Origin of the sequence: Bacillus sp. PPSBB_2, from assembly GCF_045291115.1 — a bacterium.
Taxonomy (GTDB): domain Bacteria; phylum Bacillota; class Bacilli; order Bacillales; family Bacillaceae_G; genus Bacillus_A; species Bacillus_A cereus.
On record NZ_CP147983.1, the window covers coordinates 342,778 to 400,430 of the forward strand.

Here is a 57,653-nt window from a genome sequence, read left to right on the forward strand (position 1 = left end):
GTTGCAAAACTAAAATAAATATGCAATGTTATGAATCAGAAAAACTAGCTGAACATGCAATAGATAGCGATTTTGACCATACCAACGTGGCTGTTCCAGCCCTTTATCTTTGAGATGACTAAACTGTTGTTCAATTTTTCCACGCTCTTTCATCAACTGTTTGCCAAAGGTAGTTTGTAGAAAATGAGACACTACACGACGATGTGTACTTTTGATTGGTCCGCTATTACGCGGGTTAATTGGATTGATCGCAAAGATATCACATGCTCCGGCAATTTCATGAATGTGCTGACTATCATAAGCGGCATCTGCAACGGAAAATAACACATTTTGGTTTTGTATATCCCGAAGCAATGCAGGAGCTATTTTACTATCATGTACATTTGCGGTTGTAAATGCATACGACAATATAACACCTTCTGGTGTAGAACAGACATGAGTTTTATATCCCTTATACCAACCATAGCGAGTAGATTTTCCCCATTTCGCTTGAGAATCATATAAACTACTCCGTAAGGCTGTACTATCAATTAAAACGCACGGAATTAACCCTAAATTCTTTTCTTGAAGAATTTGTTTATGAAGCAACGGAATTTCTTCGTTGCGAAACCAAGTGCCTACACGTGAAAAAGTAGATATATGAGGAACAAGCGAAAGGCCACAAGATACACGAAATGAAGGATATTGATGTAAAAAACGAGTTAACTTACGTAATGAATTGATCTGGAATACCGTTTTTATAAAAAAACATTTGAGTAAAGCTTTTCTACAGATGGGTGGGCGGCCTGTCATAGGCGGAACGCCTCCAATGGTTAAACTGTCTACGTAGGCAAATAAAATTTGTAAAATGGATTGATTTTGATCAAAATTGGTTATCATACTAGTAAATCCGTCCTTTCTGGAGATAGTTTTAGGATACTATCATTCTTCCAGGAAAACGGGTTTCTTTATGCATTCATTTTTGGATATTTATGAGTTTTGCAACACCCTCTATAATGGGTATACAGCTAACGAGGGGGAGAACGATGAGAAGACGTAATACGCAAGCGTTCACATTTTTAGCATGGACTTCATTTGTTTGTGCGCTTTCAGGTATGCTAATTGGGATTTATACGTTAGATGAAACGCTTAGTGTAAAAGGATACTATTTAATTGGAACATTATTTTTAACGATGTCTTGTTTTGTATTACAAAAAACAATTCGTGATAATGAAGAAGATAACGAGAGATTTCCAAAAAATAAACCGTTAGATAAAGAGTAAATTGTAAAGAAAGGCATTTGCCTTTCTTTTTTTATGTAAAAATGGCGTAAGTACTCTGTGTTGACTTGCTTGAAGTACTGAAAATTTGGTATCATCAATAGTATTGTAGATTGAACGATATATTATGGAGGTGGCCTAGCCGTGTCAAGAATTTCCGTTGAGAATGTAAAGCACGTAGCACATTTAGCACGTCTTGCAATTACTGATCAAGAAGCAGAAAAATTTCAAAAACAACTAGATGCAATTGTTACATTTGCAGAACAGTTAAATGAATTAGATACAACAGATGTAAAACCAACAACTCATGTATTAACTATGAAAAATGTTATGCGTGAAGATGTACCAGAAAAAGGTTTACCAGTTGAAGAAGTATTAAAAAATGCACCGGATCACAAAGATAATCAAATCCGTGTTCCAGCAGTATTAGAATAGAGGAGGGGAATTTCGATGTCATTATTTGATCATTCAGTATCAGAGTTACATAAGAAGTTAAACAACAAAGAAATTTCCGTTACGGATTTAGTAGAAGAATCTTACAAACGTATTGCGGATGTTGAAGATAACGTAAAAGCTTTTCTTACATTAGATGAAGAAAATGCACGCGCAAAAGCGAAAGAATTAGATGCAAAAATCGGCGCTGAAGATAATGGTTTATTATTCGGTATGCCAATTGGTGTAAAAGATAACATTGTAACTAACGGTCTTCGTACAACTTGTGCAAGCAAAATATTAGCAAACTTCGATCCAATTTATGATGCGACAGTTGTGCAAAAGCTAAAAGCTGCTGACACAATTACAATCGGTAAATTAAACATGGACGAGTTCGCAATGGGTTCTTCAAATGAAAACTCAGGATTCTACGCTACGAAAAACCCATGGAACTTAGATTACGTTCCAGGCGGATCTAGTGGTGGTTCTGCAGCAGCTGTAGCAGCAGGAGAAGTACTATTCTCTCTAGGTTCTGATACGGGTGGTTCTATCCGTCAGCCAGCTGCATATTGCGGTGTTGTAGGTTTAAAACCAACTTACGGACGCGTATCTCGTTACGGATTAGTAGCATTCGCATCTTCACTTGACCAAATCGGACCGATTACACGTACAGTAGAAGACAATGCATACTTATTACAAGCTATTTCAGGTATTGACCGCATGGATGCAACTTCTGCAAACGTTGAAGTTGGAAACTATTTAGCTGGTTTAACAGGCGATGTTAAAGGTTTACGCATTGCTGTACCGAAAGAATACTTAGGCGAAGGTGTTGGCGAAGAAGCTCGTGAGTCAGTACTAGCTGCTTTAAAAGTATTAGAAGGTATGGGCGCAACTTGGGAGGAAGTATCTCTTCCACACTCTAAATACGCTCTAGCAACGTATTACTTACTATCTTCTTCTGAAGCATCTGCTAACCTTTCACGCTTTGATGGCGTGCGTTACGGTGTTCGTTCTGATAATGTAAATAACTTATTAGATCTTTACAAAAACACACGTAGTGAAGGTTTCGGTGATGAAGTTAAACGTCGTATTATGCTTGGTACATTTGCTCTTAGCTCTGGTTACTATGATGCATATTACAAAAAAGCACAACAAGTACGTACATTAATTAAGAACGACTTTGAAAACGTATTTGCTAACTATGATGTTATTATTGGACCAACAACACCAACTCCGGCATTTAAAGTGGGAGAAAAAGTTGACGATCCAATGACAATGTATGCAAATGACATTTTAACAATCCCAGTAAACTTAGCGGGTGTTCCAGCGATTTCAGTTCCATGTGGATTCGGTGCTAACAACATGCCACTTGGTCTACAAATCATTGGTAAACACTTCGATGAAGCGACAATTTACCGCGTTGCACATGCGTTTGAGCAAGCAACAGACTATCATACAAAAAAAGCAAGTCTGTAAGGAGGCGAGCATAGATGAATTTAGAAACAATTATTGGTTTAGAGGTTCACGTTGAGTTAAAAACAAATTCGAAAATTTTCTCTGCGAGTCCAACAGAATTCGGAGCGGAGCCAAATACACAAACAAGTGTAATTGACTTAGGATACCCAGGGGTACTTCCTACTTTAAATAAAGAAGCAGTTAACTTTGCGATGAAAGCTGCAATGGCATTAAACTGTGAAATCGCAACGGAAACGAAGTTTGACCGTAAAAACTATTTCTATCCAGATAACCCGAAAGCTTACCAAATCTCTCAATTTGATAAGCCAATTGGTGAAAATGGTTGGATTGAAATCGAAGTAGACGGTAAAAAGAAACGTATCGGTATTACACGTCTTCATTTAGAAGAAGATGCTGGTAAATCAACGCATACAGCTGATGGTTCATTAGTAGACTACAACCGTCAAGGTATGCCTTTAATCGAGATCGTATCTGAGCCAGATATGCGTACGCCAGAAGAAGCATATGCATACTTAGAGAAGTTAAAATCAATCATTCAATACACTGGTGTATCTGATTGTAAGATGGAAGAAGGTTCCTTACGTTGTGATGCGAACATTTCTCTTCGTCCAGTTGGACAAGAGAAGTTCGGTACAAAAGCGGAACTGAAAAACTTAAACTCATTCACTTACGTACAAAAAGGTCTTGAGCACGAGCAAGTGCGCCAAGAAAAAGAACTGTTATCTGGTGGTATCATCCAACAAGAAACACGTCGTTATGATGAAGCAACGAAGAAAACAATCTTAATGCGTGTGAAAGAAGGATCTGACGATTACCGTTACTTCCCGGAGCCAGACTTAGTTGAACTTTACATTGATGATGAGTGGAAAGAAGCAGTTCGAGCTTCTATTCCAGAACTTCCAGATGCACGTAAAGCTCGCTACGTTGCAGAACTAGGCTTACCAGCTTATGATGCACACGTGTTAACATTAACGAAAGAGATGTCTGATTTCTTTGAAGCAACTGTTGCAGACGGTGCTGATGCGAAATTAACATCGAACTGGTTAATGGGTGAAGTACTTGCATACTTAAACAAACAACAAAAAGAATTAAAAGACGTTGCATTAACGCCTGCTGGTTTATCTAAAATGGTTCAATTAATTGAAAAAGGTACAATTTCTTCTAAAATCGCAAAGAAAGTATTTAATGAATTAATTGAAAAAGGTGGAGACCCAGAAGAAATCGTTAAAGCGAAAGGTCTTGTTCAAATTTCTGACGAGGGTACACTTCGTAAAGTTGTAACAGAAATTCTTGATAATAATGAGCAATCTATCGAAGACTTTAAAAACGGTAAAGACCGTGCAATTGGCTTCTTAGTTGGTCAAATTATGAAAGCTACAAAAGGACAAGCAAATCCACCGCTTGTTAACAAAATCTTACTTGAAGAGATTAATAAGCGATAATAGTAGTAACTTTTAAAGATTAAGCAGAAAAACACCCGTACATGGGTGTTTTTCTAGGTTAATCAAACGTTTGTTTAAATGAGACAAAATCGTTTAAACAAACGTTTGATTAACTGTCAAAAGTGGAAAAATGTTTGTATAGCAACTATGGTATGATAGTTGCAAAAAGGTGGGAATAATGATAAATCTAAACATAGAGGTTTTTTTCATCTCATGAAATAATAGATAGTTATTATTCGTTATATGTAAATTTTTATGGAAGAATGGATAGAAATAAAGTGAAACTTTAATCAGTGGGAGGTTCATCCAAAGCTGATTATTAGCCCTCACCAATCGGGCATTTACTGCCCGCAAATAGCGGGATAAATTTTGGAGTCAAATAAAAAACCATTGAAGTGAATATTTACTTTTGATGGACTACACGAATCGGGTTCTTACTGCCTGTTTGAGCGGGATAAAAGAAGGATAGCAAGATGAGAGGAGGTAGGCATGGGAATACTGAATAGAAGTTCAGTATGTTCTTTTTCGATACATAAAGAAATTTCCTGTGCTAATAAATGATGAAGCGAGCAAGAATTATTTATAATCCTACTTCTGGGCGTGAGCTATTTAAGAAGAGCTTACCAGAAGTATTACAAAAATTAGAACAAGCTGGCTATGAGACATCTTGTCATGCGACAACGGGTCCTGGAGACGCTACTGTGGCGGCGAGGCAAGCTGCGGATCGTAAGTTTGATGTTGTTATTGCGGCTGGTGGCGACGGTACATTAAATGAAGTAGTAAACGGTTTAGTTGGGCATGAATTCCGTCCGAAATTTGGAATTATTCCAGTTGGAACGACAAATGACTTTGCACGTGCAATTGGTGTACCTCGTTCTATTGAAGAGGCAGCAGATATTATTTGCGAAGGAAAAACAGTGCCATTAGACCTTGGTAGAGCGAACGATACATATTTTATTAACATCGCTGGTGGCGGTCGTATTACAGAATTAACATACGAAGTACCGAGTAAGCTAAAGACAGTATTAGGGCAGCTTGCTTATTACCTAAAAGGTATCGAGATGTTACCATCATTGCATCCGACATATGTTGAAATTGAGTATGATGGAAAGTTACTACAAGAAGAAATTACGATGTTTTTAATTACGAATACTCGTTCAGTAGGTGGATTTGAAAAGGTAGCACCGTATGCATCTATTAACGATGGGTTATTTGACCTATTAGTACTGAAAAAAGGTTCTATCGCTGATTTAATTAAAGCAGCAACACAAGCACAACGTGGTGAACATATTAATAATCCAAAAGTGTTATATACACAAGCGAACCGAATTAAAGTACATTCACCAGATAAACTAATGATTAATTTAGATGGTGAGTATGGTGGAGATGCACCGATGGAATTCGAAAATATATATCATTGTTTAGAACTATTTGTTCCTGAACATCAAGAGGATGCCCTGTAAAGGCATCCTTTTTTACTTTGTTAAAATGAATTGTAAATTGGGAGTTAGTTTGATTTTTATGGTATTTTTACAATTCTTTTATTTTACATCCATATTTTATTGATACACTGGAGGAGATAAGAAACGAGAGGTAGGATGCTATGGAGAAGGTAAAAGCAATATTATTTGATAAAGATGGGACATTAATGGATTTTCATTCAATATGGATAAAAGTAGCTGAAGAACTTGTAGCTGAATGTATAAGTTTATATCATTTACCAAGTACAATGCGGCAGACCTTATTAGAAGAGATTGGTGTAGAGGGAGCATTTGTTAATCCAAGGAGTGCAATAGCTGCTGGAACAAGCCTTGATGTAGCGAAGGGGCTTTGTAATTATATTGAGTCTGCTAGAGAAGAAGAGATGCATCAGTGGGTAAGTGAGAAGTTATTTTCCCTTATGTATGAGCATCGTTCGCATATGAAAATGACAGCAGACTTACCGAAAGTGTTACAGGCATTAAAAGATAAAGGATTTATATTAGGGGTTGTCACGGCGGATGATTTCGCACCAACAGAATTATTTTTAAAACAATATAAGTTGGAGAACTTTTTTGATTATATTATAGCCTCGGATACATTCCCTGCGCAAAAACCAGATAAAAAGATTATAGAAGTGTTTTGTGAGAAATTTAATTTAGAATCATGTGAGGTTGCGGTTGTTGGAGATACGCCAACTGATTTACATTTAGCTAAAAATGGCGATTGCTATGCAATTGGGGTGCTATCTGGTACAGGAGACCGTCCAACATTAGAACCACTTGCTGATTTAGTGTTAGATTCTGTTGGAGAGTTTATTTCTCAATCGGGTGAGTTTTTCTGGGAGAAAGAAGAGTCTAATGTGTAAGGAAAATAAGTCTATAAAGACTCTTAATGAGTCTTTATAGACTTATTTTTTATGCCTGGATACAAAGAATATAGGATAAATGCTAGAAAAGAAAGTTGGCATATATTTTGCAATAAAAAGAGAAAACAATGTAAAGAAAAGGATGGGGTACGCAATGAACACAAAAAAATTTGCTAAAGTAAATGAACAAATTCCAGGACCGAAAGCGGCATCTTTATTAGAACGCCGTCAAAATATAGTACCAAAAGGAGTAAGTAACGGCATCCCAACGTTTGTACAATCTGCCAATGGTGCTCTTGTAACAGATGTTGATGGCAATCAGTACATTGATTTTGCAGGAGCAATCGGGACAATTAACGTAGGGCATTGTCATCCAACGGTTAAAGAAGCGCTCCATAAACAAGTCGATCAATACATTCATACTGGATTTAACGTCATGATGTATGAGCCATATATTGAATTAGCAGAAAAGCTTGCGGCATTGGCACCAGGAAGTTTCGATAAGCAAGTCCTGTTTTTAAATAGTGGTGCAGAAGCAGTTGAGAACGCGGTGAAAATCGCTCGTAAATATACGAAGAGACCTGGTATTATCGCATTTTCTAAAGGTTTCCACGGGCGTACATTAATGACAATGACGATGACAAGTAAAGTGAAGCCATATAAATTCGGGTTTGGTCCCTTTGCTCCAGAAGTATATAAAGCGCCATTTCCATACGAATACCGTCGCCCAGAGGGATTAACGGAAGAGCAGTATGATGATTTTATTATTGAAGAGTTTAAGAACTTCTTCATATCGGAAGTAGCACCAGAAACAATTGCAGCTGTTGTAATGGAACCTGTTCAAGGGGAAGGTGGATTTATCGTCCCAAGTAAGAAATTTGTTCAAGAAGTACGCCGCATTTGTTCAGAGAACGGCATCTTATTTGTAGCGGATGAAATACAAACAGGCTTTAGTCGTACAGGAAAATATTTTGCAATTGATCACTATGATGTCGTTCCAGATTTAATTACAGTGTCTAAATCATTAGGTGCTGGTGTACCGATAAGTGGTGTCATTGGACGTAAAGAAATTATGAATGAGTCTGCACCAGGTGAACTTGGTGGAACGTATGCAGGAAGTCCATTAGGATGTGCGGCTGCATTAGCTGTTCTCGATGTAATAGAAAATGAGAAATTAAATGATAGAGCGATAGAATTAGGAAAAGTCGTAATGAACCGATTCGAAGAGATGAAAAATAAATATCATTGCATCGGTGATGTGCGTGGGTTAGGCGCAATGTGTGCATTTGAGGTCGTTCAAGATCGTAAGACGAAAGCACCTGACAAAACGTTAACGGCTAATCTATGTGCAGAAGCAAATAAGCGTGGGTTACTGTTATTATCAGCAGGGACATATGGAAATGTTATCCGTGTGTTAATGCCTTTAGTTATTACAGATGAGCAACTTGAAGAAGGTTTAACAATAATTGAAGAATCATTGCAAGCTTGTTATGAGCAAACAAACATCGCTCGCGTGTAAAAACTGAAGTATAAATAGCAAACATTCTAGCTGACTCTATATTAAATGCAGAAAATTCACTTTATAATAAAGGTAGTGAAGTGGATCGATGGATTTGAAGTTAGGAGTGGCTAGGATGGTTGCAGAAAAGGAACGAGTGTTAATGGATTTAAAAGATGTATTTGAATATGCGTTTGACGAAATTTTTGTTACAGATGAGCAAGGGATCGTTGTACGTGTAAATAGTACATGTGAAAGGCACTACCAACTAGCTGCAGAAGAGTTAGTTGGTAAGCATGTAAAAGAACTACAAAAGGATGGAATCTTTTATCCATCAGCGACATTAGAAGTGATTGAAAAAAAGAGGCCAATTGAACTCGTTCAAACTACAAAATCAGGAGAGTATTTACACGTTCGTACAAGGCCTGTTTTTGATGATGAGGGAAATTTAAGAAGAGTGATTAGTTATTCTCGCGACCTTACTGAACTCTATCAATTACGTCAAAAGGTAGAGGAAATGGATAATCAGCTAAAAACATATAAAAAAGAATTAAGAGAAACATATGAGCATGAAGGACTTATTTTTAAAAGTCTAGCTATGCAAAAAATAGTCGATACAATCAAAAAAGTATCTGTAGTGGATAGTACTGTTCTCGTTTTAGGCGAGACTGGAGTAGGAAAAAGTCGATTAGTACGCCATTTACATGAAGTGAGTCACCGTAAGCATGAAAGTTTCTATGAAATTAATTGTGCGGCATTACCAACTAATTTAATTGAATCGGAGCTTTTTGGATATTCAGGTGGATCTTTTACAGGTGCGAATCGTGAAGGGAAAAAGGGACTATTAGAATCCGCGCATAAAGGAACTCTTTTTTTAGATGAAATCGGTGAAATGCCGCTTGAAATTCAAGCGAAGCTTTTGCAAGTATTGCAAGAAAAAACATTTCGTCCTATAGGCGGAAGAGAATTAAAAAAAGTAGATGTTCGAATTGTGGCGGCAACAAATAGAGATTTAAGCGAGATGGTGAAACAAGGAACATTTCGGAAAGATTTATACTATCGTTTGAATGTCATTCCAATTGCAATTCCCCCGCTTAGGGAAAGAACAGAAGATATTTTGCCGCTTATTTATCATTACTTGCAGCACTTTAATAAAAAGTACGGACGTGATGTGAAACTAGCGCCGAGTACGTTACAAATGTTTGTTGGATATCCGTGGGAAGGGAACAATAGAGAAATAGAGAATGTAATTGAGAGAATTGTTATTACTGTTGATGATGTTGTAACGGTAGAGGATTTGCCACTCTCTATGCAAGAGGCTGCAGTTGAACAATCGGGGCAAAGCCTTTATAAAATGCTGGAAGAGGTAGAGAGAAATATAATTCTTAAAGCGTATAAAACGTATGGATCAAGTTATAAAGTGGCTGAGTTTTTGCAAATTAGTCAATCTGCTGCTACTAGAAAAATTAAGAAGTTCATAGAGGAGGAAGAAAACATTGGATAAAAAGGCGACTTTCGTAAGTATAGATAAAAAGGCGATGTATATAAATGGTGAGTGGATTACACTACAAGAACAAATTGAAGTAAATAATCCTGCGACGAAGGAAATATTTGCAACTGTACCAAAAGGCGGAGTAACAGAGGCAAAGCAAGCTGTTGATGCTGCACATGAAGCTTTTAAAACGTGGTCTAAGTTAACGGCAGCAGATCGTGCAACGAAGTTAAAAAAGTGGTTCATGCTTATTGATGAAAATAAAGAAGAGATCGCAGCGATTATGACGAAGGAACAAGGGAAGCCGTTTGCAGAAGCGCTTGGTGAAGTAAATTATGCAAACAGTTTTGTTGAATGGTATGCAGAAGAGGGGAAACGCGTATATGGTGAAATGATTCCTGCTGCTCATCCGAATAAGCGCATTTTAGTTATGAAGCAACCAGTTGGCGTTATGGCAGCTATTACACCTTGGAACTTCCCAGCTGCTATGATTACGAGAAAGGTAGCCCCAGCGCTTGCAGCAGGCTGTACAGCCGTTGTGAAACCGGCAAGTCAAACGCCATTAACTGCATTGAAATTAGCTGAATTAGCCCATGAAGCAGATATTCCAAAGGGCGTAATCAATATCGTAACAGGTAGTGCAAAAGCAATTGCTGATACATGGATGGAAGATGGTCGCGTTCGAAAAGTGTCCTTTACAGGGTCAACGGAAATCGGGAAAGAGTTAATGGCTAGTGCGGCGCAAACGATGAAAAAAGTTTCGCTTGAGTTAGGGGGACACGCTCCGTTTATCGTAATGAATGATGCAGATTTAGATAAAGCAGTAGAAGCGGTGATTGGTTCGAAATTCCGTAATGCAGGACAAACGTGTATATGTACAAACCGAGTATTCGTTCAAGAAGAAGTATACGAAGTATTTGTAGAGAAGTTCCAAAAGGCAGTAGGGCAGTTGAAAGTAGGAGACGGTTTCGATGACGGAACGACTGTCGGGCCACTTATTGATGAGAATGCAGTTTCAAAAGTACAAGAACATATTGAAGATGCTATTCAAAAAGGTGGAACAGTTTTATATGGTGGTCAAAAGGTCGCAGAGTTAGAGGGACATTTCATTCAACCGACTGTAATTGGGTTGGCAAATGATACGATGCTTTGTATGAATGAAGAAACATTTGGGCCAGTGGCACCAGTTGCGAAATTTAAAACAGTTGATGAAGTAATCGAACGTGCAAACAATACACCATACGGTTTAGCTGCGTATATTTTCACGAAAGACATTAGCCAAGCATTCCAAATTAGTGAAGCGTTAGAGTACGGTATTATCGGTCTAAACGATGGTCTTCCATCAGTTGCACAAGCACCATTTGGGGGATTTAAAGAAAGTGGTATCGGTCGTGAAGGAGGCCATTTCGGCATCGAGGAATATTTAGAAATTAAATATATTTCATTGGGATTATAAGTAGTATACTAGAATCTCTATAAGGTAACAGAGAAGGAGATTCTAGTATGGTATATTGGCTATTATTACTTGTTACAATTATTTTTGAAGTAGCTGGAACAATTGCGATGAAACTATCAAATGGTTTAACAAAGCTTGTTCCAAGTGTACTGATTTTCGTGTTTTATGGGATTTGTTTCAGCGTGTTTGCCATCGTTGTGAAAAAGATTCATTTAAGTATTGCTTATGCTATTTGGTCTGGCGTTGGAACATTACTTATTACAATCATTAGTGTGTACTTTTTTAAAGAGCATATTAGTTTATTTCAAGCATTTTGTATTCTTTTTATTGTTTTGGGTGTCATTGGGCTTAAGGTTTCATCGGCATCATGAAAGCTATCTTTTGTAGAAGATAGCTTTTTTCTATTTGTGCAGTTAGCAATTAATACGACAAAATATGACAAGAAAGAGTAAAGCGTTTTGTTATGATACATATAAAATATTGTCTTATGTGGAGGAAAGAGTATGTTAAAAAAGGTAAGTCAAATTGTTTTAATTTTTGGCATAGCTTTTAGTTTAAGTGCTTGCACTGAGACTAAAGATAGTAATGAAAGTAAACAAGAAGATGTTCAAGATAAAGTGTATAAAATAGGGGAGACAGTAGACGTAGATGGTTTGCAAGTAACTATCGATTCAGTTAAATTAGGATATCCGGATTATGATGAGAATAAAAAGAAAGAGGAGATTTTGGGGATTATTTTCAAAGTAGAAAATAATAGTAAAAAGGAAATACCTTTTGCATTTTATGAATTTGAGATTACCGATAAGAAAGGTACAAGATTTAAAGAATATAATAACCCTGATAGCTTTATTAGTAAAAAGTTAGCACCAGATGAAAAAATTCAAGATATCATGCTATTTGACGTAGCGAAAGAAAATACGTATATCGCTACGTATAGACCGGAGTTTACGCATGAAAATAGAACGATAAAATTTGAATTGAAACCAAATAAATAAAGAAACACATTGGATTATCCAATGTGTTTCTTTATGGTAATAAATTTAAAACGCCCAGTTACCTTTACGGAAGATAGGCTCATGTCTGCCATCAGCAGTAATACCGTCAATATCAAGCTCAGCTGATCCAATCATGAAGTCGTTGTGTGTGATACTAGCGTTTGCGCCGTTTTCAGCAAGTTCTTCTTTAGACATTGTTTTTCCGCCAACTAAGTTAAATGCATAAGCATTTCCGATTGCAAGGTGGCAAGATGCATTTTCGTCAAATAGTGTATTGTAGAATAAAACATTTGTGTTTGAAATTGGTGAGTCATGAGGTACTAAAGCTACTTCTCCTAAGAAGTGAGAACCTTCATCTGTTTCTACTAAATGTTTTAAAGCTTCTTCACCAGCTTCAGCTTTATAGTCTACGATACGCCCATTTTCAAATGTTAACGTGAAATTATCGATAATATTACCTGCAAATACTAACGGTTTTGTACTAGAAACTTGGCCGTTTACACCTGTTTTAAGTGGCATTGTAAATACTTCTTCAGTTGGAATATTAGCCATAAATGGTACGTTCTTTTCATTTAAGCTACCAGCACCAGCCCATACATGTTTTTCTGGAAGTTCGATTGTTAAATCTGTTCCAGGACCTGTATAGTGAAGAGCTTTATAATGCTTTTCGTTTAAGTAATCCACTTTTGTATGTAATGTTTCATCATGTTCTTTCCATGCTTCTACAGGATTTTCTAAATCAGCACGAGTAGCTTTGAAAATAGCATCCCATAACTTTGCTTCTTGTTCTTCTGGCGCTACGTCAGGGAATACTTTCGCAGCCCATTCTTTCGTAGGAACAGAAATGACACACCAGCTTACTTTATCTGCTTGTACGTAATCACGGTATACTTTCATTGCTTCTCCAGCTACTTTATGAGCTGTTGCAATACGCGATGCTTCTACACCTTTTAATAAATCAGGGTTTTCTGCATAGATAGACATAAATGCAGCGCCTTCTTTTGCTAATTCTTCACGAGCATGTGCTTTCCAAGATGGAAATTCAGCGAAAGCTTCTTCAGGAGCTAGATCGAACTTTAAGCGTGTTAACGTCTCATCATTCCAATCTACATATACGTGTTTTGCACCAGATTTATATGCTTTTTCTGTAACGAGGCGTACAAATTGTACAGCTTCAAGAGGTGCACTAATTGATAAAGTTTGTCCAGGTTGAATATTAACACCAACATTAACTGCAAGAGCAGCATATTTCTCTAACGTTTGTTCAAATGACATATGTATAATCTCCTTTAATTTGAAAGATTTCTTACTATATATAATACAAGAAAATTCTAAAAATATATATAAATATAAAGTAAAAAGAGAGCTCAAAATGTATTGAGCCCTTATATTTACTTAATTGAAGAAGCAAACTGCTCTACAGTCGTTGTATGGTGTATACGAACGCGCTTCATCTTTAACAATTCATCAGGTTCACCCTTCGTAATGAATTGCCCAGGCTTTGTCGTCGTCGCGAATTGATAATACTTCTTCATTTCTGTAACAACCTTATCATCTACATGACCGAATGGATAAGCAATCGCGATAACAGGCTTACCTGTTATTTTTTCTAGTTTTTCTTTTGAACCTTTTAACTCTTCCTCATAGTTTGTAATTTTCGGTAAGTCTGCATGTGTTGCAGTATGAGATTGCACCGAGAAAATGCCGGAATCAACCATTTCTTTTATTTCAGAAGTAGACAATGCTCCTTCTACATCAACGTTATCAACAATCATATATTCTGTTGCTGCCGGTTTAAAAGTATCATCTTTTAGCTTTTGTAAAACGCGAAATGCATTCATATTATTTTTCATACCGTCATCAAATGTAACGAAAATCGGCTTATTTACTTTATTTATATCGCTCCAGCGTTCAAACGTTAAAAGCGTATAACCATTGTCTTTTAAATGTTTCATTTGTGCTTCAAAGTTAGCTGGTGATACGAATAAGTCTTTAATACCTTGACCATGATAATCATCGATTGCGTGATACATAAGAACAGGAACCTTTTGTTCGAAAGTAATAGTAGATTTCGTAAGCGGGATTGTTTTCCCATCTTCTTTCATTCCTGTTGCTTCAATTTGGAACTCACCGCGTTTTCCTTCAAATTCTTTTATGTCAAAAGGAATTGTAAATTGTTTCTCCTTTTCTTTAGAAGAAAAAGATTTAGCACGTTCCTTTCCATCAGCTGTGCGCCAAATTTTATATTGTACTTCATTTAAAGAATCTTTTAAGTCTGTAATATGAATACTTGTGTTTGTAGATTCGTGTGTGATGGGAGTATAAGAAATTTTACCTTGTTCTGGTAGAGTCTCTTTTTGTATAGCTACTTCTTGAACCTTTTTCTCTTTTTTAGGTTCTTGGCTTACATTGCTAGTATTGCAGCCTGCTAGAATGGCAGACGTACATAAAGCAATTGCTGCGTATTTTCTCATAAAAATCACCTTCTATTGTGTAGTATGTTGCATATTGACATTAAAATCCCCACCGCTATAAGAGTGGTGGGGATATACCCTTGTTCATCATATCATTTGAAGAAAATGAGGGGAATATGATTTTTAGGAGGCTATTAAGGTAATAGATTAGTGACTTTGAATAGATGTATTTTTTTGTTTCTTATTAGAATTAATAATAATATAACCGACTACAAAGATAAGAGGAATAATGAAGACATAGATAGGCATTCCCCATACATAATAGCTTTTCAGCGTTAAGACTAGTAAATGTAAGAAATCGAAAAGGGCGTGAATTTTCATAAGGTCCTCCAATGTTTTTTACAAATTATAACATTTAACGCTTATTATTCGCATAATTTGGAAAGTTATTTAAGCTAATTTTAAAGTAAGAAGAAGACATATTAATATGCAATTTTGCATAAGGATATGTATTTAATTAAAATATAAAGATTTTATACTATAATGAAAACCGCTATAAAACTAAGTAAGAATAATGTATGGAGTGGAGAATAGAAATGAAATATAAAAAAATAATATATATCTTTTTCATATCGCTATTTATAGTTGGTTGTCAAAGTGAAGTGAGTAAAGCGAATAGCGTGGAAGAGTATATTCCATCGCATCTTATGAATGCGGAAGTGACGGCGGATATTATGACACTAGAATTTCCTTATGAGATAAAAGAGAAATTAGAGAAAATAGGAAATAAAATGAGCGATAGTATTACAAATAATTTAGATTGGTATTTGAAGTATGCCGAAGAAGAAATTATACCGAAAAAAACGTTTCCTTATCATCAAAACTTAGGTATTACAAAAGAAGAATATGATTTTATGATAGATAAAATGAATAATGCAGAATATGTAAATACCAAAGACGGAAAACTCTTTTTTAAACAGAAAGATCATGAAATTCAAATTCTCTCTGATGAAAATTTGAAGCTAATTAAAAATATTCGAATTGATACAGAGAAGAATATAATTAAAACTCCTTTAGGAGAATGCGAATATGAAGGTGAAATAAAGGCGTCGGATGAACAAAAAGCTACTGGTCCATGGAGTGGGAAGATGTGGACTTTAAAAAGCGATGGATTACTTTATCATTTTTCATTAGGAAAGTTAAAAAACATAAACAAATCTATCATTTACATTTCAATAAAAGGTATATATAAAGATAGGATTATCAATACAGAAGAAGCAGTTGAATTTCACTCGGTTTCATAAAGAATCAAAAAAACACCTTACTTGTTAAAGTAAGGTGTTTTTTTATTAAATAAACAATCCAGCGATTGTCGCAGATAAAATAGAAGCAAGTGTTGATGCAAATAGCATTTTCCAACCAAATTTAGAAACAACGCTTCCTTGCTTTTCAGAAAGGGCACGGATTGTACCAACGATTGCACCAATTTGGCTAATACTTGCGAAGCTAATTAAGAATACTGTAACGATTCCAACTGTACGTGGAGCTAATGTTGTAGCTGTGTCTTTTAAATCAAGGATTGCTACAAACTCATTTAAAACAATCTTCGTACCCATAATACCACCAGCTGGGATAATATCTTGAGTTGGAATACCCATTAAGAATGCGAATGGAGAAAGTACGTAACCGAAGATTTGTTGTAAAGTAACAGCATGTCCCATTGCGCCTGAAGCTGCACTAATTACGTAGTTTACAACTTCCATCACACCGATAAAGGCGATCATTAATGCGGCAACGATACCAGCTACTTTTAAACCATCAAGCGCACCGTTAATCATTGCGCCGATAAAGCTGTCTCCGAATAGAGTTCTATCAAATTTCTGAATCACTTCATCTTCTTTCTTCGTATCAACTGGTGTTAATAACGAACAAACGATTAAGCTTGAGAATAAGTTTAGCGGAAGAGCTGCCAGTACGTATTTTGCATCTAACATCATTACGTATGATGCTGTAACAGAAGCAGAAACGGAGCTCATCGCAGAACAACAAATGATAAACATACGGTTTTTATTGAAATGCTGTAAATCGTTTTTAATAACGATTAACGCTTCACTTGAACCGAAGAATACAGAGTTTACTGCGTGGAATGACTCAACACGTGGTAAACCAGTAATTTTTGAAATAGCACCGCCGACAACGCGAACGATGAATGGTAAAACACCTAAATAACTAAAGATTGAAAGTAGTGCTGAGAAAAATACGATGATTAATAATACGTTTAAGAAAAAGACAAAATCTCTGTGAATTCCATTAAAGAGAAAATCGACACCTGTCGTACCAAGTTTAATTAGTTTGTTGAAAACTTTACTAATGAAAATAATGATTTGTTGACCAATCTTTGTAGCAAACATAAACCAACCGATTAAAATTTGGAAACCAATCATAATTGCAATTGCACGGAAGTTGATTTTACTTTTGTTGTTTGACAAAGCAAAACATAAACCTAACACGGCAATAATACCGATAATGCTCATTACATATTGCATGTAGTTGCCCCTTTCAGAAGTTCGTATAAAGTTTGTACATAAAACGCTCGTTATATTACTAAAAATAAAGGAATGAGGTTTTATGTCATACGTAAGATGTCTGACCTTTTAGAAAAATAAAAATAAAAAAAGACCCATATGGATTCACTTTCATCTATGAGAGAAAGCTAATCAATATGAGTCCTTTTTTGCGCATAGGCTAATATTCATTAGTTTTCCCCATAGTCCAGCAATTTAAGGTTGCCGGGTAGAAACTCTCGATCCATATTATCAAGTATATATGAGGTAACATCGTCCGTATTAAATTAGTAGTAGCGTAACATTAACAGAGAAGTATCGTCAATAGCTTTTTTTCTTCCAATAGAAAAAGACCATATAAGTATGATAAAATGTAACGCAGTGTTATGAAAAAGAGAGGTCGGAAAATGAGTACTAAAATGACGCCACCAGTTGAGAAAAACGAGTTTATAGATGTAGTATTTGAAGATTTAACACATGATGGTGCCGGTGTTGCGAAAGTAAAGGGCTATCCTATTTTCGTTAAAAACGGATTACCAGGTGAAGAAGCGCAAATTAAAATTATTAAAGTGAAGAAAAACTTTGCATTTGGTCGTTTAATGAAGCTTCATACAGAAAGTCCATATCGTAAAGATGCTGAATGCCCAGTATATAATCAGTGCGGCGGTTGTCAGCTTCAGCACTTAACTTATGAAGGACAATTACAAGCGAAAGAAAAACAAGTACGTGACGTTATGCAACGCATTGGAGGACTAGGTGATGTTCCTGTTCATCCTGTACTTGGCATGAAGAATCCGTGGGTATACCGTAATAAAGCACAAGTACCAATCGGAGAACGTGAAGGCGGACTTGTAGCTGGTTTTTATCGCCAAGGAACGCATGACATCATTAATATGGAATCATGCTTAATTCAGGCAGAAGAAAACGATACATTAATTCAAGAAGTAAAACGTATTTGTGAAAAGCACGGTATCACTGCGTACAACGAAGAGCGTAACAAAGGAACACTTCGTCACGTAATGGCTCGTTACGGACAAGTAACAGGGGAAATTATGCTTGTCTTCATTACGCGTACAGCAGAATTACCGAACAAAAAAGCAATTATTGAAGAAATTGCAGCGAAATTCCCAGAAGTAAAATCAATTGTTCAAAACGTAAATACGAAGCGTACGAATGTAATTTTCGGAGACAAAACGACAGTACTGTACGGATCAGAATACATTTATGACTTTATCGGTGACATTAAATTTGCGATTTCAGCACGTTCATTCTATCAAGTAAACCCAGAGCAAACGAAAGTGCTTTACGATAAAACGTTAGAATACGCAAAATTAAATGGTAACGAAACAGTAATCGATGCCTATTGCGGAATCGGATCAATCTCGTTATTCCTAGCGCAAAAAGCGAAAAAAGTGTACGGCGTTGAAATCGTCCCAGAAGCAATTGAAGACGCAAACCGAAATGCAGCACTAAACAACATGACAAACGCTGAATTTGGCGTAGGAGAGGCAGAAGTAGTCATTCCAAAATGGTACAAAGAAGGCGTAATTGCTGACACAATGGTCGTAGACCCACCGCGTAAAGGCTGTGACGAAGCATTACTAAACACAATCATCGACATGAAGCCAAACCGTGTCGTATACGTATCATGTAATCCAGCAACATTAGCACGTGATTTAAAAGTACTAGAAGAAGGCGGATATAAAACACAGGAAGTACAACCTGTTGATATGTTCCCGCATACGACTCATGTGGAGTGTGTGGCTTGGCTTAAGTTGGTATAATAGGAAAGCAGTTGATATAGGGGAAATCTATACCACCTGCTTTTTGGTTTACAAAAATACCATTCATAAGCGATTTTAGTTAAAATAAATATTGCTGATTTTCACAAATTATAAATTGAGATTTTGAAATTGTATTCATAGTGAGAGGATTTGAATTTGAAATGATAGATAATTTTTGGCGTGAATTACCACGACCATTTTTCGTACTTGCACCAATGGAAGATGTGACAGACGTTGTTTTCCGTCACGTAGTAAGTGAAGCAGGTCGTCCGGACGTATTCTTCACAGAGTTTACAAACTCGGATAGCTATTGTCATCCAGAAGGTATGAAAAGTGTACGTGGCCGTTTAATTTTTACAGAAGACGAACAGCCGATGGTGGCACATATTTGGGGAGACAATCCCGAATACTTCCGTCAAATGAGTATTGGTATGGCAGAACTAGGATTTAAAGGCATCGATATTAACATGGGTTGCCCAGTACCGAACGTTGCATCAAGAGGAAAAGGTAGTGGCCTTATTCTACGTCCAGACGTTGCGGCAGAACTTATCCAAGCAGCAAAAGCGGGCGGACTACCTGTCAGTGTAAAAACACGACTTGGCTTTAAAGAGTTAAGCGAGTGGGAAGATTGGTTAACGCACATTTTCAAACAAGATATTGCAAACCTTTCTATTCACTTACGTACAAGAGAAGAAATGAGCCAAGTAGATGCGCATTGGGAACTAATTCCGGAAATTAAAAAATTACGTGACCGTATCGCACCAAATACGTTAATAACAATCAATGGGGACATTCTTGATCGTAAAATGGGGCTGGAACTTGCTGAAAAATACGGCATTGATGGCGTAATGATCGGACGAGGCATCTTCAAAAATCCATTTGCTTTTGAAAAAGAGCCGAGAGAGCATAGCAGTAAAGAGCACCTAGATCTTTTAAGACTACAACTTGATCTTCAAGATCAATATGCAGAAGTACTGCCACGCTCAATCACAGGGCTTCACCGCTTCTTCAAAATTTATGTAAAAGGCTTCCCTGGAGCTGCTGAATTGAGAAATCAATTGATGAGTACGAAATCGACTGATGAGGTGCGTGCTTTGTTGGATAAGTTTGAGGATAGTGTTGGTGTGGCACAGAATGGTGAGACGGTTTAACTTTTAAGCAGTTAAATCATTCCATATGTAGTGCATGACATGAGTGAGTTGAAAATAAGTGCAGAGCTGGAAAAGAACAGTGTATTTGAGAAATCAAAACACTGTTTTTTTTCTTTTAGTTAATGTTAAGAGAGAAATCCTTTTATAGGCATATAAAAAACATGTAAGAGCGCTGTAGATACAATGATAGAGAAAAGTTCGGGTAAGACTATAAAACATATCTTTAAAATGTTAAAGTATTAATTTAGCGGACAATAATTAAAAGGTTAGATTAAACATGATAATTTAAAGTAGGTTATAGCATAAACTTTAACCGCTGAATAAATAATCAACATTTCAGGAGGGAAACCCAATGGCAATGAGCAACAACGATATATTAAAAAGAGTACGATACGCTTTAGATATAAAAGACATAGATATGGTAGAAATCTTTAAACTTGGCGGGATGGAAGTAACGAAAGAAGACGTAGTTGATATGCTTACAAAAATAAAGAGAGCTCCTCAGCATGAAGCTGAAAATGATGAGGTAGCTGAAGATGAGTACGTAAAAACATGCGATATGATGATGTTAGAGGCATTTTTAAATGGATTTATTACTTTAAAAAGAGGAAAGCAAGATCCGAAACCAGGGCAGCCTGCACCTGTACAGAGCAAGGAGAGTGCCAATAACCTTCTTCTAAAGAAAATGAAAATCGCACTATCTTTAACGAGTGAGGATGTACTTGATATATTAGATAGCGTAGGCGTTACGGTAACAAAAGGAGAGTTAGGCGCTCTATTAAGAAAGAAAGGCCATAAAAATTACAAAGAGTGCGGCGATAGATACGCAAGGAATTTCATTAAGGGATTAGGTGTAAAGTATAGAGGATAATAAGCTTGCTAAAGCAGTAAATGATATAATAGGTAGAGTAGGACGTTCGTATCCTACTCTTTTTTATTTGTAAAAATACTATGCTAGGTGATGAAATGGTACATACATATTTAGGTGAGACAATTAATTTTCATATAACTTATAAGAAGAAAAAGTCCGTGCGTCTTTTTGTGGATTCGTATGGAAATGTGGAAGTGCAAGCTCCGAAAGGAACACCTGTTGAATACTTAGTCCAGTTGCTAGAGGAGAAGTGGGATTGGATTCAGGCAACACGTAAGGAAATGCAGGAGAGAGCGCTTGGACCACAGGAAAAGGACTATGATCAAGGAGAGGGCTTTCTATATTTAGGAAGTACGTATCCGATACAGATTTCCCAAGATGCAAGCATTGAGCAAGACAATGCGATTTTTGAAGGGGATAAGTTACATATTTATGTGAAAGAGCTTAAGGATGAGAAAATACAACAAGCTTTAAAACGATTTTACTATAAGCAGTGTAAATCTTTAGTAGAGAAGAGTATTAAAGCGCATCAAAGTAATTTCAAAACAAAACCACGTTCTATTCGTATTACAGATAGTAGTCGTACTTGGGGTACTTGCGATTCAAATTTACAACTAACATTCAATTGGAAGCTAGCAATGGCACCACAGCGAGTAATTGACTATGTAGTCGTTCATGAAATGTGTCATATGGTTCATTTAAATCATGATCGCTCTTTTTGGCGTCTTGTCGGGAAGATAATGCCTGATTATAAAGAAATGGAGAATTGGTTAGCGTTATCTAGTTGGAAGATGACGGTTTAGGAAGGGATATCGATTTTTGTCTGTAAATCGATATTTCTTGTCGAATCGTTGATATATTGTGAGTTTTGATAGATATATTTTAAAAATCGTTGATATATTGTAAGTTATGATAGATATATTCGAAAAATCGTTGATATAATTTCATTTACCACAGGATTGTTCAACAAATCGAAAAGAGAAGAGGTCACAGCAGACATCTCCTCTTTTCGACCATATAGATTATCGCCCAAACTTCACAATGAAAGTATCTGCTGTTTTCTCCATCTCATACCCAAGATACCCCTCCGAAAGCAAAGCCTGCTGTCCACTAGCATCACTCATTAGAATACTTTGAATATCCGTCCAATCGCTTTCTTTATCTCCGCGCAATTTCTTCACAAAAACATACCGCAGACTACCACCATACTTCTCCTTTAGCGCAGCAATCGCCATCCCTTGCGCAAACTTATCCTTCAAACTCGGGATGTTAAAAGGAGCAACGGTGCAGCATACATAATCATATTTGCTATCTTCTTTTTGTAATTCGTCCATGATGACGTTTGCTAATATTTTTTGCATCCCATTTCCTCGGCAGTTCGGATGAACGTTTGAGATTTCTTGATAGATGACGCGGTGCAGTTCACTTTCTGATAGACCAATATCAAGCCCTAAATGTTCATCGTCGATAGGAGGGACGAGTAGAGCGCGAAATGCGATGAGTTCGTTTTCGATAAAAGCACCGATCATCATGCCGTTTCCTTCTAGAATGTATTGAAATTCTTCTTGTGAGAGTGGTTGTAAACGACTTTTATCTTCTAGTGTTTCAACTACGATGTTTTGTAGTGATAAAATTTGTTCGATGTGCTCTAGTGATAGTAATGTAACGTGAAATGATTCGTTATTTTGTTTTAATGTTCCTTTGTATAGAACTGTCATGCGTTAGTCCTCCTTTAGCGTACAATGTCCTGAAAGACGGTGAGTTCTTGTAATGTATCTTCGTTTATTTCAATGCCGAGTCCAGGCTTTTCGTTTAAGCGAATGAATGGTACGTCGTAATGTAAGTTTCCGATGTCTTTTGTGAATTTTAATGGCCCTGTTAGCTCTACGCTCGTAATGATTTTCTTTGAGAAAGCGACATGGAATCCTGCGGAAGAGGCAACAGATGATTCGACCATTGATCCCACTTGGCATTCAATGCCTGCCATTTCTGCTTGATGAGCGAGCTTTACAGCTGGATATATGCCGCCGCATTTCATTAGTTTTATATTTACTTTATCAGCAGCTTCTAATTTAATAATTTGGCGCATTTCACGAGAACTTTTTAATCCTTCATCAATCATAAGCGGGAGGTCTGTTTTAGAACGAATATGAGCCATGGCATCAATATCGTCCGCGATAACAGGTTGTTCAATCCAGTCAATGTTTAAATGTCCTAATGAACGTAGTGCTGTTAATGTGTTTGCGCTATTTTTCCAGCCTTGGTTTACATCAACGCGAATAGCGATGTCATTTCCTACACGTTCTCGTACAGCTTCAATACGTTTCACATCTTCTTTTACATTTGTACCAACTTTCATTTTGAAAGATTGGTAACCTTTTTGAATCATAGAAGCAGCTTCTTCAGCCATGTTTTCTGGATCGGCAATACTTAAAACATGAGTGACAGGGAATTCTTCATGATAGCGCCCGCCAATTAATTGATATACAGGTTGATTTAGTTTTTTGCCCATTATATCAAAACAAGCAATATCAATTGCGGCTTTCGCTGTTGGAACACCGTAAATTGTATTGTCCATCATGTCGTGTATTTTTTCGATATTCATTGGATTTTGCCCGATTAGAGCAGGGGTTAGCGTATGTTTTAAAGTATGGAAAGTACTTTCCCATGATTCACCTGTGACGTGATCATCAGCAACGCCTTCACCGTAACCGATAATACCTTCATCTGTTTCCATTTTGACGATAATAGAGGGCATATCAGAATAAGAGCCATAACTAATAACAAACGGATTGCGAAGCGGTAAACGAATTGCGTAAAGATGAATAGCTGTAATTTTCATTGAATAGAAACCCCTTCCTGTTTACAATAGTTTTATACATTTGATATAGTTGACGTTAAATAGTCGTTAATTAATGATAAGGAGTTAGAGAAAATGATGATAAAAATTGCAGTTGTCGGTTCAAAGGAGTTTATGGAGAACCTTTTTCCAATTGCTCAAAAATTAGAAGGAATAGAAATTGATCCATATATTTACCTTCATCCGGCGGAATCTTCTGAACTATTAAAGTGTTTAAAGCCTTGTGATGTCATCTTTTTCTCAGGTGCTTTACCTTATTATATGGCAAAAGAAATAAGAGAACAATTACGAATTCCAAGTACATACTTACAGCAAGACGAGACAACTGTCGCATCTTCAATTCTTTCTATCATGTATCATCAAAGTATTCAACCACATAACATTTCCATCGATTTAGTAGACCGCTCGTTTATTACAAATGTGTTCCATGATATCGGTATAAAAGAAAGTCCACAAGTGTTGGATTATGAAAATATGCTGTGGAGTAAAGATGAAATAAATAGAGTTATCGATTTTCATGTAGCTAAATATCAATATGGAGAGGCTCATTTAGCTTTAACTAGTATTCACGCTGTTTACGACGAGCTTCAAAAAATAGGTATTCCTTCAGAGCGTATGATTGATCCAACACAGTCCATTATACATGGGCTAAAAGATGCAAAAATAAAAGCTGAGTTAGCAAAAAGCTATTCAGCTACTGTTGGTGCTTGTATTATTTCTTCCTTAGAATTACGAGCGAGTTTGCTTGAAAAACTAGATGTCATTTCAAAAGAACTACGTGGTTCATTTAAACAAGTGGATGAAATGACATGCATTTTGTATACAACTCGTGGTGATATCGAATCGATTATTAAAACAAATGCGATAGATAACTTGTTTGCGAGCATAGAAGGAACGATAGCTATTGGATTTGGTTATGGGAAAACCGTGAAAGAAGCGGAGCAAAATGCAAAAATTGCTCAAAGTTTTGCAAAGAACAATCCAATAGATCGTTGTTTTTATATACTAACAAGTGATAAAGATTTGTTTGGTCCGTTCCCGAAAGAACAGAGAGTACAAAGTTTGAAAAATGATAATCCGGAACTAATGAAAATAGCGAAGGAAACGAAGCTTAGTCCGGCCAACTTGTCAAAAATCATTCAATTTAGTCAATCGCACCCGTCATTGAAGTTTACAGCAGCTGACCTTTCTGAGTATTTACAAGTGACTCGAAGATCGACAGAAAGGTTGTTAAAGAAATTAGTTGATTACGGGTATGCTCATATTTGCGGCGAGGAAATGCCCTATCAACAAGGGCGACCTCGCGCACTATATGAACTGAATTTACCGCTATTTTTAAGCTTCTAGTTGAGCTTTTTGTTTCTTTAGTAGTTCTGCTTTTTCAATGTCTGATAGTTTTACAATTGTGAAGCCTGTTATACCATAAATGATTGAGATAATAGGTACGATGAAATTCAAAATAGCATACGGGGCATATTCAAATGCACCTACGCCAAGTGTAGCGAGAATAAATACACCGCACGTATTCCAAGGAACGAAGACAGAAGTTAATGTTCCGCCATCTTCTAATGCTCTGGATAAGTTTTTTGAATGTAGTCCTTTTTCTGTGTATGCATTTGCGTACATTCTTGAAGGGACAACAATTGAAATATATTGTTCAGAGCAAGTAAGGTTTGTTGCAAAACAAGATGCGATAGTAGAAGCGATAAGCCCTTTTGCTGATTTCGCTAACTTTAAAATCTGATTTACAATTGAGCGAAGAATACCTGTATGTTCTAATACTCCTCCGAAAGTCATAGCGACAATTGTCATCGAGACTGTATTCATCATCGAATCTAAGCCACCGCGGTTAAATAGTTCGTCTACTAGCTTGTTTCCAGTGTCTATAACAAATCCAGCTTGGAGTGCACCGACAGATGCTGATACAGAACCACCTTGAATAAAGACTTGTGATAAAAATCCTAAAATAATACCGACGAGAATCGCTGGTATGGCAGGGACCTTTTTAGCGACCAATACCATAACGACTACGGGTATAATGAGTAGGAAAGGTGAGATAACAAAGTTTTGTTGCAATACTTGTAACGTTTGATCGATGCTCTTCGCATCAATATTGTTAGCGCCGAAGCTTCTTCCTAAGACCGCGTAGACGATAAGAGTAATAATTAAACCTGGAACTGTAGTAAATAACATATGACGAATGTGTGCGAATAAATCTGTATTTGTTAATCCTGCGGCTAAGTTAGTTGTGTCTGAAAGCGGTGACATTTTATCGCCAAAATAAGAGCCTGAAATAATGGCACCAGCAACCATTGGAGCTGGAATTCCCATACTTAGGCCAATTCCCATTCCAGCAACACCAATTGTGCCCATTGTAGACCAAGAGCTACCAATTGCTAATGCTACGATAGAACAAATGACGGTAATGGAAACTAAAAATAGTGATGGAGTTAAAAGTTTTAAACCGTAATAAATCATCGTTGCGACGATTCCACCGCCAATCCAAGCACCAATTGTTAAGCCAACAAGAATAATAATGACGATAGCGGGTAATGCAAGACGAATCCCTTTATACATTGCTTCTTCAAGATCATTCCATTTGTAACCGTAACGCCAAGCGACAATAGAAGCAACGGTTGTACCAATAATAAGTGGAACGTGAGGGGTTTGTTTTAATACAACAATTGTAACCATCATAACTGCAACGGTAATGATAATAGGGATAATCGCTATTCCAAAAGGTATTTCTTTTTTCATAAAGTTCCTCCTTGTTACGTATGTTTGTTTGTATTTTTAGAATTGTCGTAAAATAGACGTTTATTAGGTTATGATAACTAAAAGTTTATGTAAGCGTCAACATAAAAAACAGAAAATAAGGAATGTTCTAGTTGTTTGTTTAGTTTGTAATATAAGTGCAGAGTAAGCTTTTTAAGTATTTAAAAATAAATAATTGACTTTTTTCTTAAAATTCAATATGTTCATAAAAACATCTGTTTTTCATAAGTATAATTAACCCGAATCGTTTGTAATGTGGGAAGGAGACTGGAACGTTGAAAACATTAGAACTACAAGAGCGCTTAACGGAGATTTTTCAGCATTTACACGAAAACCCTGAAGTAAGTTGGAAAGAATATGAAACGACAGCGTATATTACTGACTTTTTAAAAGAAGAAGGAATTTCATATAGAACATTTGATGATTGTCCAGGTGTAATTGCTGAGATTGGAGGCGGGAATCCAGTTATTGCGATTCGTGCTGATATGGATGCACTTTGGCAAGAAGTAAATGGAGAATTTAAAGCGAACCATTCATGTGGCCATGATGCTCATATGACCATTGTAATGGGACTTATTTTACAATTGAAAAATATGAGATGGAAAAGTGGTACGGTTAGATTTATTTTTCAGCCAGCAGAAGAGAAGGGGAATGGTGCTTTGAAGATGGTGGAGAAAGGTGCTGTAGATGATGCTGATTTCTTATTTGGCGTCCATCTAAGACCAATTGAAGAACTATCTTTGAAACAAGCAGCCCCATCTATTCGTCATGGAGCAGCAGGATTTTTAGAGGGTATGATTCATGGGGAGGATGCACACGGGGCAAGACCACATCAAGGTGTGAATGCAATTGATGTCATTTCCATGATTAATATCGGTTTGAAAAATATCTGGCTGCCACCGCAAAGTTCTTATTCAGTAAAAATGACGAGATGCCAAGCTGGTGGTGATAATTTAAATATTATTCCGGGAAATGGTCATTTCAGTTTAGATGTAAGAGCAGAGAGTAATATACTATTAGAAGAATTAAAGAAAAAGATTGAGCATGTAATAGAATCAGCTGCATCGATGGGATCAAAAACTTCATACGAATGGATGGATCTTGCACCAGGAGCAGAGGTTTCCGAAGAAGCAGAGCGCTTTATGCGTAAAGGTATTCTCGAAGTGTATGGGGAAGAGAGATGCACAGGGCCTCTCTATACGACAGGAAGCGATGATTTCCATTACTATACAGTGAAAAGACCACATTTAAAAGCTGTCATGCTTGGACTAGGAGCAGACCTACAACCTGGATTACACCATCCGTATATGAGGTTTGATCATAGTTGTATTATGGATGGGGTAGAAATATTGAAACAAACTGTATTGAAAGTGTTAGAAGACAGGGGCTAGAGAGCTCCTGTTTTTTTGTCGTGAATTGTCGGCAAATCGATATATTTGAAAAACCGTTGATATATTTTGAGTTATGATAGATATATTGAGAAAATCGTTGATATATTTGAAGTTACGATAGATATATTGAGAAAATCGTTGATATAATTTCACGTACCTATTAATTTGATGAAAAATGAGCCTCCAGTACATGGTGTATAATAATAAGTATCATTTTTTAATAGGAGAAAACGAATGAACGAACAATATTACGATGCAGTTTTACATATAAAAACAGTCGGTGAGCAAAAAGGGTTTAACAAGTCTATGCATTATCATCGCTATGAACCGACACCGTATAGCGGGTTAGATGAGTTATTGAATCAATATGAAATACGAAGTAGCGACCGAATTGTAGACTTTGGGTGCGGAAAAGGGCGATTAAACTTTTATATGCATCATAAATGTGGTGCTTCAGCAGTTGGAATTGAAATGAATGAAGAGTTTTATAAAGAAGCGATGGATAATCGAGATCGTTATGCACGAAAGACACGAAACAGTAAGGGGAAAATTCAATTCCAATGTTGTTTAGCGCAGGAATATGAGATTGATCCACATGATAATAGGTTTTATTTCTTTAATCCGTTTTCTGTGCAAGTGTTTATGAATGTAGTAAATAACATTTTGCTTTCAGTAGAAGAAACGGGGAGAGAAGTAGATATTATTTTATATTATCCTTCTGAGGACTATATTTTCTTCTTAGAAAATCAGACTGCGTTTGAGCTGAAGAAAGAAGTTAGATTGTCAGGTGCTTATGAGAAGAATGGGAATGAGAGGTTTTTAGTTTATACATTAGGGTAATAAAAAAACAGGTGCCAAGGCACCTGTTTTTTTATTAGTTACGGATTAAGTAATCAAATGCACCTAAAGCTGCGTTTGCACCTGAACCCATAGAGATGATGATTTGTTTGTACGGATTATTTGTACAGTCACCTGCAGCAAACACTCCTGGTACGTTTGTAGCGCCGTGCTTGTCTGTTACGATTTCACCGCGAACGCGTTCAACTGTTTCGCCTAACCAGTCTGTGTTTGGTACAAGACCGATTTGTACGAATACACCTTGTAATTCAACGTGATGAACTTCTTCAGTTTCACGATCGATGTAAGAAATACCGTTTACTTTATCAGTACCAGTGATTTCTTTCGTTTGAACGTTTTTCAGAACAGTTACGTTTGGTAAGCTGTTAAGACGCTCTTGTAATACAGCATCAGCTTTTAATTCTGGCATGAATTCAAGAACAGTTACGTGCTTAACGATACCTGCTAAGTCGATAGCTGCTTCAATACCAGAGTTACCTCCACCGATAACTGCTACGTCTTTTCCAGTGAATAATGGACCGTCACAGTGTGGGCAATATGCTACACCTTTATTTTTGAACTCAGCTTCACCTGGTACGCCAACATTACGCCAGCGAGCACCTGTAGAAACGATTACGCTCTTACTTTTCAGAATAGCGCCGTTTTCAAGTTCCACTTCAATAAGTTCTTTTTTCTCTAAACGTTTCGCACGTTGTAGATTCATTACATCGATGTCGTATTCTTTTACGTGTTCTTCAAGGCTTGCTACTAGCTTAGGACCTTCAGTCTTTTTTACGCTGATGAAGTTCTCAATGCCCATAGTATCCATTACTTGACCACCGAAGCGCTCAGCAACGATACCAGTGCGGATGCCTTTACGTGCTGCGTAAATTGCTGCACTTGCACCAGCAGGGCCACCACCAACAACAAGAACATCGTATGGATCTTTATCAGAAAGCTCTGATGCATCTGGACCGTTACCCATTTTAGCTAAAATTTCTTCAAGTGTCATACGACCGCTTCCGAAAGATTCGCCGTTTAGGTAAACAGTTGGTACTGCCATGATGTCTTTGCTTTCTACTTCCTCTTTGAATGCAGCGCCATCAATCATAGTATGTGTAATACCAGGGTTAAGAACGCTCATTACGTTAAGAGCTTGTACAACATCAGGACAGTTATGACAACTTAGGCTGATATAAGATTCAAAATGATATTCGCCTTGAATGTTTTTAATTTGATCGATTAATTTTTGTTCAACTTTTGGAGCGCGTCCACTTACTTGTAGTAAAGCTAACACTAATGATGTAAATTCGTGTCCTAATGGAATACCAGCGAATACGACACCAGTGTCTTCACCAGGGCGGTTTACGCTAAAGCTTGGTGTTCTCTCTAATTCAACTTTTTCTACTGTAATCTTAGATGACATAGTAGCTAATTCGTCTACTAGAGCTAACATATCTTTAGATACGTTATCGTCTCCTGCGCTTACCTTAAGTAAAATATCGTTCTCCATTAATTGAAGGTATTGGGATAGTTGTGTTTTTATATCTGCATCTAGTATCATTTTGATCGAACTCCTTAGATTTTGCCTACAAGGTCAAGGCTTGGTTTAAGTGTTGCAGAACCCTCTTGCCATTTAGCTGGGCAAACTTCACCTGGGTTGTTACGTACGTATTGAGCAGCTTTAATTTTGTTAACAAGAATGCTTGCGTCACGGCCGATACCGTCAGCATTGATTTCCATAGATTGGATAACGCCGTCTGGATCGATGATGAATGTACCACGAGCAGCAAGACCTTCTTCTTCCATTAAAACGTTGAAGTTTGTAGTGATTGTGCGAGTTGGGTCACCAATCATGATGTACTCGATTTTGCCGATAGTTTCTGAGCTATCATGCCATGCTTTGTGAGTGAAGTGAGTGTCTGTAGATACAGAGTATACTTCAACGCCTAAGTCTTTTAGAGTTGCGTATTGGTTTTGTAAGTCTTCAAGTTCAGTTGGGCAAACGAATGTGAAGTCAGCTGGGTAGAAACAAACTACACTCCATTTTCCTTTTAAACTTTCGTCAGTAACTTGGATAAATTCTCCATTATGGTAAGCATTAGCTTTAAACGGTTTTACTTCTGTGCCGATTAATAACATATTAAAATTCCTCCTAAATGTTGGTTTTGAGCATCAAAAAATAGTGTGCTCATAAAATATATTTTTTAATTAACTATAATAATTCTAATTCGATATTAATTATCATATAGAAGTGGTTATTTTGTCAAGAGAATAAACCAACTTTATACCGATTTAATTAATATTTATTCTCAATTAAGGCTAACAGAGAATGGAAAGGTAACTTTAAGTTTATAAATTTTCAATGATTGTTTGAAAGAGTAGTGTGTATGTTAGAGATATGGTGTAAGTGTAAATTCTTAGGAAGGAAATATTTCTTAGAAGTTATGTATTTGAAAAGGAACTGCTTATTTCTATTTTACAAAGAATTGTGCGATAAATAAAATAAAATGAATCGAAATCTTTTTGAACAATTTTTGTCATCTCGAATATATAATTAGGAAGTATATTACGATGATAGTTAGAAATATTGACTCAAAGTGCTAACGAGATATAATAAAACCTAGATATACCTTTCAAAAAGAAGAATACATATTTATAGGATGAAAAAATTCAACCTATTATTTTTTATAGCTTTTAGAAAACGCTTACAATTGGTGTGGAGGGGAAACCATGTCTAAGTTCACAAAGTATTTTTTAATGGAAGCTAAAGATGTGATTGCATATGTGAAAGAGAAATTATCTAAGTTTGAACATGCAAAGGGGCTGAAGTGTAAAGAAATAGGTGATGGCAATTTAAATTATGTGTTCCGCGTTTGGGATGAAAAAGAGAACATGTCTGTCATCGTAAAGCAAGCTGGGGATACAGCTCGCATTTCAGATGAGTTTAAGTTGTCGACGAATCGTATTCGCATAGAATCAGATGTTTTGCAGTTAGAGGATGAGTTAGCACCTGGACTTGTTCCTAAGGTGTATTTATTTGATAGTGTGATGAACTGTTGCGTAATGGAAGATTTATCGAATCACACAATATTACGTACAGCACTTATAAATCATCAAATATTTCCGCGGCTTGCTGACGACTTAACTACTTTTATGGTAAATACACTTTTATTAACATCGGATGTTGTAATGAATCATAAAGAGAAGAAGGAACTTGTGAAGAATTATATAAATCCTGAATTATGTGAGATTACAGAGGACCTCGTATATTCAGAACCATTTACAAATCATAATAAGCGTAATGAGTTATTTCCTTTAAATGAGGGATGGATTAGGGAGCATATTTATAGTGATAAAGAGCTTCGTATGGAAGTAGCGAAACGTAAATTTTCTTTTATGACGAATGCACAGGCGCTTATTCATGGTGATTTACATACTGGTTCTGTTTTTGTAAGAGATGATTCTACAAAGGTTATTGATCCTGAGTTTGCTTTTTATGGACCTATGGGATATGACGTCGGGAATGTAATGGCGAATTTAATGTTTGCTTGGGTGAATGCAGATGCAACGATGCTACCTGGAGCTGAGAAAGATACGTATATGGATTGGTTACAAACTACGATGGTAGAGGTAATTGATTTATTTAAGAAGAAGTTTTTAGATGCTTGGGATATTCATGTGACCGAGATTATGGCGAAGGAAGAAGGCTTTAACGAAGCCTATTTACAATCTGTATTAGAGGATACAGCTGCAGTGACAGGTCTTGAATTAATCCGCCGTATTGTTGGATTAGCGAAAGTAAAAGATATTACTTGTATTGAGAATGAGGAAGCACGTGCTAGAGCGGAGCGAATTTGTCTTAAAGTAGCGAAGAGTTTTATTTTACGAGCGAATCAATATAGAACGGGTACAAGTTTTGTAGAAACGTTAAAAGAACAGTCAATGCACTACGCGGAGTAAGGGGAGAATATGATGGAAGAGCAATTAATACCAATTCAGTGGAAAGATGATGCTTTAGTTTTGTTAGATCAAACGTTATTACCGAATGAAATTGTTTATGAATCTTTTAAAACAGCTGAAAGTGTGTGGGATGCCATTCAAGTAATGAAAGTACGAGGTGCACCAGCGATTGGTGTTTCAGCAGCTTATGGAGTGTATTTAGGGATAAAGGAATTTGCTGAAGGTACGGAAGAAGGATTTATGGATGAAGTAAGAAAGGTATGTACATACTTGGCGACATCAAGACCGACTGCCGTAAATTTATTTTGGGCACTTGAAAGAATGGAAAGTGTAGCGACAGATAATATTCATTTATCAATCTCACAGCTGAAAAATAGATTACTAGAAGAGGCAAAAGAGATTCATAGAGAAGATGAAGAAATTAACCGTCAAATTGGAGAACATGCATTAACATTATTCCATGATGGAATGGGAGTATTAACACATTGTAATGCTGGTGCGTTAGCGACGACTAAGTATGGTACTGCGACGGCTCCAATGTACTTAGCGAAAGAAAAAGGATGGGACTTAAAAATCTTTTCGGATGAAACACGTCCAAGATTACAAGGGTCAACGTTAACGGCATTAGAACTACAGCGAGCGGGAATTGATGTTACTGTTATTACGGATAATATGGCAGCTATGGTCATGTCACAAGGGAAGATTGATGCAGTAATCGTTGGATGCGATCGTGTGGCAGCGAACGGTGATATAGCAAATAAAATTGGCACATTAGGCGTATCTATTTTAGCTAAGTACTACAACATTCCGTTTTATGTAGCAGCGCCAACACCGACAATCGACTTAAAAACACCGACAGGAAAAGAAATTCCCATCGAGGAAAGAGATGCTTCGGAAGTGATTAATCGCTTCGGACAATATTCTGCTCCGAAAGAAAGTAAAGTATATAATCCAGCATTTGATGTTACTCCACATGAAAATGTAACAGCGATTGTTACAGAAAAAGGGATTGTAAAGGCACCGTTTACGGAGAATTTAAAAAAGCTATTTCAATAAGTAGATAAATGTAAAAGTCAGTCATCATAAGCTTCATACTTAGGGGGATGTATATGTTATTACAAAAAGAAAGAGAAGAAATTGTAGCGTATGGAAAGAAAATGATTTCTAGTGGTTTAACAAAGGGGACGGGTGGTAATATTAGTATCTTTAATCGTGAACAAGGTCTTGTTGCGATTAGCCCAAGTGGTTTAGAGTATTATGAAACAAAACCTGAAGATGTAGTTATATTAAACCTAGATGGTGAAGTAGTAGAAGGAGAGAGAAAACCATCAAGTGAATTAGATATGCACCTTATTTACTATAGGAAGCGTGAAGATATAAATGCGCTTGTGCATACACATTCTCCTTACGCGAAGACGATTGCGTCATTAGGATGGGAGCTTCCGGCTGTGTCATATTTAATTGCTTTTGCAGGCCCGAATGTCCGCTGTGCGCCGTATGAAACATTTGGTACGAAGCAATTAGCGGATGCTGCTTTTGAAGGCATGATTGATCGCCGAGCTGTGCTACTTGCAAATCACGGTTTAATTGCTGGTGCAAATAATATAAAAATGGCGTTTACTGTTGCAGAAGAGATTGAGTTTTGTGCTCAAATTTATTATCAAACGAAAAGCATTGGGGAACCAAAGCTATTGCCAGAAGATGAGATGGAGAATTTGGCGAAGAAGTTTGAAGGGTATGGGCAGCAGTAGAATGAAACAAAGACACCCTCAAGGAAAGATCTTGAGGGTGTCTTTTACGCTTTTTTAAGCAACAAATACATAAAGTAAGGAGCCCCAATTAAAGCAACGACAATACCTGCTGGAATGCCATTAGGATCAACGATATTTCGTCCGATTGTATCTGCTAATAATAATAGCCATCCGCCGATTAAAAGGGCGATAGGCATGAAAATTTGATGTCTTGGACCTACTAAAGATTTCGCAATATGAGGAGCCATTAATCCGATAAAGCTAATTCCTCCTGTTACGGAAACAGCTGCAGCTGCAAGTGCAACGGCTGCAACTAATAAGTACCTGCGTTCTTTTTCAATTTCAATTCCAACGCCAATTGCGACTGGTTCGTTTAATGCTAAAATGTTTAATCGATTTGCTTTATAGAAAATAAACGGAATGAATACGATTAACCATGGGAGCATTGCTAAAACGAAGATCCAGTCATCTCCCCAAATATTTCCGGCAATCCATTTTGAAATAAAGTCTACTTTCATACGATCCGCGGATGAAATAAGGACAATCATCGTTCCAGATAGTGCAAATGCAAAACCGATACCGGTTAATGTTAATCGGATTGGTTGAAGTCCAGTTGATTTACTATATGAAAATACGTAAATTAGAACAGCTGTCAGAAATGCTCCGATAAATCCAACTACAGGTAGTAAGTAAAGAAATGAACCTACATCTATTGGAAAGTATAAAAAGAAAATAGCAACAGCAACACCGGCCCCAGAGTTAATACCAAGAATACCAGGTTCAGCTAAATCATTTCGGGTAATTCCTTGCAGAATAGCCCCTGATAAGGCGAGAGCCATACCAGCTAATAATGTAATGACAATTCTAGGTAGTCTTAAAGAGTATAAAACAAACTCCTCTTTAAAAGTCCCTTGCCCCATTAATGTTGGGAGTAGTCGATCATAAGATAAAGACGCTGAACCAAGTCCCATTCCAACTACAATGGTTGTGATGATTACTATAAGTAAAGCGAGTATAATGAGACGCTGTTTTCTTAAAATAGATTGCATCATGAGAATGTTTTTCCTCCTTTACGTACAATGAATAGGAAGAATGGTAACCCTACAATCGCAACAATTGCCGCAACTGGTGTTTCGTATGGAGCGTTAATAGTACGTCCGATTGTATCTGCAAGTAGCATAAAGGAAGCTCCAGCAATTGCTGACATCGGTATAACAAATCGGTAATCTGGACCGACAATTGGGCGTACCATGTGAGGTACCATTAAGCCGATAAATGCCATATTTCCAACAAGCGCTACAGATGCACCTGCAAGTAAGATAATAATGATAAATAAAATAGTTTTAATAACAATAATTTTTTGACCTAGTCCAATAGCCACTTCCTCACTGAAACTAAGAACTGTCAATTTTTTTGCTAGTAAGATAGCGATAAAGATACTAATTGAAATGACTGGAATAATAATTTTTAATTGGCTCCAAGTTGTTCCAATTACGCCCCCAGCATTCCAAAGTGATACATCTTGTGAAATTTTAAAGTAAATGCCGATTCCTTCTGAAATTGCGAGTAGAAATGCTGAAACTGCAGCGCCTGCTAATACAATTCGAAGAGGAGAAAGGCCGCCTTTTTTCACCATACCAATTCCAAATACCATAATTGCGCCAATTGCCGCACCGATAAAGCAAGCTAATGTTAAGTAAAGATAGCTGATGGAAGGGTTGAAAGCAAGTGTCAGTGCAAGCGCAGCATTTGCTCCACCAGATAGCCCTAATAATCCAGGATCCGCAAGTGGATTTCGTGTTAATCCTTGCATAATTGCCCCAGAAACGGCTAATCCAGCTCCTACAAAAATAGCAGCAACTTCACGTGGTAAACGTATTTCTCGAATAATAGATATTTTGTCTCCTTTAGCGGAGGAAGTGAGTGCTAACCATACATCTTTTATCGAAGTATCTGCAGCACCTAATACCATTGCAACCATAAAAATAAGAAAGAATGCAATTAAGCTTAAAATTAGTTTGTATGTAAAAGCTATAGAACGTGGATTGTCATGATCTTTTGTCATTCGTTTCACATCTTTTCTGTTCATAGAATAAAGGAAGAGGAATTCTTAAATTAAGAATTCCTCATGTTTGTATTATTTACCAAGAAAGCTCTTCTTGAAGAAGTCTAGTTGGAAATCTAATGTAAGTGGATCATTGAAATAGAATTCCATCATGTTTGCTTCATATACGCGATTATTTTTTACTGCTGGGATGTTTTTATATGATTCTGTCTCTTGGAATGAGTTATCAGTATCTTTGTTTTTACTTACGATTAAGTAATCACCAGCAAATTCAGGTAATACCTCAGTAGATAATGCGTAGTAACCTTCTTTTAATGCTTTTTCTTTTACTTTTTCAGGCATTTTTAATTTCATTTCTTGGTACAGGATTTCTGTTCCGCGGCCCCAGTTCTCGCCGTATACATAAAGCTGTTTGTTGAAGTTTTCTACAACAGAAACTGTTGCATCTTCACCGATTTTTGCTTTAATTTCTTTACCAGCTTCTTGTGCACGTTTCTTGAAGTCATCAACCCAAGTTTTTGCTTCTTTTTCTTTATTTAATAACTTACCGATTTCTAAATGCTGTGTTAAGTAATCAACTTTTCCGTAAGTGTATGTTACAGTAGGCGCGATTTTCTTTAACTTATCGACATTTTTAACATTTGATAAACCGATGATTAAATCTGGATTTAGTTCAGCGATTTTTTCAACATTTTCATCAGATACTTCAGCAACATCTTTAAGTTTGCTATCAAAACGTGGGTTTTGTTTAGACCATGAATCTACCCCAACAAGATTTACACCTAATGACATTACGTTACCAGCGAATGATGATAATACAACAACGCGTTTTGGATTTGCAGGAACTTCTACTTTTTTACCATCTTCAGATTGGTATGTAATTGTTTCTGATTTGCTACCTTTTGCATCGTTCTTTTTGTCTGTAGAGCTATTGCTACAAGCGCTCATAACAAGAACGAAAAGGACTGTTAGTGAAATAAATAACTTTTTCATCGTCTTTCTCCTTTAACATAGATGATATGTGTATACAATAATTTGTTTAACTGCAATCTTTTTGAAATAGTAGTGGTAATGCAAAATAATTTATTAAAAATCTTGAATATGAGATTTTATAATATAGTAATAACCATATTAATGAAAGAAGATGTAATCTCAAATTTGCTAATTATTAACAAAATGATAATGATTATCACTATTGATTCTTTAAATAATATAATTTTATATAGGTGTATTGTCAATAGTAATTTTGATTGTAAATTTTGCGGAAACAGGTTATATTTTATTGAGAATGATAATCAACGATTAATAGCTGAGGAGTGAGCACGAATGAATCGAGAAGAATTGTTTGATGTAACCGTGATAGGCGGAGGACCTGCAGGGCTTTATTCAGCTTTTTATAGTGGACTCAGAGAAATGAGAACGAAAATAATAGAATTTCAACCACATTTAGGTGGAAAAATACATGTGTATCCGGAAAAAATGATTTGGGATGTAGGAGGACTATTGCCAGTTACAGGTGATAAGTTAATTGAACAACTTGTACAGCAAGGGTTAACATTTAAGCCGGAAGTTGTATTAGATACAAAAGTAGAATCGATTATTCGTAATCAAGATGGTACTTTTACATTAAAAACAAGTACTGGCGAAGAACACTTTTCAAAAACAGTTATCGTCGCAACAGGAAGTGGTATATTGAAACCGCAAAAGTTATCTATTGAAGGTGCTGAGCGATTTGAAGTATCGAATTTAAATTATACAGTTAAATCTTTAAAGCGTTTTAAAGGTAAAACAGTTATTATTTCCGGTGGAGGCAATTCTGCTGTTGATTGGGCAAATGAATTGGAACCAATTGCGAAAAAAGTGTATGTAACTTATAGAAAAGAAGAATTATCTGGTCATGAAGCACAAGTAAAACAACTTATGAACAGCTCAGCGGAGTGTTTCTTTAATACATCGATTACAAAATTAATTGCCGGTGATAATCATGAAGCGATTGAATATGTAGAATTAACAAATCATGAAACAGGTGAGGTTTCTCATTTACCTATTGATGAAGTTATTATTAATCATGGATATGAACGCGACATTACATTATTAGAAAATAGTGAGTTAGACGTTGCAATTATAGATAATTATTATATTGCAGGTAATGCAAATAGTGAGTCTTCAGTAGATGGATTATATGCTGCTGGAGATATTTTAAAGCACGAAGGGAAACTACACTTAATTGCAGGTGCATTCCAAGATGCTGGAAATGCTGTGAATAAAGCAAAACAATTTATCCAACCAGATGCAAGTGAGTACGGAATGGTTTCTTCTCATAATGAAGTATTTAAGAAGAGAAATCGCGAACTGATTAAGCAGATGATGAAATAATAAGGAACAAGTATACCCCCACGTATTTCTCTATTCAAGTGAATGAGAGATGTACGTGGGGGTTTTCCTGTTTACTATATTTTCTATCATTATAATGACACCGGTTTCATCAGTTCATATGATATGAACATTTTATTGGTAAAGCATCCTAGAAAACAATTTAGCTATGTTTTGCTTACACAGAACATGGCTAAATTACGCTGTCCCTTTAGCGCGTTTATTAGGAAATGGCATATTTAGTATAGAAGCAATATACTGTTTTCCGTGTTTTCGAGCCAATGATTCTAATATTTGACGGACGCGTTTTGTAAGATGACCTTGTTTTTGGATGGCTTCACAATATGCGTCATAGAAGGCATATTTAGCCCAAAGGAAATCATCTTGTTGGAATAAGAAATGATTTTTGTACCATTCACCAATTGTATGATAACAATTGTTTTCATGTATTGCTGTGCTTTGAGAAAGAAAACGATCAGATAAAGATACATTCAAATGAGAAATTGTGTTTTCTGTTTCAACTTGTAGTGTTTTTTCTAACATTGTAATGATGTGACGAGTAGCCATATGTTAACTCTCCTTTGTGTAAATGGGTAATACCATTCTATATTTAAAAAATTCTTACTATATAATACTATACAATATATGGAATGCATCTACCTGCTTTTTGAACTGCATTTACAAAATCTTTTTTATTTGTTTACAAAAATAAAGTAAAGTAAGATACAGTATAGATGAAAAAATAATAAAGGAATGAACGCATTGTATATAACAATAGAAGAGACTGCGGAGTATTTGAATTTACCAAAATCGTATATTGAAGAGTTAATTCAGCAAAAGAAAATTCGTGCGCTATTCGATGGAGAGCAATATTTAGTAAATAAAGAACAATTCAATACGCATTTAGAACAAATGGAGAAATATAAGCAATTAGTGGAAGAAATATTGAACGAACCAATTCCAGAAGATATGGATGTTAAAGACGAAGATTAAACTATGGGAAATCCCTTATGAAGATATGCAGAAATGTATCTTCATAAGGGATTTTTTGTTTGAAGATATCAAAAACATAAGGAGTTCTTAGCCTTTCTTCAAATTTTGATAGGTAGTAGTCTACCATGTTAAAAGCATATTTTTTTCTAGCTAGGACAAACATAGAGAACGTAACCTGTACAGATACATATACTATCAGTGCAAAAGCTTATAAATTAATGGAAGGGGTTTTCTCGTGAGTTTATTTCATTGTGATTTTCTGAAAGACTTAATTGGATCTTTTGTGAGAGTAAACAGGGGTGGTCCAGAATCTCAAAAAGGAACAATAATATCAGTATGTCAGGACTACTTCGTATTGAAGAATGAAAAAGGTGAGCTTTATTACTATCAACTTAAACATCTAAAAAGTATTACAAAAAATGCGAAAGAATGTGGATCAAGTGATTGTGAGTGGGAAGATTGCGCCTGTGCAGAAGATTTTGAAGCACTACTTGAAAGTTTCAAATATTGCTGGGTGAAAATTAATCGCGGCGGTCCAGAGAAAGTGGAAGGCATTTTGCAAGATGTTTCTTGTGACTTCGTAACATTAATCGTAAAAGAAGAAATTATATTAATTGCAATAAAGCATATTAAAAGTGTTAACTATAATGCTTTAGCATGCGGAGAGAGCGATGAGAGCGACGATAGTAAGGAAAGTAGCGATAATTCAGGTCGTGCTCGTGCACAAAGACAATCAAGTAGAGGAAGATAATAAGAAAGTCTAGTGGTAATAAGTCAAGAGTAAAACAAGACTGATTTTTTCTAGGTGCGATTTTTTCAGCATACGGAAATAGACCCGACCAAAAATGAAATTTTTTCGGGCCGTTTCCAAGATTGCGTCAATAACAAAGTGTTATTTTTCTATCACGCTCCTTGGTGGCGTGTAGAGTTGATGGTTACGTAGTAGCGTATCCACCAGACGCACAAATTTTCTTGCGGTTAAGACGATGGCTCTTTTGTGTTGATGTTTGGGTGTTTCTTTGTATTTCTTTTGATAAAATGCTTGATATTCAGGCAAATATCTTCTTACTGAATTGGCAGCCTCAACTAAGTAATAGCGAAGATAACGATTGCCTTGTTTGGTTAAGGGCGTATTTTCANATGGGATTTCCCAGAAGCTCATTGCGTAACCACAACCTCGCCTACGAGAATACAATGACAACTTTTGGGGGCTACCTTTTGAACTACTATCCAAAAGCCCAATCAGTTATCGAAACAGCTAGTGTGTTGGTAGTGATAGCAATGGCTCGGGTAACAGACTTTTTATCGTAGACAGAGCTACAGGGGAAATGAGCAAATTCCCGATGGATCCTTTCCATACATCCATTGTATCTGGGAAATTCAATAATATCGAAACAAATTCCGTAAGGAATCTTGTTATCTATTTTTTTAAAAATCAGGGTAATTAGAAAGCAGAAATACTGATCTAAACTATATTCTACGAGGGGGATACGAAATTGGAGAATGTATTATGCTGTGACCAAATTAAATGTTTAGTTGGTGAGACTGTAAAAGTAAACCTTCGTGGACCAGAAAGTCGAGTTGGTGAGCTCGTATCGTTAGGAAAAGATTATCTAACGTTACAGTTACCTCATGGTGAATTAGTATATTATCAGTTGAAACATGTGAAGAGTCTAGTGAAGAAAGTGAAAGAAAGTAAATGTGGCGATTGCTATAGTTCATGTTTCTGCTCTGATGAGGATACTTTTTTAGATATATTAAAAGACTTGAAGTATAAGTGGGTAAAAATTAATCGTGGCGGTCCAGAGTGTGTGGAAGGTTTATTAAGTGAGGTACACTATGGCTGTATTACACTAGTAAACGGCGATGAAGTTATTTATGTAATTAAGTCTCATATTAAGAGTGTGAGTCAAGTAGTTAAATGTAAAAAGAATGAAGATGAATAATGTTTAATAAATAAGAGGGGCATTATGAGGGAAAGAGAAGAACAATTTCTTATTTCGATAGTATGAAAAGGAATTACTTACTATTAAAACAGAACTTTGCCCTGATTATTTTTTTAGAAATGGAAGACAGATAAGAAGAAATTCGTAGGAAGGAGGATATAGATGAATGAGTTAAACAAAAGTATTGGAGAAAATATATATGTTAAATTAATCGGTGAAAAAAGATTTAAAGGTGTATTAATTGATGTAGGAAATGATATCGTTGTTCTTTACAATGGACAAGACTACGTATATATATCTTTATATCATGTACAATATTATAAGTTTTTAAGATCAAATGATGAAGAAATCTCAAAACCAGATGTGGATTCTGTAATTAAGAGAGAGTCTCCTTCAATTTCTTTGAGGAAAGTATTAAGTACATCTAAAGGGATTTTTACGGAAATTTATGTAGCCGGAAATGCTCCAATACATGGTTATGTTACAAGTGTGATGAACGATTATATTGTTTTTTATAGTCCAGTTTATAAAACTGTATATATATCTTTAAAACACTTGAAATGGTTAATTCCGTATAAAGAAAATCAAGTGCCTTATGCCCTCAATAAAAATGAACTCCCCGTGAATCCGTTAAATATTACGTTAGCTCGAACGTTTGAAGAACAGCTTATTAAAATGGCTGGGAAAATTATGGTGTTCGATTTAGGTGAGGAGTCCAATAAAATTGGAAAAATGGCGAAAATTGATGAAGGTCATATTGAAATATCAAAAGCACGTGATGCGAAAATGTATGTAAATATTCAACATGTAAAATCTGTCCATTGTCCGTAAGCTAGTTGAAAGGGCTGGCTTTTTCTTTTATATGCAGAAGAAAAGGTCGAGCCTATTTGTTTTAGTTTAATTTGGAGATGAGGGGAAAATGAATTGAATATAAGCATAGTATAGTGTGATTTTTTAAAAGGTAACTTTGCACTAACTTATAAACATTGTGTACGAGCTATCTTATTATATATTCAATTTATTTTTTGAGGAGGAGCTGCTCAACTAATTTATTAAAGGGGTTTTGTTTGTGGAGCAGTTTCCGAATTCGTTATCAATTACATTGCTTGGTAGTGCTGGTGGAGCAGCAAAAGCAGTTTTAGCAATTTTAAATCAAGCGATAGCAAATGAAAAAGATCCAATTTATGAAGTATTAAAGAATGCTAAATTTCATTTGGTGGATATAAAACAAAAAGATAGGAATTATTACGATGAGTTGTTTTCGAATTTGAAAGATCAATTATATTTATATGAAATAAACCTTCAAAATGTAGTGGAATTTAAAAAGCATTTAAAAGAAAAAAGAACGAGTGTTGTGATTGATGTTTCAGGGGCAGATACAATTAGAGTATTAAGCTGCTGTAATGAACTAGGAATTTGTTATATTAATTCAGCCTTGGAAAATGAGGCAGTAGATCAGGACGATAGCTTAATCGGCTTTCAGCTTACGGAAAGATATACAAGGTTTGAGAAGGAGAAAGAGAAATTTACAAATACAAAAGCGATTATAGGTTCAGGTATGAATCCAGGTGTTGTTCAATGGATGGTTGTTGAGCTTATGAAGGAACGACCAAATGAAAGGCCAAGAGCATGTTATATTGTAGAACATGACACATCGTTTTTAAATGATACAGCACTTATAAAGCCACATACACTTTATGCTTCATGGGCAGTAGAGCGATTTTTAGATGAAGCAATCTGGAGTTATCCGATGTATATGAGTCATCATCGTCCTCTTTACTTTTATGAAGATGTATATGCTTCAGAGTATAAAGTGAAGTTAGGAGAAAAAGAATTCTATGGTTGTTTAATGCCACATGAGGAAGTATTAATTTTAGGGAAAAACTTTAATATGGAAGTTGGTTTTCTTTACCGAATTAATGAGTATACAACAAATATAATTAGACAGAACTTAGATCAAGTAGAAGATTTATGGAACTGGAATCGTAAAGTGTTTAATCCAGCGGAAGAAGAGGTTGCTGGAGAGGACTTGGTCGGTGTGTTACTCGTTTATGAAAATAGTGAGACATATATGTATAATGTGATGAATAGTAGCCAAGTTTTTCGTAAATATAAAACGAATGCAACGTATTTTCAAGTAGGGTGCGGGATTTATGCGGGCTTGTCCAGTTTACTTTTAGATCAATTTGAACAAGGTGCTTATTACGTTGAGGAGTTGTTATTAAATACAGAAAGTAAGTACGGTGAGTATTTAAATTTATATATGAAGGATTTTGTAATAGGGCATAATAATTTTACGGATGGATTGTTACATGACAGGGTAAGATGGATGTAAGTTGTTACCAAAAGGAAGGGGAGATCTCCTTCCTTTCATTATTATAAGGTTAAATATTGCCCTGAAAGCAATTTCATACTTATACTTTAAGGAGATAACAATGAAAGTTTTTTGTATCGATCAAGGGGAGTTTTTATATGAATAAATACAAGAGCTTGATTTATGAAGAAAGAAGAGCCTTAAAGGTATTTATATTATTATTTTATATTATATTCTTTTTATATGACGCTATATATTATTTTGTATATCCTGCTATGAATATTAGTGGAACAGCGGTAGGTTGGCCAGAAGGCAGTCTTGGGATAGGTGTGCCTATATTTGTAATAGCATTATTTCCTATTTCTATATATCTTCAAAAAAGAGGGTATGTATATTCTGTAAAATATTTATTTTTATTTGGGTACATGTTTATCAATCTTGTGAATAATTTAATGATTTATTTGCGAACGGATAGACCTTTTGAACATGGTAGTATGGTAGAAATGTTATTAATTTTATTTGCCCCAGTTTTCGTGAATAGAAAATACTTTTATTTAGTTTCCTTTAGTGTAATTGGAAAGTACGTATTTTTCACATTGCTATTACAAGATTTAAAAGTGGTAATTCCACTTGTTTTATGTATATTCTATTTCATTATTTCACATTCTTTATTAAAACGATTTCAATCTTATGTAAGAACAGTGGTTGAAATGATGAACAATATGAAAGAGACGGAAAATTTAGCTGTGATTGGGACTATGTCTACAACAATTGCCCATGAAATTCGAAATCCGCTAACAGCGTTAAAAGGGTTTACGCAAATGCAAAAAGAAAGAAATCCAACTGATACGATGAGCTACGACATTATGCTACAAGAAATTGAAAGAGTCAATGGATTTGTTAGTGAATTGATGTTGTTAGGAAAACCAAAGCCAACAAATTATGAAAGGTGTAATATACGAGACATCCTTCTATATGTTGTGCATCTAATGGAAAGTTATGCAACGCAATATAGAGTTAAATGTCATTTACAAGTAGATGGGAATTTACCGGCTATAAACGGTGATGATAAGCAATTAAAACAAGTGTTATTAAATATCATTAAAAATGGAATAGAATCAATGCCAGAGGGTGGAGAAATTCATATCCGTGCATATCAAAAAACGCAAGGACATTTGTGTATTTCTGTTGAAGACCAAGGATTTGGTATAGAGAATGAGAAGTTAGAAAAAATCGGCAAGGCGTTTTACACAACAAAGGAGACTGGTACAGGACTTGGATTAATGATTACATATAAAATTATTAAGGAACATCAAGGGAGTATCACGATCCAAAGTAGTGTAGGAGTAGGAACGAAAGTAGAAATTTTTTTGCCGACCTTTTAATGTATTGGGAGAAAAGATTTTTCAGAAAAGTGTTCTTGTTGTGTAAATATAAACATTTTATAAAATGTTTCAAGAAGGGTTTTTTTATAAAATACTTCGTTTATAATGGAGGAAAATATCGACATGAGATTGATTGCTCATGTAGCGGTTCAGTAGTGTTATGAAAAGATAAGAAGGGGTGCACACGCATCCTTTTTTCTATGCAGATATTATGAAAGAGGTGGTATGATGGAATTAACATTAAATTCGACTGTATGTTTACACACGATTCAATTTCGAAAAGAGCAAAAGAATTATATTGTAAAAGATACAATTACAGGAGAAAAATATGAAATGCCGCCACTTTGGATTGATGCATTGGCAATGATGCGTGACGGTTTTTTATTGGGGGAAATTGAGGAGAAATTAAAAGAAGAGTATCCATCCGAAGAAGTGAATATGTTAGCATTCACGAGGCAACTGTTAGAACTAGAACTTGTTGAAATGGTAGATGGAGAAGAGATAGCTTGCACAAAGAAGAAAGAGATAGATTGTTTAGCTTGGGTGCGTCCTCGTGTGGAACAATTCTTTCTTAATTTAAATAGAAAATATAGAAGCAAAGACCAGTAGTGGCCTTTGCTTTTTTTATAGGCTGTGTTTAAAAAATAACAGCAAATGCTCTTGCGAAAGCACCGTCACTATTTTTAATTTTTAAAGGTGCTGCTGAGAAAAAGAAACGTTTTGCTTCGATAGCATCTAGATTTGTTAAGTTTTCAATTAAGTAAATATCATTCCCTAGTAATATGTGATGAATCGGTGATGTTTCTGTTGTGACTTCATCAGGAGAAATGAAATCTAAACCGATAGATTTTACTTTTAATCGCACTAGTTCTTTAGCTAATTCTTCAGAAAGATAAAATGCTTCCTTCTCATAAGCTTCTGTATTCCATTTTGTGGATAGATTAGAATGAAAAATAACAATATCACCTTCTTTTATGTCAGTATTATGCAATACTGTCTTAGGTAATTTTCGCTCTTGAATATGTGTTACATCTATAAGAACAGCTTCACCTACAAATTGATCCAGCGGTAATTGATCGATGGTCGTTGCGCCTGAAATAAAATGCGCAGGAGCATCACAATGCGTGCCAACATGAACGACAGAATGAAAATCTGTAACTTGATATCCTGATTCTTCAACACTTGTAACAGCTTCTAGTTGTATTTTAGGTGTTCCAGGAAATTGAGACATATTATTTTCAAATGTTTGTGATAAATCAATTACTTTCATTTTACATACCTCCAATATATGTTTTTCAAATAATAAAAAGCTCATCCTTCAGTATCAAGAAAGATGAGCTTTACATGCTAGTTGAGTTTTATCTTCCAAAATGCATTGCATTTTGCAGGAATTAGCACCTATTCAGTTCGTATAAACTGAGGTTGCTGGGCTTCAAAGGGCCGGTCCCTCTGCCTCTCTTGATAAAGAAGTATTCAGTTTTTAAAATTGGAACTTTCTGATAGTTAAATTGTAATTCATTTCCTTTTTGCGTGCAATACAAAATAGGTATTCACCCAAATAAAGCTGCTCGCATATTGTAGCTTATGTAAATAGAATGCTGCGAAGGAGTGAGTGCAGTGACAGGAAATGTATTAAATTATTATGCTGGTGGTAATACAGCTAGGGGATTTCACAATTTATACGAAGAGAATTTAAAAGGATTAGACAGATTATTTATCTTAAAGGGTGGCCCAGGAACGGGAAAATCTTCTTTAATAAAGGCAATAGGTCGTGAATGGATTGAAAAAGGATATGATATTGAATTTTTACATTGTTCTTCTGATAATAAATCGGTTGATGGTGTAATTATCCCACAATTAAAAGTAGGAATTGTTGATGGGACATCGCCGCATGTTATTGAGCCAAAAATGCCAGGAGTTGTTGAAGAGTATATAAATTTAGGAATTGCTTGGGACTCAGATAAACTAAGAAAGCAGAAGTTAGAAATTGAAAGATTTGTTTCAGAAGCAAGCAAAGCTTTTCAGTCTGCTTACGCACGTTTTAAAGAGGCATTGGTTATACATGATGAGTGGGAGAAGATATATATTGATAATATAGATTTTAATAAAGCAAATGAACTAACCAATCAGCTAATCCAGAAATTATTTGCAGATAAAAGCGGGAGACAATCGCTTGTAAAACATCGTTTTTTAGGAGCTGCTACACCGAAAGGAGCAGTTGATTTTGTTCCTAATTTAACAGAAGGGTTACCACATCGTTATTTTATAAAAGGGCGCCCAGGCTCTGGAAAATCGACGATGCTCAAAAAGTTAGCTAAGGCAGCTGAAGAAAAAGGGTTTGAAGTTGAAGTATATCATTGCGGATTTGACCCGAATAGTCTTGATATGGTTATCGTAAGAGAATTAGGTTTTGCAATTTTTGATAGCACCGCACCACATGAATATTTTCCAAGTCGCGAGGGTGATGAAATTATTGATATGTATGCCCTTATTGTTACGCCAGGGACGGATGAGAAATATGCGAAGGAAATTCGTGATGTTTCCATTCAATATAAAGCAAAAATGAATGAGGCGATGTCTTTCTTAGCGAAAGCAAAATCGATTCGTGATAAATTAGAACGAATTTATATTGCTGCTATGGATTTTTCAATAGTAGATGCATATAAAGAGGAGATTCAAAAAGAGTTTGAACGAATTGCTGCTACTGTAATTGAAAAGCAACAATAGACGTTTCATTAGGCTGTCAGTAATTTCTGACAGTTTTTTTAGTATGTAGTAAAATTAATAGTGTATTGTCGAATTTCCAGGGAAATAATCAAAAAATGGAGATGTTATGAAATGAGAGAGAAAATCGAGTTGGAGTTAGAAAGAATTGAAAAAGAGAATGATGTAAAAATTTTATTTGCGGTGGAATCAGGGAGTCGTGCTTGGGGGTTTCCATCGAAAGATAGCGATTATGATGTTAGGTTTGTTTATATACATCCGGTAGAATGGTATTTATCAATTCATGACAAACGAGATGTAATTGAATATCCAATTAGTGATGATTTAGATATAAGTGGTTGGGATATTAAAAAGGCGTTGCAACTATTCGCGAAGTCGAACCCAGCTTTACTTGAGTGGATTCGATCACCAATTTTTTATTCGAAAAACTCTAATTTTCCAGAACTACTTCAACAGATGAGTGAGAAGAATTTTGATCCAAAAGCAACGATATATCATTATTTACATATGGCGTCGAAAAATTATCGTGAATTTTTGCAAGGTGAGAATGTAAAGTTGAAAAAGTACTTTTATGTATTACGCCCTATTTTAGCTTGTAAGTGGCTAGAAGAGAAAGCAACTTTACCACCTGTAGAATTTGATCGATTGATTACAGAATTACCATTAGAACGTAGTGTATTAGATGAGATTGAAAAGTTGTTAATAAAGAAAAAAGCAGGTACTGAATTAGATGTTGGATTGAAAATTAAGGTGCTAAATCAATTTTTAGAAGAACAAATTCATTACTATGGGCAATATGTAAAAGGAATTGAAAAGGGATCAGGGATCGATATTGAGATTTTAAATACATTATTTCGAGACATGCTGTTTGAAGCATATGAAAAAGAGCACAAGTAAGTTTGTGCTCTTTTTATTTTGTAGGAATGAAGAAAACAGATATAGCTGCGATAAGACCTGCAAAGGAGAATAAGTAAAAATTCCATGCTAAGTCATATTGCATTGTCATAATAATACCGACGAGAATAGGGCCAGCAATTGCACCAACTCGGCCAAGCCCCAGTCCCCAGCCTAAGGAGGTAGCTCGGATATGTGATGGGAAGTATTGTGTTACATATGCATTTAATATTTGAGTAATACCGACTGATCCAATACCAGCAAGGCCAATTAAAAGATAAATGATTGTAACAGATGGTTTGATTGTTAATAGTCCGATACATATGGCTGCCATAAGATAAGAGATGCTAATAACAATTTTTGCTCCTATACGATCAGCAATTGCTCCAGCGAATAAAGCGCCGATAGCTGCGGTAATATTTAGCATAAGTAGAAATGACAGACTAGACCCAAGAGGATATCCTGCCTGGCGCATCATCTGTGGTAACCAAGTGTTTAAACCATATATTAAAAACATTCCCATTATATAAGTGATCCAAAAAAGTAGCGTTGCTTTTATGTATTCTTTTGAGAATAAAGTAAAAAATCCATTTTTCTTTCGTATAGTAGATGGGTCTTGATGAGTTTTATCTTTTACATGAAATTCAATTTGAAAACGATTAAGAATTTGGTTCACTTCTTCTTGGCGATTACGTGATAATAAAAATTGAATGGACTCGGGTAAATAGCGAATAATGAAAGGAATGAGGAGTAGTGGAATCATTCCGATACCAACCATAATTCTCCATCCGAAATCTGCTAACATAAGCATGGACAAAATAGCACCTAACACGATACCTAAAGGATAGCCAGTAAACATAAGAGCATAAATAAAAGATTGCCTTTTTTTTGGGTGAATATTCAACAGTAAGTGCTGAAGCTGTTGGGATAACACCGCCTAATCCGATTCCTCCTACAAATCGAGATAATCCAAATAACTCAGGAGAAGGAGCGATAGCCGCTAAACCCATTGTGATAGAAAAAAGTGCTAAACAGCATATAAGCGTCCATTTACGCCCAATTAGATCTGTAATCGTTCCAACTAGAATAGCTCCAATAAACATCCCAAATAAAGCATAGCTTGCAATTGTACCAGCATGCGCTGGTGATAGCGCCCAGCTTTTGTCTTCTAGGAGCTTTGGTAGAACGGCACCGTAAATACCTAAATCATATCCATCAACTAAAATGGCTAGCCAACAAATAAAAACAACAAGTTTTGTAATAGAGCTTGGAAAGATAGTTTCTGTAGATTCTAGATGAGGTGGAGCTGAAGGTTGCATAATATTCACCCCTTTTAATTTGTAGATGAATATATTATTTTATTTTATTTAATGTTAATATTTTCCTCCTTGTGTCGAATTTTATCTGAAAAGGGTTTATAACAAATAAAGAAGTTCAACAGTAATTTTGTTGAACTTCTTTATTTGTTTACTCATTATCAACTCGTTTTAACGGTTGATCTGCTGGGCCTTCAATAACGTCCCCCTCAATAGAAAAACGAGAACCGTGGCAAGGGCAATCCCAAGTACAATCACCATTATTCCATTCAACTTCACAGCCGAGATGTGTACAAGTTGTATCGACGATATGTAATTTTCCTTCTTTGTCTTTATAAGCACCTGCTCGTTTACCGTTAACATGTACGACAGATCCTTCACCAACTTCGAGATCTTCTGGCTTACGTAATGCGGTTTCAATCTTTCCTTCAATTAAATGTTTCGCAACATCAATGTTTTGGGAGAGGAACGTTTTTATATCTGGATTTGCATGGAAGCGTGATGGTGCATACAGTTCTTTATAGGGACTGTGAACTTTTAGGATGGAGTCCTTCAGTAGGTGAGCGGCAGCAGTTCCAGTTGTCATTCCCCATTTGCGATATCCAGTTGCAACAAATATATTTGGATTTCTTTCGTTAATATGTCCGATATAAGGAAGCTTATCTAGAGTGATTAAATCTTGTGCTGACCATCTATAAGGAACTTCGTCTATTCCAAAAGTTGCTTCAGCAAAAGAATAGAGTGCTTCATAATGAAGCATCGTATTTATTCCTTGTCCTGTTTTATGACTCTCTCCGCCAATCAAAATTAATTTTTCTCCATTGTTTGTTATATAGCGTAAGGAGCGCTTTGGATCATCAATACTTAAATACATGCCACCTGGATAATCTGTTTTTGCTTTTATTGCAAGAGCGTAGGAGCGTTCTGCGTACATTCGCGTAAAGAAAAAGCTATTCGCATCATAAAAAGGAAAATGTGAACAAGAGACGACATATTCACAAGTGATATGATGGCCCTCTTTTGTAATTATTTGTGGATAATCTCCCTTTTCCACATCCATAGCTGTTGTTTGTTCGTAGAGCTTTCCGCCCATCTCCACAAACTTTTCTAAAAGTGTTTTTAAATAAAGAAGGGGATGGAATTGTGCTTGATTTTTCATTACAAGTGCAGATTGTACTGGAATAGGAATCGATAGAGATTGAACATAGTCACAAGGTATATTTAATTTTTGATAAGCTTCATATTCTTTCGTTAAATTTCTTAATCCGTTATCGGTAGTTGTATATAAATATGAATCTTCATTTGAGAAATTACAGTCGATTTTATATGTTTGAACAGTTTCATTTATGAATTGTAGAGCCTGATTATTTGATTCATAGTAAAGCCCGGCCTTTTCTACACCGAAATGATTTATTAATTCATCATAAATAAGATCATGTTGTGCTGTTACTTTCGCTGTTGTATGCCCAGTTGTTCCATTTAAAATACGACCAGAATCAATTAAAACAACATCGATGCCTTCTTTTGCAAGTAAATAGGCGGTAGTAATACCTGTAATACCAGCACCGATAATAGCAACTTTCGTCTTTATATTTTCGGATAAACGAGGGAAAGTAGGAAACTGAGTAGATTCAATCCAATAAGATAGCGGCAGTTGTGGAAATGTATCACTTGTCATTGCGGAAACCTCCTGATTTTAGAACAATTTTCCTTTTAATATTTCCATATTATATGAAATTCATGTGTGTTGTTTTAGAAGTAGTCTATTTTTATTAAAAGAGGTTATAAATTATTTTAATATAATTAATTAGATGGGGCATTATGAAGTGGTAGGATTTATATAAAACTAAATTCAAGGGATTCTGTTTGTTGATTACATAGGGAGTTATTGAATGAGATAGAGTCTATGGTGTTTAAGAAAATGTCTATATATAGTGGGTAAATCCTTATGGAATCTATACATTTTCTTTAGTGAAATAAAGTATGATTATAAAAATATAACCACCTTTTATTACTAGGTCATAAAAGGTGTTGACAATATAGAAATTCTATTGTTATGATTCATCATGTGGAAAGGTTGATAGAGAGTAAAAAGAGAAATGTTTTTCATTGATAATAAAAGCGAAAAATAAGTGACGATAGAGTGAGTATATTTTCCTTATAATAGATGCTTTTTGGATCATCTAGTAAAATCAATCTGGAAGCAAGCATTGATATATGTAAGTTGCGCAAGGCGCGGCATAAGAAAGGAGCAAAAGGATGAAGGAGCTTCATACGTTTGGGTGGTATGCAGCACGTGTATCACCACATTTGCCGAAAAAAGCATTTAAACCAGTGCCTACTCGTTTATTTGGTGGACTGGCTTATTTGCTTGTGGCATTGGCGGGGTTAATATCGATTGGTGTATTTGAATTGAATGTGTGGGCGAATCTAGGAATTGCGATTGTTCTTGGATTATGTTTTGCTTCACTAGGATTTTTAGGGCATGAAATTTTACATGGAACTGTTGTAAGAAAGGCATGGCTTCGTGACTTCTTAGGCGCGATTGCATTTATGCCATTATCAACAGGGCCAAAGCTTTGGAGAAAGTGGCATAATGCAACGCATCATGTTCATACACAGCATGAAGAGAATGATCCAGATGCATGGCCGACACTTGAGAAACTTAAGAAGAGTAAGTTTTTGAGTTGGGTATATCGTATGCCTTTACATGTACGTTCATTCTTTAGTTTTCTGTCACTAACAATTCAATTTACATTGCATTCGACTCGAATGTTCTTTCATTTTATAAAAGAGTTCAAGTCATCCAATCAAAAATCTGTATGGCTTCAACTTCTTTTGCCTTGGACAGTTTGGATTAGTTTATTGTTTATTATGGGACCTGGAAAATGGTTATTTGCATATGTCATTCCGTTGTTAATTGCTAACTTTATTGTAATGGCATATATCGCAACAAATCACCGCTTAAATCCAATTGTTCCAGTAAATGATCCGTTAGCAAACTGTTTGTCAGTAACAGTGCCGCGTTGGGTAGACGTTTTACATTTCAATTTCTCATATCATACAGAACATCATCTGTTTCCTGCTATGAGTTCTAAATACTATCCGTTAGTAAAAGAGAAGATTAAAGAAATGTGGCCGGAACGCTATCATGAGATGCCGATGACAAAAGCTTTGGCAGCGCTATGGAATACACCACGTGTGTATTATCAAGGAAGTGAATTAGTGGATCCGCATAGAGAGCATTTCTATGGTTCTTTAGGAAATGGACTAGATCCTCATAATATTTCATATCGTGAGGAACATATAGAAGAAGAAAAGAGTATTAAAAAAGTAAATCAGTAAAAATTAATATATTTTTGCAATGAAAAAGCAAGCCATCTCAGGCTTGCTTTTTCTTATAAAGAAACTTCCTTTTTGTTCCTTTTATGGACTTGGACGGAGTTAGTTTCTTTTCGTTGTAATCGTTTTTCTAAAAGATTAACAAAATAAGTAAATAGAAGAACAAGTACGAGATAGTATGCACCAACGATTATGTAAGTATCTAATTGTTGGAAGTTACCTGCTGCAATTGATAAACCTGAACCCCATAATTCGGACATTCCTACATAAGCAACAAGTGAAGAATCTTTTAATCCGATAATAAATTGGTTTCCTAGAGGAGGAAGAGACAGACGAAATGCTTGTGGTAATATAATTCGTCGCATAGCTAAAGGATAAGGCATGCCTAAAGAGCGAGCTGCTTCTAATTGTCCCCGGTCAACGGATTGAATAGATCCACGGAAAATTTCCGTAATATATGCACCGTTATGAATTGCTAAAGCGATTGCACCTGCCCAAAAAGGGGTGAAAACAACAACGGATGTAATTCCAAAATATAGAATGGCAATTTGAACAATTAAAGGTGTACCACGAATAATAGCAATGTAGACATGAGCGATACTATTTAAAACTTTATTGTTAGAGATTCGAAAGAAAGCGAATAATAATCCAATTAATGAACCGAGTACTAGGGAAGTTAATGTTAATTGTAATGTGACAATAGTAGCCTTTAAGAGTGTGGGATAGGAAGAGATAAAAATTTCAAACATGCGTTTCACCTCATATTGTATAGATTTTAGTAGAGAATGAAATGCCCCACATAAAATGAACATTTAATCAGTGGGGCACTGTTTATGAATCTTTTGAATGGCTAACTTACTTCGTTTTTTCCTCTTCACCGAGAATATTACGCCCGAACCATTTTTTACTGATCTTTTCATACGTACCATCTTTAATGATTTCATCTAACGCTTTATTTACTTTCTCAACCATTTCTTTATCATCTTTGCGAATAGCAATTCCCATTTCATCAAGATTTAATGGTTTTCCGGCTTCTTTTATATTTGATTTTCCTTCTTTTATCATACGTAGACCAACCATTTGATCCGTAATTACTGCGTCAACACGCCCAGGCTCTAAATCCATAAGAGCAGTAATATCGCTGTCATATTCTGTGATTTGATCCGTATATTTTGCAACAAGATTTTTAAAGGTACTAGCTTTTACAACACCAATTTTCTTACCTTTTAAATCTTCTGGAGAAGAGATAGCGTTATTCTTTTTAGCTACAAAAATTTGGGCGCCGGAGCGATAGTACGGATTTGAGAAACTAACAGCTTTTAAGCGCTCCTCTGTAATTGCCATACTACCCAGTATTACATCATATTTCTTCGCTTGAAGACCTTGAATCAGCGTTTCCCATGGGTTTGTAACTGGCGTAGCCTTCATGTTCATCTTTTTAGCAAGAGCTTCACCGATTTCTACATCAAAACCGACAAGTTTGCCGTCATTTTCTTTATAGTTAAAAGGTTTGTATAATCCACTCATCGCATAGCGAAATTCTTTTTCACCATTTGTTGAAGTAGTAGAGCTTTCTTTGCTACAAGCTCCTAGTATGAAAGATGTACATAGTGTAATGCTAGCAACAATGGTTAATAGTTTTCTTTTCATAAAACCCCTCCTATATATTGATCATACGGATGGTTTTTTAGTATGTTATTGAAATATTTTATTTGGATGATTAGTTGTGCACCGTATGAATGTATTCTTTTTTGTTCGAAACAAAAGTTACATTATAAAACGTTGCGTAAAAATTGTTTTGCCCGTTCATGTGATGGAGCTGAAAAGAATTGTGCTGGCGGAGCATCTTCTACAATCTTTCCATCATCCATAAAGATGACGCGATCAGCTACATCTCTTGCGAAATTCATTTCATGAGTAACAATAACCATTGTCATCCCTTCTTCAGCAAGTTCTTTCATAACTTGCAATACTTCTCCAACAAGTTCAGGGTCTAAAGCTGAGGTAGGCTCATCAAATAGCATAATCTTAGGGCTTATTGCAAGAGCTCGTGCAATGGCAATGCGCTGTTTTTGACCACCTGAAAGAAGATGAGGAGTTACATCTGCTTTATCTTGAAGGCCGACTTTTTGGAGAAGTTGAGTTCCAATATCCTTTGCATTTGCTTTCTCTAATTTTTTTACGTGAATAGGTGCTTCTATGATGTTTTCTAGTGAGGTCATATGAGGAAAGAGGTTAAAGTGCTGAAAAACCATACCGACATTTTCACGGACTTTATTTAAATTTGAATGCTTTGGATCAATTCGCTCACCTTGTAAGTGAATTTCGCCTTCATCGTACATTTCTAAAAAGTTAAGACAGCGAAGTAATGTACTTTTACCAGAACCACTGGCACCAATTAAAACAACAACTTCTTTTACTTTTACTTCTAAATCAATTCCTTTTAACACATCAAGTGTACCGAATGATTTTACTAGATTTCGAACTTGAATCATACAAAACCCCCAGTTAAAAATATATTTTACAAATGTTGCCCCTTATTTCTGTTATTAGAGGGTGTTGCAAAACTCATAAATATCCAAAAATGAATGCATAAAGAAACCCGTTTTCCTGGAAGAATGATAGTATCCTAAAACTATCTCCAGAAAGGACGGATTTACTAGTATGATAACCAATTTTGATCAAAATCAATCCATTTTACAAATTTTATTTGCCTACGTAGACAGTTTAACCATTGGAGGCGTTCCGCCTATGACAGGCCGCCCACCCATCTGTAGAAAAGCTTTACTCAAATGTTTTTTTATAAAAACGGTATTCCAGATCAATTCATTACGTAAGTTAACTCGTTTTTTACATCAATATCCTTCATTTCGTGTATCTTGTGGCCTTTCGCTTGTTCCTCATATATCTACTTTTTCACGTGTAGGCACTTGGTTTCGCAACGAAGAAATTCCGTTGCTTCATAAACAAATTCTTCAAGAAAAGAATTTAGGGTTAATTCCGTGCGTTTTAATTGATAGTACAGCCTTACGGAGTAGTTTATATGATTCTCAAGCGAAATGGGGAAAATCTACTCGCTATGGTTGGTATAAGGGATATAAAACTCATGTCTGTTCTACACCAGAAGGTGTTATATTGTCGTATGCATTTACAACCGCAAATGTACATGATAGTAAAATAGCTCCTGCATTGCTTCGGGATATACAAAACCAAAATGTGTTATTTTCCGTTGCAGATGCCGCTTATGATAGTCAGCACATTCATGAAATTGCCGGAGCATGTGATATCTTTGCGATCAATCCAATTAACCCGCGTAATAGCGGACCAATCAAAAGTACACATCGTCGTGTAGTGTCTCATTTTCTACAAACTACCTTTGGCAAACAGTTGATGAAAGAGCGTGGAAAAATTGAACAACAGTTTAGTCATCTCAAAGATAAAGGGCTGGAACAGCCACGTTGGTATGGTCAAAATCGCTATCTATTGCATGTTCAGCTAGTTTTTCTGATTCATAACATTGCATATTTATTTTAGTTTTGCAAC

52 protein-coding genes, 2 pseudogenes and 2 riboswitches are annotated in these 57,653 nt (G+C 35.8%); of the genes and pseudogenes, 34 read left to right on the plus strand and 20 right to left on the minus strand.

Features of this window, described 5'->3' with window-relative positions:
• Nucleotides 1-9 precede the first annotated feature (9 nt).
• Nucleotides 10-879 carry an ISNCY family transposase gene (locus V6946_RS01755; RefSeq protein ID WP_023520903.1) on the minus strand — a complete coding sequence of 290 codons (870 nt, stop codon included), beginning with the start codon at nt 877-879 and terminating at the stop codon, nt 10-12.
• Between the two features lie 146 nt (nt 880-1,025).
• Here V6946_RS01755 and V6946_RS01760 point away from each other — a divergent pair, with 146 nt between their 5' ends.
• The 11 genes from V6946_RS01760 to V6946_RS01810 all read left to right on the plus strand — a co-directional run bounded on the left by V6946_RS01760 (nt 1,026) and on the right by V6946_RS01810 (nt 12,397).
• On the plus strand, nt 1,026-1,262 hold the full coding sequence (locus V6946_RS01760) for a YiaA/YiaB family inner membrane protein (protein ID WP_001254393.1): 237 nt from the start codon (nt 1,026-1,028) through the stop codon (nt 1,260-1,262).
• 141 nt (nt 1,263-1,403) lie between these two features.
• Nucleotides 1,404-1,694 (plus strand): Asp-tRNA(Asn)/Glu-tRNA(Gln) amidotransferase subunit GatC, encoded by a 291-nt coding sequence (gene gatC, locus V6946_RS01765; protein ID WP_000086999.1) that lies wholly within the window; start codon nt 1,404-1,406, stop codon nt 1,692-1,694.
• Between the two features lie 15 nt (nt 1,695-1,709).
• Entirely contained in the window at nt 1,710-3,167 is a 1,458-nt protein-coding gene (gatA, locus tag V6946_RS01770) for an Asp-tRNA(Asn)/Glu-tRNA(Gln) amidotransferase subunit GatA (protein WP_000051433.1), read from the plus strand.
• 14 nt (nt 3,168-3,181) lie between these two features.
• On the plus strand, nt 3,182-4,609 hold the full coding sequence (gene gatB / locus V6946_RS01775; protein WP_001047685.1) for an Asp-tRNA(Asn)/Glu-tRNA(Gln) amidotransferase subunit GatB: 1,428 nt from the start codon (nt 3,182-3,184) through the stop codon (nt 4,607-4,609).
• A 557-nt stretch (nt 4,610-5,166) separates the two neighbouring features.
• The gene (locus V6946_RS01780) at nt 5,167-6,072 is read left to right on the plus strand and encodes a diacylglycerol kinase (RefSeq protein ID WP_000977679.1); all 906 of its coding nucleotides are present in this window, start codon (nt 5,167-5,169) and stop codon (nt 6,070-6,072) included.
• 140 nt (nt 6,073-6,212) lie between these two features.
• Complete coding sequence (locus V6946_RS01785; protein WP_000416671.1) at nt 6,213-6,956, plus strand: HAD family hydrolase; 744 nt, start codon at nt 6,213-6,215, stop codon at nt 6,954-6,956.
• A 154-nt stretch (nt 6,957-7,110) separates the two neighbouring features.
• Nucleotides 7,111-8,475, plus strand: coding sequence for a 4-aminobutyrate--2-oxoglutarate transaminase (gabT, locus tag V6946_RS01790; protein WP_001093019.1), 1,365 nt, complete (start codon nt 7,111-7,113; stop codon nt 8,473-8,475).
• A 115-nt stretch (nt 8,476-8,590) separates the two neighbouring features.
• Nucleotides 8,591-9,958: a sigma-54-dependent Fis family transcriptional regulator gene (locus tag V6946_RS01795; protein WP_000225136.1), complete on the plus strand. Its 1,368-nt coding sequence runs from the start codon at nt 8,591-8,593 to the stop codon at nt 9,956-9,958.
• Nucleotides 9,951-11,402, plus strand: a complete 1,452-nt coding sequence (gabD, locus tag V6946_RS01800; protein WP_006926214.1) for an NADP-dependent succinate-semialdehyde dehydrogenase — start codon at nt 9,951-9,953, stop codon at nt 11,400-11,402. The genes V6946_RS01795 and gabD overlap by 8 nt, the downstream gene beginning before the upstream one ends.
• A 47-nt stretch (nt 11,403-11,449) precedes the next feature.
• Nucleotides 11,450-11,773 carry a multidrug efflux SMR transporter gene (locus V6946_RS01805; RefSeq protein ID WP_000263262.1) on the plus strand — a complete coding sequence of 108 codons (324 nt, stop codon included), beginning with the start codon at nt 11,450-11,452 and terminating at the stop codon, nt 11,771-11,773.
• Between the two features lie 132 nt (nt 11,774-11,905).
• Entirely contained in the window at nt 11,906-12,397 is a 492-nt protein-coding gene (locus V6946_RS01810) for a DUF4352 domain-containing protein (RefSeq protein WP_000915109.1), read from the plus strand.
• A gap of 45 nt (nt 12,398-12,442) precedes the next feature.
• Here V6946_RS01810 and V6946_RS01815 read toward each other — a convergent pair whose 3' ends face one another.
• Together V6946_RS01815 and V6946_RS01820 are read right to left on the minus strand one after the other, a co-directional pair.
• Complete coding sequence (locus V6946_RS01815; protein WP_000007349.1) at nt 12,443-13,672, minus strand: aminopeptidase; 1,230 nt, start codon at nt 13,670-13,672, stop codon at nt 12,443-12,445.
• Nucleotides 13,673-13,788: 116 nt separating this feature from the next.
• Nucleotides 13,789-14,871, minus strand: a complete 1,083-nt coding sequence (locus tag V6946_RS01820; protein WP_366981940.1) for a polysaccharide deacetylase family protein — start codon at nt 14,869-14,871, stop codon at nt 13,789-13,791.
• Between the two features lie 536 nt (nt 14,872-15,407).
• Here V6946_RS01820 and V6946_RS01825 point away from each other — a divergent pair.
• The gene (locus V6946_RS01825) at nt 15,408-16,115 is read left to right on the plus strand and encodes a hypothetical protein (RefSeq protein ID WP_000875597.1); all 708 of its coding nucleotides are present in this window, start codon (nt 15,408-15,410) and stop codon (nt 16,113-16,115) included.
• Between the two features lie 45 nt (nt 16,116-16,160).
• Here V6946_RS01825 and V6946_RS01830 read toward each other — a convergent pair whose 3' ends face one another.
• Nucleotides 16,161-17,357, minus strand: a complete 1,197-nt coding sequence (locus tag V6946_RS01830) for a NupC/NupG family nucleoside CNT transporter (RefSeq protein ID WP_001200484.1) — start codon at nt 17,355-17,357, stop codon at nt 16,161-16,163.
• A 202-nt stretch (nt 17,358-17,559) separates the two neighbouring features.
• A riboswitch (purine riboswitch) is annotated at nt 17,560-17,661 on the minus strand.
• 121 nt (nt 17,662-17,782) lie between these two features.
• Between V6946_RS01830 and rlmD the strand changes: the two genes are divergently transcribed.
• The 4 genes from rlmD (at nt 17,783) to V6946_RS01850 (ending at nt 21,984) form a co-directional block, all read left to right on the plus strand.
• Entirely contained in the window at nt 17,783-19,159 is a 1,377-nt protein-coding gene (gene rlmD / locus V6946_RS01835) for a 23S rRNA (uracil(1939)-C(5))-methyltransferase RlmD (protein WP_000105032.1), read from the plus strand.
• A 161-nt stretch (nt 19,160-19,320) separates the two neighbouring features.
• Nucleotides 19,321-20,310 (plus strand): tRNA-dihydrouridine synthase, encoded by a 990-nt coding sequence (locus tag V6946_RS01840; RefSeq protein ID WP_149149302.1) that lies wholly within the window; start codon nt 19,321-19,323, stop codon nt 20,308-20,310.
• Between the two features lie 352 nt (nt 20,311-20,662).
• Nucleotides 20,663-21,181: a DUF1456 family protein gene (locus V6946_RS01845; RefSeq protein WP_001251702.1), complete on the plus strand. Its 519-nt coding sequence runs from the start codon at nt 20,663-20,665 to the stop codon at nt 21,179-21,181.
• 95 nt (nt 21,182-21,276) lie between these two features.
• On the plus strand, nt 21,277-21,984 hold the full coding sequence (locus tag V6946_RS01850; RefSeq protein ID WP_000233742.1) for a M48 family metallopeptidase: 708 nt from the start codon (nt 21,277-21,279) through the stop codon (nt 21,982-21,984).
• A gap of 219 nt (nt 21,985-22,203) precedes the next feature.
• Here the strand turns inward: V6946_RS01850 and V6946_RS01855 are convergent, their stop codons facing one another.
• Both V6946_RS01855 and V6946_RS01860 read right to left on the minus strand, forming a co-directional pair.
• A complete protein-coding gene (locus V6946_RS01855; protein WP_000217578.1) occupies nt 22,204-22,899 on the minus strand; it encodes a hypothetical protein in 696 nt (231 codons plus the stop codon).
• 14 nt (nt 22,900-22,913) lie between these two features.
• The gene (locus tag V6946_RS01860; protein WP_000704492.1) at nt 22,914-24,023 is read right to left on the minus strand and encodes a mandelate racemase/muconate lactonizing enzyme family protein; all 1,110 of its coding nucleotides are present in this window, start codon (nt 24,021-24,023) and stop codon (nt 22,914-22,916) included.
• A gap of 93 nt (nt 24,024-24,116) precedes the next feature.
• Between V6946_RS01860 and V6946_RS01865 the strand changes: the two genes are divergently transcribed.
• On the plus strand, nt 24,117-25,388 hold the full coding sequence (locus V6946_RS01865) for a hypothetical protein (protein WP_000972814.1): 1,272 nt from the start codon (nt 24,117-24,119) through the stop codon (nt 25,386-25,388).
• On the opposite strand, the gene nhaC is transcribed toward V6946_RS01865, so the two are convergent.
• On the minus strand, nt 25,377-26,798 hold the full coding sequence (nhaC, locus tag V6946_RS01870) for a Na+/H+ antiporter NhaC (RefSeq protein ID WP_000711525.1): 1,422 nt from the start codon (nt 26,796-26,798) through the stop codon (nt 25,377-25,379). The genes V6946_RS01865 and nhaC overlap by 12 nt on opposite strands.
• Nucleotides 26,799-27,091: 293 nt before the next feature.
• On the opposite strand from nhaC, the gene V6946_RS01875 reads away from it, so the two are divergent.
• Together V6946_RS01875 and V6946_RS01880 are read left to right on the plus strand one after the other, a co-directional pair.
• The gene (locus V6946_RS01875; RefSeq protein WP_000853516.1) at nt 27,092-28,207 is read left to right on the plus strand and encodes a M20 peptidase aminoacylase family protein; all 1,116 of its coding nucleotides are present in this window, start codon (nt 27,092-27,094) and stop codon (nt 28,205-28,207) included.
• Between the two features lie 234 nt (nt 28,208-28,441).
• Entirely contained in the window at nt 28,442-29,047 is a 606-nt protein-coding gene (locus V6946_RS01880) for a methyltransferase (RefSeq protein WP_366981941.1), read from the plus strand.
• 34 nt (nt 29,048-29,081) lie between these two features.
• Here V6946_RS01880 and ahpF read toward each other — a convergent pair whose 3' ends face one another.
• Nucleotides 29,082-30,608, minus strand: a complete 1,527-nt coding sequence (gene ahpF, locus V6946_RS01885; protein ID WP_000599501.1) for an alkyl hydroperoxide reductase subunit F — start codon at nt 30,606-30,608, stop codon at nt 29,082-29,084.
• Between the two features lie 14 nt (nt 30,609-30,622).
• Nucleotides 30,623-31,186 (minus strand): alkyl hydroperoxide reductase subunit C, encoded by a 564-nt coding sequence (gene ahpC / locus V6946_RS01890; RefSeq protein WP_000924420.1) that lies wholly within the window; start codon nt 31,184-31,186, stop codon nt 30,623-30,625.
• Nucleotides 31,187-31,777: 591 nt separating this feature from the next.
• Here ahpC and mtnK point away from each other — a divergent pair.
• The 3 genes from mtnK to V6946_RS01905 are packed head-to-tail and all read left to right on the plus strand — an operon-like array spanning nt 31,778 to nt 34,758.
• Nucleotides 31,778-33,007, plus strand: a complete 1,230-nt coding sequence (mtnK, locus tag V6946_RS01895) for an S-methyl-5-thioribose kinase (protein ID WP_000033223.1) — start codon at nt 31,778-31,780, stop codon at nt 33,005-33,007.
• A 9-nt stretch (nt 33,008-33,016) separates the two neighbouring features.
• Nucleotides 33,017-34,063, plus strand: coding sequence for an S-methyl-5-thioribose-1-phosphate isomerase (gene mtnA / locus V6946_RS01900; protein ID WP_086385321.1), 1,047 nt, complete (start codon nt 33,017-33,019; stop codon nt 34,061-34,063).
• Nucleotides 34,064-34,116: 53 nt separating this feature from the next.
• The gene (locus V6946_RS01905; protein WP_000926554.1) at nt 34,117-34,758 is read left to right on the plus strand and encodes an L-fuculose-phosphate aldolase; all 642 of its coding nucleotides are present in this window, start codon (nt 34,117-34,119) and stop codon (nt 34,756-34,758) included.
• Nucleotides 34,759-34,802: 44 nt separating this feature from the next.
• Here V6946_RS01905 and V6946_RS01910 read toward each other — a convergent pair whose 3' ends face one another.
• Genes V6946_RS01910 through V6946_RS01920 form a run of 3 tightly spaced genes read right to left on the minus strand, consistent with a single transcriptional unit; the run spans nt 34,803 to nt 37,816 of the window.
• A complete protein-coding gene (locus tag V6946_RS01910; protein WP_000983753.1) occupies nt 34,803-35,810 on the minus strand; it encodes an iron ABC transporter permease in 1,008 nt (335 codons plus the stop codon).
• The gene (locus V6946_RS01915) at nt 35,807-36,847 is read right to left on the minus strand and encodes an iron ABC transporter permease (RefSeq protein ID WP_366981942.1); all 1,041 of its coding nucleotides are present in this window, start codon (nt 36,845-36,847) and stop codon (nt 35,807-35,809) included. The genes V6946_RS01910 and V6946_RS01915 overlap by 4 nt, the downstream gene beginning before the upstream one ends.
• A gap of 48 nt (nt 36,848-36,895) precedes the next feature.
• The gene (locus tag V6946_RS01920) at nt 36,896-37,816 is read right to left on the minus strand and encodes an iron-hydroxamate ABC transporter substrate-binding protein (RefSeq protein ID WP_000732597.1); all 921 of its coding nucleotides are present in this window, start codon (nt 37,814-37,816) and stop codon (nt 36,896-36,898) included.
• A gap of 333 nt (nt 37,817-38,149) precedes the next feature.
• Between V6946_RS01920 and V6946_RS01925 the strand changes: the two genes are divergently transcribed.
• Nucleotides 38,150-39,199, plus strand: coding sequence for an NAD(P)/FAD-dependent oxidoreductase (locus tag V6946_RS01925; RefSeq protein WP_001078299.1), 1,050 nt, complete (start codon nt 38,150-38,152; stop codon nt 39,197-39,199).
• A 195-nt stretch (nt 39,200-39,394) separates the two neighbouring features.
• Here V6946_RS01925 and V6946_RS01930 read toward each other — a convergent pair whose 3' ends face one another.
• Nucleotides 39,395-39,763 carry a hypothetical protein gene (locus V6946_RS01930; protein WP_000235476.1) on the minus strand — a complete coding sequence of 123 codons (369 nt, stop codon included), beginning with the start codon at nt 39,761-39,763 and terminating at the stop codon, nt 39,395-39,397.
• A 186-nt stretch (nt 39,764-39,949) separates the two neighbouring features.
• On the opposite strand from V6946_RS01930, the gene V6946_RS01935 reads away from it, so the two are divergent.
• Together V6946_RS01935 and V6946_RS01940 are read left to right on the plus strand one after the other, a co-directional pair.
• Nucleotides 39,950-40,189, plus strand: coding sequence for a helix-turn-helix domain-containing protein (locus V6946_RS01935; RefSeq protein WP_002025240.1), 240 nt, complete (start codon nt 39,950-39,952; stop codon nt 40,187-40,189).
• 235 nt (nt 40,190-40,424) lie between these two features.
• Nucleotides 40,425-40,940 carry a spore coat protein B gene (locus V6946_RS01940; RefSeq protein WP_000051525.1) on the plus strand — a complete coding sequence of 172 codons (516 nt, stop codon included), beginning with the start codon at nt 40,425-40,427 and terminating at the stop codon, nt 40,938-40,940.
• Between the two features lie 141 nt (nt 40,941-41,081).
• On the opposite strand, the pseudogene V6946_RS01945 reads toward V6946_RS01940, so the two are convergent.
• Nucleotides 41,082-41,327, minus strand: a pseudogene (locus V6946_RS01945) (IS110 family transposase); the annotation flags it as partial.
• A gap of 358 nt (nt 41,328-41,685) precedes the next feature.
• On the opposite strand from V6946_RS01945, the gene V6946_RS01950 reads away from it, so the two are divergent.
• The 5 genes from V6946_RS01950 (at nt 41,686) to V6946_RS01970 (ending at nt 46,443) form a co-directional block, all read left to right on the plus strand.
• Nucleotides 41,686-42,135, plus strand: a complete 450-nt coding sequence (locus V6946_RS01950; protein ID WP_406622196.1) for a spore coat protein — start codon at nt 41,686-41,688, stop codon at nt 42,133-42,135.
• A 162-nt stretch (nt 42,136-42,297) separates the two neighbouring features.
• Nucleotides 42,298-42,966 (plus strand): hypothetical protein, encoded by a 669-nt coding sequence (locus V6946_RS01955; RefSeq protein ID WP_001004284.1) that lies wholly within the window; start codon nt 42,298-42,300, stop codon nt 42,964-42,966.
• Between the two features lie 238 nt (nt 42,967-43,204).
• On the plus strand, nt 43,205-44,470 hold the full coding sequence (locus V6946_RS01960; RefSeq protein WP_086385319.1) for an S-adenosylmethionine decarboxylase related protein: 1,266 nt from the start codon (nt 43,205-43,207) through the stop codon (nt 44,468-44,470).
• A gap of 137 nt (nt 44,471-44,607) precedes the next feature.
• On the plus strand, nt 44,608-45,834 hold the full coding sequence (locus tag V6946_RS01965; protein WP_001046110.1) for an ATP-binding protein: 1,227 nt from the start codon (nt 44,608-44,610) through the stop codon (nt 45,832-45,834).
• Nucleotides 45,835-46,062: 228 nt separating this feature from the next.
• On the plus strand, nt 46,063-46,443 hold the full coding sequence (locus V6946_RS01970; RefSeq protein ID WP_000424116.1) for a hypothetical protein: 381 nt from the start codon (nt 46,063-46,065) through the stop codon (nt 46,441-46,443).
• A gap of 28 nt (nt 46,444-46,471) precedes the next feature.
• Here the strand turns inward: V6946_RS01970 and V6946_RS01975 are convergent, their stop codons facing one another.
• Nucleotides 46,472-47,104, minus strand: coding sequence for a cyclase family protein (locus V6946_RS01975; protein ID WP_006926178.1), 633 nt, complete (start codon nt 47,102-47,104; stop codon nt 46,472-46,474).
• Nucleotides 47,105-47,189: 85 nt separating this feature from the next.
• Nucleotides 47,190-47,302: riboswitch (SAM riboswitch) on the minus strand.
• 149 nt (nt 47,303-47,451) lie between these two features.
• On the opposite strand from V6946_RS01975, the gene V6946_RS01980 reads away from it, so the two are divergent.
• Nucleotides 47,452-48,561, plus strand: coding sequence for a PRK06851 family protein (locus tag V6946_RS01980; RefSeq protein WP_006926177.1), 1,110 nt, complete (start codon nt 47,452-47,454; stop codon nt 48,559-48,561).
• A gap of 111 nt (nt 48,562-48,672) precedes the next feature.
• Complete coding sequence (locus tag V6946_RS01985) at nt 48,673-49,455, plus strand: nucleotidyltransferase domain-containing protein (protein WP_001208232.1); 783 nt, start codon at nt 48,673-48,675, stop codon at nt 49,453-49,455.
• Between the two features lie 13 nt (nt 49,456-49,468).
• Here V6946_RS01985 and V6946_RS01990 read toward each other — a convergent pair.
• Together V6946_RS01990 and V6946_RS01995 are read right to left on the minus strand one after the other, a co-directional pair.
• A pseudogene (locus V6946_RS01990) lies at nt 49,469-50,771 on the minus strand (MFS transporter).
• Nucleotides 50,772-50,919: 148 nt separating this feature from the next.
• Nucleotides 50,920-52,446: an FAD-dependent oxidoreductase gene (locus tag V6946_RS01995; RefSeq protein WP_006926165.1), complete on the minus strand. Its 1,527-nt coding sequence runs from the start codon at nt 52,444-52,446 to the stop codon at nt 50,920-50,922.
• A 581-nt stretch (nt 52,447-53,027) separates the two neighbouring features.
• Between V6946_RS01995 and V6946_RS02000 the strand changes: the two genes are divergently transcribed.
• Nucleotides 53,028-54,113, plus strand: coding sequence for an acyl-CoA desaturase (locus V6946_RS02000; RefSeq protein WP_000661226.1), 1,086 nt, complete (start codon nt 53,028-53,030; stop codon nt 54,111-54,113).
• Nucleotides 54,114-54,166: 53 nt separating this feature from the next.
• Here the strand turns inward: V6946_RS02000 and V6946_RS02005 are convergent, their stop codons facing one another.
• The 3 genes from V6946_RS02005 to V6946_RS02015 form a co-directional block, all read right to left on the minus strand.
• Nucleotides 54,167-54,922 (minus strand): amino acid ABC transporter permease, encoded by a 756-nt coding sequence (locus tag V6946_RS02005; RefSeq protein WP_116269189.1) that lies wholly within the window; start codon nt 54,920-54,922, stop codon nt 54,167-54,169.
• Between the two features lie 43 nt (nt 54,923-54,965).
• Nucleotides 54,966-55,760, minus strand: a complete 795-nt coding sequence (locus V6946_RS02010) for an ABC transporter substrate-binding protein (RefSeq protein WP_000823768.1) — start codon at nt 55,758-55,760, stop codon at nt 54,966-54,968.
• Between the two features lie 122 nt (nt 55,761-55,882).
• Entirely contained in the window at nt 55,883-56,605 is a 723-nt protein-coding gene (locus V6946_RS02015) for an amino acid ABC transporter ATP-binding protein (protein WP_406622197.1), read from the minus strand.
• A gap of 169 nt (nt 56,606-56,774) precedes the next feature.
• Between V6946_RS02015 and V6946_RS02020 the strand changes: the two genes are divergently transcribed.
• Entirely contained in the window at nt 56,775-57,644 is an 870-nt protein-coding gene (locus V6946_RS02020; protein ID WP_023520903.1) for an ISNCY family transposase, read from the plus strand.
• Nucleotides 57,645-57,653 lie beyond the last annotated feature (9 nt).

Excerpts from the sequence above, each read along its gene's own strand:
- V6946_RS01755 (WP_023520903.1), bottom strand. The coding sequence starts at position 879 with ATGATAACCAATTTTGATCAAAATCAATCCATTTTACAAATTTTATTT.
- V6946_RS01760 (WP_001254393.1), top strand. The coding sequence starts at position 1,026 with ATGAGAAGACGTAATACGCAAGCGTTCACATTTTTAGCATGGACTTCA.
- gatA (WP_000051433.1), top strand. The coding sequence starts at position 1,710 with ATGTCATTATTTGATCATTCAGTATCAGAGTTACATAAGAAGTTAAAC.
- gatB (WP_001047685.1), top strand. The coding sequence starts at position 3,182 with ATGAATTTAGAAACAATTATTGGTTTAGAGGTTCACGTTGAGTTAAAA.
- V6946_RS01780 (WP_000977679.1), top strand. The coding sequence starts at position 5,167 with ATGATGAAGCGAGCAAGAATTATTTATAATCCTACTTCTGGGCGTGAG.
- V6946_RS01785 (WP_000416671.1), top strand. The coding sequence starts at position 6,213 with ATGGAGAAGGTAAAAGCAATATTATTTGATAAAGATGGGACATTAATG.
- gabT (WP_001093019.1), top strand. The coding sequence starts at position 7,111 with ATGAACACAAAAAAATTTGCTAAAGTAAATGAACAAATTCCAGGACCG.
- V6946_RS01795 (WP_000225136.1), top strand. The coding sequence starts at position 8,591 with ATGGTTGCAGAAAAGGAACGAGTGTTAATGGATTTAAAAGATGTATTT.
- V6946_RS01805 (WP_000263262.1), top strand. The coding sequence starts at position 11,450 with ATGGTATATTGGCTATTATTACTTGTTACAATTATTTTTGAAGTAGCT.
- V6946_RS01810 (WP_000915109.1), top strand. The coding sequence starts at position 11,906 with ATGTTAAAAAAGGTAAGTCAAATTGTTTTAATTTTTGGCATAGCTTTT.
- V6946_RS01815 (WP_000007349.1), bottom strand. The coding sequence starts at position 13,672 with ATGTCATTTGAACAAACGTTAGAGAAATATGCTGCTCTTGCAGTTAAT.
- V6946_RS01820 (WP_366981940.1), bottom strand. The coding sequence starts at position 14,871 with ATGAGAAAATACGCAGCAATTGCTTTATGTACGTCTGCCATTCTAGCA.
- V6946_RS01825 (WP_000875597.1), top strand. The coding sequence starts at position 15,408 with ATGAAATATAAAAAAATAATATATATCTTTTTCATATCGCTATTTATA.
- V6946_RS01830 (WP_001200484.1), bottom strand. The coding sequence starts at position 17,357 with ATGCAATATGTAATGAGCATTATCGGTATTATTGCCGTGTTAGGTTTA.
- rlmD (WP_000105032.1), top strand. The coding sequence starts at position 17,783 with ATGAGTACTAAAATGACGCCACCAGTTGAGAAAAACGAGTTTATAGAT.
- V6946_RS01840 (WP_149149302.1), top strand. The coding sequence starts at position 19,321 with ATGATAGATAATTTTTGGCGTGAATTACCACGACCATTTTTCGTACTT.
- V6946_RS01845 (WP_001251702.1), top strand. The coding sequence starts at position 20,663 with ATGGCAATGAGCAACAACGATATATTAAAAAGAGTACGATACGCTTTA.
- V6946_RS01850 (WP_000233742.1), top strand. The coding sequence starts at position 21,277 with ATGGTACATACATATTTAGGTGAGACAATTAATTTTCATATAACTTAT.
- V6946_RS01855 (WP_000217578.1), bottom strand. The coding sequence starts at position 22,899 with ATGACAGTTCTATACAAAGGAACATTAAAACAAAATAACGAATCATTT.
- V6946_RS01860 (WP_000704492.1), bottom strand. The coding sequence starts at position 24,023 with ATGAAAATTACAGCTATTCATCTTTACGCAATTCGTTTACCGCTTCGC.
- V6946_RS01865 (WP_000972814.1), top strand. The coding sequence starts at position 24,117 with ATGATGATAAAAATTGCAGTTGTCGGTTCAAAGGAGTTTATGGAGAAC.
- nhaC (WP_000711525.1), bottom strand. The coding sequence starts at position 26,798 with ATGAAAAAAGAAATACCTTTTGGAATAGCGATTATCCCTATTATCATT.
- V6946_RS01880 (WP_366981941.1), top strand. The coding sequence starts at position 28,442 with ATGAACGAACAATATTACGATGCAGTTTTACATATAAAAACAGTCGGT.
- ahpF (WP_000599501.1), bottom strand. The coding sequence starts at position 30,608 with ATGATACTAGATGCAGATATAAAAACACAACTATCCCAATACCTTCAA.
- ahpC (WP_000924420.1), bottom strand. The coding sequence starts at position 31,186 with ATGTTATTAATCGGCACAGAAGTAAAACCGTTTAAAGCTAATGCTTAC.
- mtnK (WP_000033223.1), top strand. The coding sequence starts at position 31,778 with ATGTCTAAGTTCACAAAGTATTTTTTAATGGAAGCTAAAGATGTGATT.
- mtnA (WP_086385321.1), top strand. The coding sequence starts at position 33,017 with ATGATGGAAGAGCAATTAATACCAATTCAGTGGAAAGATGATGCTTTA.
- V6946_RS01905 (WP_000926554.1), top strand. The coding sequence starts at position 34,117 with ATGTTATTACAAAAAGAAAGAGAAGAAATTGTAGCGTATGGAAAGAAA.
- V6946_RS01910 (WP_000983753.1), bottom strand. The coding sequence starts at position 35,810 with ATGATGCAATCTATTTTAAGAAAACAGCGTCTCATTATACTCGCTTTA.
- V6946_RS01915 (WP_366981942.1), bottom strand. The coding sequence starts at position 36,847 with ATGAACAGAAAAGATGTGAAACGAATGACAAAAGATCATGACAATCCA.
- V6946_RS01920 (WP_000732597.1), bottom strand. The coding sequence starts at position 37,816 with ATGAAAAAGTTATTTATTTCACTAACAGTCCTTTTCGTTCTTGTTATG.
- V6946_RS01925 (WP_001078299.1), top strand. The coding sequence starts at position 38,150 with ATGAATCGAGAAGAATTGTTTGATGTAACCGTGATAGGCGGAGGACCT.
- V6946_RS01930 (WP_000235476.1), bottom strand. The coding sequence starts at position 39,763 with ATGGCTACTCGTCACATCATTACAATGTTAGAAAAAACACTACAAGTT.
- V6946_RS01935 (WP_002025240.1), top strand. The coding sequence starts at position 39,950 with ATGAACGCATTGTATATAACAATAGAAGAGACTGCGGAGTATTTGAAT.
- V6946_RS01955 (WP_001004284.1), top strand. The coding sequence starts at position 42,298 with ATGAATGAGTTAAACAAAAGTATTGGAGAAAATATATATGTTAAATTA.
- V6946_RS01965 (WP_001046110.1), top strand. The coding sequence starts at position 44,608 with ATGAATAAATACAAGAGCTTGATTTATGAAGAAAGAAGAGCCTTAAAG.
- V6946_RS01970 (WP_000424116.1), top strand. The coding sequence starts at position 46,063 with ATGGAATTAACATTAAATTCGACTGTATGTTTACACACGATTCAATTT.
- V6946_RS01975 (WP_006926178.1), bottom strand. The coding sequence starts at position 47,104 with ATGAAAGTAATTGATTTATCACAAACATTTGAAAATAATATGTCTCAA.
- V6946_RS01985 (WP_001208232.1), top strand. The coding sequence starts at position 48,673 with ATGAGAGAGAAAATCGAGTTGGAGTTAGAAAGAATTGAAAAAGAGAAT.
- V6946_RS01995 (WP_006926165.1), bottom strand. The coding sequence starts at position 52,446 with ATGACAAGTGATACATTTCCACAACTGCCGCTATCTTATTGGATTGAA.
- V6946_RS02000 (WP_000661226.1), top strand. The coding sequence starts at position 53,028 with ATGAAGGAGCTTCATACGTTTGGGTGGTATGCAGCACGTGTATCACCA.
- V6946_RS02005 (WP_116269189.1), bottom strand. The coding sequence starts at position 54,922 with ATGTTCATTTTATGTGGGGCATTTCATTCTCTACTAAAATCTATACAA.
- V6946_RS02010 (WP_000823768.1), bottom strand. The coding sequence starts at position 55,760 with ATGAAAAGAAAACTATTAACCATTGTTGCTAGCATTACACTATGTACA.
- V6946_RS02015 (WP_406622197.1), bottom strand. The coding sequence starts at position 56,605 with ATGATTCAAGTTCGAAATCTAGTAAAATCATTCGGTACACTTGATGTG.
- V6946_RS02020 (WP_023520903.1), top strand. The coding sequence starts at position 56,775 with ATGATAACCAATTTTGATCAAAATCAATCCATTTTACAAATTTTATTT.